Consider the following 57,263-nt stretch of genomic DNA (forward strand, 5'->3'; position numbering starts at 1 on the left):
CGGCAGTTGATGTTGGGAGTGGGTTTGGTGGAGTTGGTGGTGGCGGGTGTGTGTTTGGTGGGGCGGCGGGAGCGGTTGAATTTGGTGTTGGTGGGCTGGTTGGCCGGGAACTTTGCGTTGTACCGGTTGGGGCTGTGGTGGCTGGGTTGGAAGCGGCCCTGTGGGTGTCTGGGTCACTTGACGGACGCGCTGGGTGTGTCGCCGACGGCAGCTGATCTGGTCATGAGGGTTGTTCTGGGGTATTTGCTGGTGGGTGCGCTTGCCGGGTTATGGTGCATGAGGGACAGCGCACGTGTTGATGGTGATGCCGCGTGTGGGCCTCATGGCGTGAGTGAAAAGCAAGGACATCAAGAAAAAGATGGCACGAAGGCAGATCGCCAGAGGCACAAGAGGCCGGATTTCTGAGGTGCGAGCCTGTGTCCGATGGTGCCCACATCAGGTTGGACCGACGCGCTATCAAAGGAGGCAGATATGCGAACAAATCACATCAAGATCAAAACAGCTATTGGTAAAGTGGTTAATGTGGTAGGCCTGTTGACCACGATGCTGCTTGCGGGTGCAAGCGCGGTGCGTGCGACCAACGACCCTCCGCATTGCATCATTTCATGCGCAAAGGCCATCGGGGTCTGTTACAAGCCTGCGTGCTGTGATTGTGACAGGAATGGATATCCCAGATGTGTTCGTTGTTAGATGAGGCCCGTGTTGTCACTCCGTGCGGGACGCGGAGTGCTGCGCAGTGGCTTGTGTCGGTCATTCAGGTGAGAGCGGCCTCCTGGCCAGAAGATGGCTGCGTGGCTCCGTGGCCGCCCGACCTGTCAAGGCAGGAAAGGGGGAGTGGCACAGCCATGGGTGGCGAGCGCCGAGTGCGATGGGAACCCAAGTAGGTGACAGTAAGCAGGGCACCGAGGAAGGTCAGGAGATTGGGTGGCGGGCGTCAGGCTGCTCATTGATGGTGGTTGTGGTACAGAAAGTGGGCGGCACATTGGACGTTCGTGTGAAGCCCGAGCTGTGAACCGTCCTGATTCGCGCTTGGCGAGGAGGAAAGTCCCGTCCAGGCAGATCAGCCTGTTGATGGGAGGAGGCCGGGGAGTATGCGTATGGAGCGTGGCGTGTTGATGCGGAAAGCGGCGTATCTGTTATTGGCGTGTGGGTTGCCGGCCCTGATGGTGGCGCTCATTGTTCGGGAACGAAGTGCCTCGTCACCGGATGAGGGGTTGTTGCCGGAGGAGGTCAGGTTGAGCCAATGGCGATCGAAGAGGTTTGTAGCGATAGACAGGTCGCCGGCATTTGCCGCGGAGATGGGAGAAGTGGCGCGGAAAGAGCTGGTGAGCGTGACGGATGAGGAGCGGAGCATGGCGGCGAGCGCGGTGGCGGATTGGTTGGTGTCTTTGTGGAGCGGGGATTGGGAGGATTTCGTGAGGGTCCGTTGTGGCGGGAAGAGCGGCCGGGTGAACCGGGAGGTGCTGGAGTCGTATTTGGCAGACGTGAGGTTGAAGACTCCGGCTGGTATTGAGACGAACTGGAGCGATGCTGTGAGGCTGCTGCGGCAATACTGGGAATCGGACGCTGCAAAGATGCATCGAGGGATCGTGACAGGAGTGTGTCCGGAGGAAGCGGAGTGGGTTTTCGAGCGGTATTTGAGGGTCCCCTCGGATGCGGATGTGCTGATGGGACGTGCCGGGGAGTACAAGTTTCGGCCGACCATGTTGCTGCGGCCGGTGATGGAATGCGACCCCTCTGCGGATGAGGTGCTGGGCCGTTGGGGCGCATTAAAGGTGGCGACGTGGTGTGGGCTTGTGCGTTTTCGGACGGGGGATGCGTGGCCTCTGTTTGCGCAGTGGTATTACGATCCGGAGCAACGGCGATGGTTGCCTTGGAGGATGGGTGATTGCGGCCCCAGAAGCCAGTCTGTGACGGTTGTGCCGTTGTTCTGAGGTCGAATGCGGATGGATGTGGGATGTGCGAAGACGGCCTCGTTGTGTGGCGGGCTCGCAATTCTTGAATGCCTGCAGGGAAGATCGACGTGGGGTTTTAAGGGGACATCGGGTGCGTGGAGCGGGGGAGTGTGAGGCGATTCCAGGAGTGGGCGGCGAAGAGGGGTCCGCGTCGGGAGGGGCTTTGGAGAGATGCTCAAGAGCGGTGGGGCGGATCGACGGGGAACGTGACAAACGGCTTGAGCGGACCTGCGACGGTCGGTTCCAGCAGCTACTGGATCCCCGGAGCGACAAGCGATGGAAGGGTGGACGAAGCGCAAGAGCAGCGGGCTGGTGGGGAGCGGAGGTTGTGTTTGTGCGGCTGTGGCACGGGCGATCTGGCTGCGTGATCACGGTGAAGGCCTGAGCCTGGGAGCGGTGGGAGGAAATGTTTATTCCGTTGAGGGGTGTTGGACGGGGCGTCCCCGGTGCTGAAGTGGGCGGGGACCGGGACGCCTGGTGCGGTGAAAGGTGGAGTCAGGATGGTAGGACAGGGATAGAGGGCGGTACAGGAGTCTTTGGTCAGCGGGGATGGGATCGCTTTGGAGAGTATGGTTGTGCAGCGGGTGGGTGAAGTCTTGACGGGTCGGCGTGGATCGTTGAGGATAGGGTTGTCAAGCCAGAGGTGTGAATGCCATGAACAGGTCTGAAAGTGGCATGCGGCGTTGGTGGCGGCTGTGGGTGTCCGGGCATGTGGGTGTGTGTTGGGCGGTGTTTGGTTTGCTGGCCGTTTTTTGCAGTGTATTGGTGACGGCGAGGCGGGTGTGGATCGAGGGGACCTATCCCCGGGAGGCGGTGGCGGTGGCCGAGGCGCTGGGTCGGGCGAGTGTATTGCAAAAACCCCCATTGGTGGACGAGGCGGGGCGGCGGGTGGGGATGATCCGGACGACGGAGCGTGGGATCGAGGTGGTGGTGTTGGACATGGAGACGGGTGAGGAGAAGAGGCTGTTGGAGTGTCCGGATGCGTTCTATGATCCCGGCACGGCCCAGGTGTTCGATTGGCGACCGAACGGCGCGGGGTTGGCTTTTGGAATGCTGCAGTCGGTTCATTTCCTGGATGATGGGAACGGAGAGGTGTTTCCATTGGGTGAGTGGTATGGTGGGGTGCGGTGGATGGAGGGCCGGGGTTGGATGTGCCTGAGGAATGATGGGCTGCTCCGGCAGTTTCGGCGTGAGGAGGGGCACTGGCAGGTGGTTCGAGAATGGAACTTGCCGCAGCTGGATGGCGGGGTTCGGAGCTTTCATGTGACAGGCAGGGATCGGATTGCCTGGGCGGATTCGAAGAGTTTGTGGGAGGGGGATCTGGAGGCGGGGCGCTGGCAGGTATTGTGGCGCGATGATCGGGGTCAGGTCCGGTCGGTTGATTACGATGTCGGGCGGGATCTGTTTTTGGTGACGTACAGTTACCGGACGAACCGGCGGGACATGGCGGAGTTGGTGGCGGTGGGTGGGTCGAGGGCGACGGGGTGGGGTGGGGCGCGGGTGTTGGTGGAGGAGGAGTCGGTTCTGGACGGGCGTTGGCTGAACGGCGGGGAGGGTTGGGCGTATCGGAGTGTACGGAACAACCGGCCCCGGGGGATTGTGCGGGTGGGCGGTGTGGGGGGTGTGACGCGGGTGCTGGAGATGGAGGCGGTGTATGGGATATGCACGGCGCAGGAGGGGCGGATCCTGTTTTTGCACGGGTCGCTCACGAACGAGCCGCCGGGTTTGTGGAGGTACGAGATTGGATCGGATCGTTTGACGTGTGCGTGGTGGCCGGTGGAACGAGGGGTGGCGTTGCCGGCGCTGCAGCCGGTGTTGAGCGGGAGGGCGCCGTGGGGGGCGGGGCACTGGGCGACATTCGACCTGGTGCCGCCGGCGGGTTATCGTCGGGGGAAGAAGTATCCGTTGGTCATTGGTTTGGGGACGTACGAGTGGACGCCGATTGCGCACGGGGTTTCGGCGCAGGCGCTGGCGCGAGCGGGCGCGTATGTGGCGCTGGTGAGGTATCGCTGGAACCAGAGCCGGGTGGAGACGGTGTACGAGCATACGAATCATGTGCTGGCGGTGGAGAGGGTGATGCGGGAGCATCCATCGGTGGACGGGGGGCGGGTGTACCTGTATGGGTTCAGTGCCGGGACGTTGGTGGTGTGTCGACTGGCGGAGATGTATCCGGGTCGGTATCGCGGGCTGATGGTGTTCAACCCCAGTGACTTGCCTGAGCCAGTGGAGGGACTGACGCGCAGGGTGTTGGCAACGGCCGGTCAGACGGAGTCCATGGAGCGCCGGTTCCGGCGCTGGGAGGAGGAATTGTGCAAGGTGGGGATTCCGTTCGAGTGGCACGAACATCCGGATGGCCAGCATATCATCCGGGCGAAGGCGAGCTTGCGAGAGAGGGCGGTTTGGACGTTGGATTTTGTATTCGGGCGATGAACCGGGTCGGGGTACGAGGAGTTATGCTGACGTCAGCAGGAGTACCAACGGCGATGGGGGTAGGTGATAGGGGCTGTGCAACGGGTGTGGGGCGTCGGGGTGACGGGCGGGCGCGTTTGGGCGGCTTCACGCGGACGGAGTTGGCGGCGGTGGTGCTGGTGTTGATGGTGTTGGGGGTAGCGGTTTGGGCTGTGGTGGAGCGGACGGGAGAGCCGCGTCGGACCTGGGGATGCCAGCGTCGGCTGAAAGAGTTGGGCGAGGCTTTTCTGCAGTATGCGCGGGAACGGGACCGGGCATTGCCGGCCGGCGTGGTGCAGTTTGGGGAAAGGGAGAGTTCATGGGATCGTGAGCTGGCGCGGCTATGGGGTTTGGGAGGGGACGAGGGCGATTTGGAGAAGGTGGCGGATCGGTTTTGGTGTCCGTCCGATCGGGAGCCGCGTGCCGATGGGCGGCCGCGGAGCTATTCGATGCCGATGTACGAGTTGCGCACGGAGGGATGGCCGCCGACACGGCGGAGCGAGGGCGGGGTGGGTTTGTACCTGGATGAGGAGCGGGTGCGTGCGGCACGGGAGTGGGATCCGACGTTGGGAGACGGGGTGCCGGAGATGCGGGTGGGGATGATACCGTCGCCAGCTGACACGGCGCTGTTGGTGGAGCGTGTAGCGATCCGGAACGTCCTGGGACGGGCAACCTTTGCGTGCATTTTGAACGCGCGGGAGCAGTGGGGCGCCCGAACATTGGAACGTGATCGTTTTCACAACGGCCGGTTCAATTACCTGATGGTGGACGGCCATGTGGAGCGAATGACGGAACGGGCCGGTGGAGGGCACACGGGGGAGGGCGGGGTCTGGACGCTGCGGCCGGACGACTGACCCCGGGTCATGGTGCATGACCATGGGTTGGCGGGTGAAGGGGCAGCAGGGACGGATGTTTGGTGGTGATGCAAAAGTGCTGGCGACACTTTGCGGGGGGCGAAGCTGGGGGGCGGATAGAGAACCTGCTGCGGGCCGGGGGTGGCGGGGTGGGCTTCACATTGGTGGAGCTGCTGGTGGTGATCGGGATCCTGGGCATTCTGGCGGGAATGTTGTTGCCGACATTGGGCAAGGCGAAAGACCGGGCGATCCGGCTGACGGACATCAACAATTTGAAGCAGCAAGTAACGGCGTTGCATTTGTACGCCACCGATCATTCGGATTATCTGCCCTGGGCGAATTGGAAACGCGGGGACGGTCCGGATCGGGCGGGCTGGTTGTACCGGTGGGATCCGGCGGCGGCGGGTCCGGCGCAGTTCCGGGTGGAGACGGGTGTGTTCTGGCCGACGTTGCGGGAGCGGAAGCTGTACATGTGTCCGCGGGATGGGCCGCAGGTGCCGCGGTTTGTCGAGCGGGCGCAGCAGGTCTCGAGTTACGTGATGAACGGCGCGGTGGTGGGGTACAACCGGACGAACTGGCCGGTGTTGCGCCTGGGGGATTTTCGCGCGGAGGACATCGTGTTTTGGGAGACGGACGAGCGGCATCCGGAGTATTTCAACGACGGGGCGAGTTATCCGCGCGAAGGCGTGAGTCCGAGACATTCGCAGGGTGCGATTCACGCGACGTTTGGTGCCTCGGTTGGATACATTCCGTTGGCGCGATGGTACCTGATGGAGGCGGACGAGAAACGGAACCCGCTTTGGTGTTATCCGCACAGTGCGGATGGACGCTGAGGGACAAGACAGAGTGACGCCCCCGGGTGAAGGGGGTTGGCCGGCGGCCGGGCGCGGTCCAGAGGTGCGCCCGGCCGCCTGGTCTGTGGGGTGCAAGGGGGCGTGGCGTGTGGCGTTGGCGTCGCCGGCCTGGTGTGTGGTGGTGGGTCTGGTGCTGGCGGCGGAACCGGCCTGGCGATACATGCGCCCATGGCGGTGGTTGGGGGAGACACTGCGGGAGGTGCGGGCCGCGGTGATGGATCCGAGCACGCAGTGGATGGCGACGCTGACCCTGGGTCTTTACGTGTTGGTTTTTTATCTGTGGAGTACAGGGTGGCGGGTTGGGTGGCGCGAGCGCTGGCGGAGTGGATGGACGTGGCTGGTGTTTTGTCTGGGTGTGAGCGCAGTGAGTTATTTTTGGAGTTACGGGCTAGGGGATCATGGTGTGGCGTACGTGGCGTGGCTGGGCGGTGTGGTGCTCGGGTGGGGCATGGTGTTGTGGGCCGGTGGGGGAGCGGGAGCGGTCCGGCCGGGCCGGGCGCTGTATCTGATGGGTTTGTTGATGGGGTGGCTGGTGTTGTTGGCGACGGTGGAGCCGGGTGGCGGCCGGTCGTATCGCTATCGTGAGGTGGAGCGATGGTCGGGTTTTTGGGGGCATCCGAACGATGCGGGTCTGTTGATGGCGTTGGCGGTGGTGTTGGCGGTTGGTTGGCTTTGGGCGTGGCCCGCGTATGCCCGTTGGCGTTTAAGGGAGGCGGGCAGAGGGGGGTCGAGTCCCGCGTTGTGGCTGTGGGTGGCGTGGGGATGGAGTTACGGTCTGATGGTGTTGGGGATTTGTGGGGCGGGTTGGTGGAAGAGTTACAGCCGGGGTGCGTGGCTGTCTGCCGGTGTGGGAGCGGTGGTATTGTTGGTGCGCCTGCCGCGAGCGGAACGGTCAAGGCGTGAAGCAGCCCGGCTGGCGGGTTGGGCGGTGGCGTTGGGGTTGGTCTTGTTCGGATTGGGCTATTGGTATCTACGGGACAGCGAGGCGCCCTGGGTTCGGCGGATATATTCGGTGGTGAACCCGGACGATTTTTCGTGGCGGAACCGTGTGGCGGGTTGGGAGTCGGCGTTGCGGATGAGTGCGGACCGGCCGTGGCTGGGTTGGGGCTGGGTATCTGCGTCGTCGGTGGAGCGGGCGTTTTATGCGCATGACGGGCCTGCGGAGTTGGGTGCGGTGGGATTGAACGAGTATCTGGAGCTTGCGGTGCACGGTGGTTGGGCGAGTCTGGGTCTGTTGGTGGCCGCGGTGGTGTGGTTTTGGCGTGGATCGGTGCAAGGCAGAGACCGTGTCGGAGCGGAGGGCGAGGTGCTGCGGCGGGTGGCGGGCGCGGCGGTGGCGGGGGCGACGGTGTTGTTGGTGGGATTTTGGTTCAACGGTGGGCTGGAGTCGCTGTGCACGGGAACCTGGGTGTGGATGTTGCTTGGATTGGGTGCGGCTGCCGGCGGTGGAGCGGTGCGGGGAACGAGGCCGGTGCCTGGCAGGGGTGCAGGTATGATGTGGGTGGGTGCGCTTGGTCTGGTGTGGGGCGGGCTGGTGGTGTGGGCGAAGGCCGGGGACGGGTTTGAGCGGGAGCGGATGAGTTTCGGGAGCGGGTCGGATAGGATGGAGGTGTGGTTAGTTCGGCCGCGCGGATGTCCGGGTGCGGGGATGCCGCGGGTGATTTACGTGAACGGGCCGGGAGTGGAGTGGCGGGTGTGGGGACCGCACGCGGTGCAGATGGCGTCGGTGGGTATGGAGGTGGTGGCGGTGACGTTGGGGCAAGGGGATTGGGAAGGGGCTGCTTCGGGGCTGGGACGATTGCGGTTGTGGATGGCGGAGCGTGGCGGTGGGGAGAATGCGCGGGTGGTGTGGGTGGGGTGGGATGCGACGGGTGCAGAGGTGCTGAGGATTTTGGCGCGGGAAGGGTGGCAGGATCCGTGGGTGTGGGTGGAGACAGGGCGGGGCCAGTCTTTGGGCGACATGGTTGGGGATGTGTGGTTGAAAGGGAGGTGGGGGATGCTGGGGCGGGGCGAGTGGGTCGCGGGCGGATGGACAGGTGCGTGGGGGGAGGTGCAGATGGACATGGTTGTGAGGGCTCTAAGGAAGGCCGGGGCCGATCTTCGGGGGACGCGGGTGAGCTGGGTGGGACAAGAGGGGCTGGATCAGGAACGTTTGGTGTTTCGTGTGGTTGGGGAGAGGTGTGTGCGGTTGTGGGTTGGGGAGACGGGCTGGGTGCCGACGATGGTGGGACGCGGGAGCGGGAAACGTTGGCCTTGGTGGGTGATGCTGGTGCCGGCGGGGATATGGCTGGCTGGGTGGGGCTGGTGGAGTCGGTGGCGTGGGATGCGCCGGGAGCCGAGGCGTGGCTCAGGGGCGGTGGCCAGCGGGCGGGGACATCTGGAGGGTGTCACGTGTTGGGTGCGGGTGACGACGTTGGGGTTGGCGGGGGTTCTGGGGCTGTGGCACGGGTTTCATGTGTGGTTGTGGAGTCGGCCTGCGGAAGAGCGGACGTTGGGGCTTGTGCGGGCGCGGTTGGTGATGCGGGAGGACCGGTGGGATTTCGGCGAGTTGTTGAAGCGGGTGGACTGGCGGGGACATCCTTGGCGTGTGTGGTTGGAGCACGCGCATTTGGCGTCGTACAACCGGCGGTTGGTGAACTGGGCGGTGCCGGATGAGGAGTACGTGCGATGGGTATTGGATCCGCGGCTGGACGAGTCGGACTCGGGAGCGGGCGAATGGCGGCGGTGGATGTGGGAACGGCTGTACCCGCGGGTGCGCAGGGAGGTGGCCATCAAGCGGGCGGTGGGGGTGGTGACGGGGTATTTGAGGAGTCGTGTTGGGGTGGCTCCGTGGGGTGAGAAGGAGGTGGAGAAGATGTGGCGTGTGGGCTGGGCAACGGAGGCGGGTTTTGCGAGGTTATGTGTGGCGGGTTTACGGTCGGTGGGGATTCCGGCGCGGTTACGGGGTCCGGGTGTGGTTGAGTACTGGGACGGGGTGGATTGGCGTGAGGTGGAGCCGGTGGTGGCGGAGGTGGGGGAGCGGTGATGAGGGGCGAGGTGGTTCCTTGCCGGGTGTGGGTGGGCCCGACATAATGCGGGCGTGCTGGACATCAAACAGATTCGCGAGGCGACGGATTTTGTGCGTGAGCGGCTGGCGAGCCGGGGTGGCGGGGAGGAGTCGTTGGTGGATGAGGTGCTGGAGTTGGACGAGCGACGGCGCCGGCTGCTGGCGGAGGTTGAGGCTTTGAAGGCGGAGCGGAACCGGGTGTCGAAAGAGATCGGCCGGTTGCTGGCGGAGGGGAAGCGGGAGGAGGCGGAGGCGCGGAAGCGGGAGACGCGTTCGTTGGGGGATCGGATTGCGGAGCTGGACCGGCAGGTTGGGGAGGTGGAGGCGGCCCGGGAGGCGTTGATGTTGCGGATGCCGAATTTGCCGCATGAGAGCGTGCCGGTGGGGCGGTCGGCGGAGGAGAACGTGGTGGTGCGGGTGTTTGGGGAGCCGGCGCGGCATGCGTTTGGGCCGAAGACACACGTCGAATTGTGTGAGCGGCTGGGGTTGGTGGATTTTGCGCGGGCGGCGAAGGTGTCGGGGAGCGGTTTTGCGTTGTATACGGGCCGGGGGGCGCGCTTGGAACGAGCGCTGATCCAGTTCATGCTGGATTTGCACACGCGGGAGCATGGGTACACGGAGGTGTGGCCACCGTTGATGGTGGGGCCGGCGTGTTTGGAGGGTGTGGGTCAGTTTCCGAAGTTCAAGGATCAGTACTACGGGGTGGCCGAGGGGGACGACCCGTCGAATCTGGGTCGGTTGTATCTGATTCCGACGGCGGAGACGGTGGTGGCGAATCTTCATCGGGAGGAGATTTTGCGGGAGGGGGACCTGCCGATTCGGTACTGTGCTTACACGCCGTGTTTTCGCGGGGAGGCGGGTGCGGCGGGTGTGGGGACGCGGGGGCTGATTCGGATGCATCAGTTTGACAAGGTGGAGCTGATCCAGGTGGTGCGGCCGGAGGATGGGTACGAGGCGCACGAGGCGATGGTGCGGCATGCGGAGCGGGTGTTGCAGTTGCTGGGTTTGCATTACCGGGTGGTGTTGTTGTGCACGGGGGATCTGGGGTTTGCCAGTGCCAAGACGTACGATTTGGAGGTTTGGGCGCCGGGGCAGGGGACGTATTTGGAGGTGTCGAGTGTATCGAACTGCGAGGAGTTCCAGGCGCGTCGGATGCGGTTGCGGTACAAGGACTGTCAGGGTGTGAACCGGCATCCGCATGTGTTGAACGGGAGCGGGACGGCCCTGGCGCGGTTGTACGTGGCGTTGGTGGAGACGTATCAGCAGGCGGACGGGTCGGTGCTGATCCCGGAGGCTGTGCGACCGTACTTCGGTGAGGAACGGATCACGCCGTGAGCGCGGGTACGCAGGCGAGCGCGGGGCGTCCGTTGCGGGTGCTGCTGGCCAGCAGCGAGGTGCATCCGTATTCGAAGACGGGCGGGCTTGCGGACATGACGGGTGCGCTGGGACGTGCGCTGGCGCGGATGGGGCACCGGGTGGGGATCGTGAAGCCGTTGTTTCGCGGGGTGCGGGAGCGTTTTCCGGGGTTGCGGCGCGTGGATTGGCGGTTTGACCTGCCGTTGGGGGACCGGCGGGTGGACGCGGAGCTGTGGTTGCATGAGCCGGAGCGCGGCCTGGCGGTGTATTTCATCGGGCACGATGGGTATTTCAACCGGGCCGGGTTGTACAACGAGAACGGGCGGGACTATGCGGACAATGCGGAACGGTTCATTTTCTTTTCGAAGTGCGTGGTGCATCTGGCGCGGTATCTGCCGTGGCGGCCGGAGGTGGTGCACGTGCATGACTGGCAGACGGCGTTGGTGGCGTTGTTGGTGCAGCACGAGCGTCGCTGGGGCGGTTGGTCCGAAGCGCCACGGACGTGTCTGACGATTCACAATCTGGCCTATCAGGGGTATTTCCCCGGTTGGACGTACGGACTTACGAATTTGCCGTGGTCGTATTTTCATCCGGAGTGTGCGGAGGCGTACGGGCAGTTGAACTGTTTGAAGGCGGGGATCGCGACGGCGGACCGGTTGACGACGGTGAGCCCGCGGTATGCGCGGGAGATTTTGACGGAGGAATTCGGGGAGGGTTTGGCGTGGTTGTTGCGGCGGCGGCAGGCGCATTTGCGGGGGATTTTGAACGGGGTGGATTATGAGGAGTGGAACACGGAGCACAACCCTCATCTGCCGGCCTCTTACTCGGTGCAGGACTTGTCCGGGAAGGCGGTGGTGAAGCGTGCGTTGTTGCGGGAGGTGGGGCTGCCGGAGGAGGAGGGGGTACCGTTGTTCGGCACGGTGACGCGGCTGGCGGAGCAGAAGGGTTTGGACATTCTGTTGCCGGCGTTGCACGAGATGCTGGCGGCGCGGATGCGGTTTGTGTTGTTGGGGAGCGGGGATGCGGGGTATGTGGAGGCGTTGGAGCGGTTGCGGGAGCGGTATCCGGGGAAGGTGGCGATCCGGATCGGTTTCGACCCGGGTTTGGCGCATCGGATCGAAGCGGGCTGTGATTTTTATCTGATGCCGTCGCGGTTCGAGCCGTGTGGTTTGAACCAGATGTACAGTTTGCGTTACGGGACGGTGCCGATTGTGCGTGCGGTGGGCGGGTTGGACGACACGGTGGTGGATGCACGCGAGTCGGTGGAGCGGGCCAACGGGATCAAATTTCACGAGTACAGCGCGGCGGCGCTGGCGCATGCGATTCGGAAGGCCCTGGTGTTGTACGGGCATCCGGCGTTGTTGCACCGGTACCGGGTCAACGGCATGCAGGTGGATTTCAGTTGGGTGCGGACGGCCGGTGGATATGAGGAGGTGTATCGTGAGGCGTTGGCATCTCCGCCGGTTGTATGGGGCGGGTGAAGTGCCGGTGATGCGGTGTGGTCGGGGGGTGCCGAGGGTGCGGCCGGTCACTTCAGTTCGAGATGGTCGCGCGAGGGGAGTTTGGGGAAGGGTTTGTGGGGTTCGGTTTGGTACCAGTAGGCGACGGAGGCGATGTCGTCGCGGAGTTTGAGGTAGCGGCCTCCGGAGCGCCAACCAAGGGCCTGGATGGTGACGCGGAGATCTTTTTCGAAGCGGATCGGGTCGGGGATGTGCCAACGGTACAGGCCGAAGCGTTGCTGGGAGTCGTAGAGGCCGTCGGGTCGGATGACCTGGGGCAGTCCGGTGTAGGGTCCTGAGAATTCGGTGTAGCGGTGTTTTCCGTCCGGGCCGACGGTGTCGAAGTTATAGGATCCGCAGAAGTAATCTTCGGTGCCGGTGCCGCAGATGGTGGGATAGTCCCTGTCGCCATCGATGTAGAACTTGATTTCTCCTTCTCCCCACCAGCCGGTGCTGTGGACTTCCCAGGCGAGGTAGGTGCCGACGTAGTGGCCGCGACCTTCGACGCCGTCGAGAATGGTGTAGAGGCCCGGTTCTTCGAGCGGGTCTTCGCGGCGGAACCGGGCATGGAAATAGGCGGCGTCGTCGGGGACCTCGGTGAGGACGTAATCGATCTGGTAATAGATGGTGATGGGGGCGTCATTGAGGTTCTCGAGGGTGAGGCGTGCGCGTTTGCGGAAGGGCATGGGCCAGTAACAGTTGAAGGCGCTGCCGGGGTTGACGCAGACGGCAAGCGAATTGATCTGGCAGTAGCGGGCCCAGCCACAGGCAAAGAAGTCGCCCAAGGGGACCTCCACCGAGGGCTCGGTTTCGTCGTCCCAGTACATGCGGAGGATCATGAAGCGGGTGCGGTCGAGCGGGGCCGGGGTGAGCCAGATGTGTTGGATGCATCCGGGGCCCTGGATGTCGGCGAGGGTGAAGGTGGTGTCGGGCGCGATGCGAACGTAGGGGGAGATTTTCCAGCCCGGCCCGAGATCGCGTGCGGCGTTTTTGGCGGGGCCATCCACGGCCATTCCACCCTTGCCTTTTTCGCCGGTGAAGTTCTCGGGGCTGATGGAGCGGGAACGGGCCGGGGAGAGCCGGTAGAGGTTGCCGAGGTGGACGCCGACGCCGTTGAAGGGAGGTTCGGCCGGTGAGGCGAGGGGCGGAAGGGTGAGGAGGCATGCGATGAACCCGAGGATGGTGTGATGGAGTCGCGTTTTCATGGCGATGTTCACGGGTTGAGGTTTGGACGGACTGGTTTGCGGGCCGGTTGGTGAGGCCGGTCCGGGCGGGAGGATGCAGCCGCGGTGGAGGTTTGGCAACACCGGTGTGGTGGCGGGGGGGCAGGGTGTGGCGGCGGCCCGGGGCGGGCGGTGGCGTGTGGGTCGGGGTGTGTGTGTGGTTGTGGTGTTTCGGGTGGGGGCGGGATCAGCGTTGGACGCGTGCGCTGCCGCCGGCGACGAGTTTTTCGACCTCGGCGAGTGTGGCCATGGAGGTGTCGCCCGGGGTGGTCATGGCGAGGGCGCCGTGGGCGGCGCCGAGTTCGACGGCTCGTTGGGGGTCGGCACCGGTCATGAGGCCGTAGATGAAGCCGGAGGCGAAGCTGTCGCCGCCGCCGACGCGGTCGAGGATTTCAAGGTCGGGGTAGGACCGGCTTTGGTAGAACTGTCCGTTGACCCAGGCGATGGCGCCCCAGTCGTTTCGTGTGGCGGTTTTGGCGGCGCGGAGGGTGGTGGCGACGGCCTTGAAGTTGGGGTATTCCCGGACGGCGCGTTGGATCATGCGTTGGAAGGCGGAGACGTCGAGGTGGAGGAGGTTGGGGTCGGTGCCTTCGACCTCGAGGCCGAGGCAGGCGGTAAAGTCTTCCTCGTTGCCGAGCATGACGTCCACGTGGCGGGCGATCTGGCGGTTGACCTCGCGTGCGCGTGCCTGGCCGCCGACGGCTTTCCAGAGGCTGGGGCGGTAATTGAGGTCGTAGCTGACGATGACACCGTGCTGGCGGGCTTTTTGGACGGCCTCGAGTGCGAGTGCGGCGGTGGTTTCGCTGAGGCCGGCGAAGATGCCGCCGGTGTGGAACCAGCGCACGCCGCGCCGGCCGAAGATGTCGTCCCAGTCGAAGTCGCCGGGCTTGAGCTGGCTGGCGGCGGAGTGGCCGCGGTCGGAGACGCCGAGGGCGGCGCGGACGCCGAAGCCGCGTTCGGTGAAGTTGAGGCCGTTGCGTGCGGTGCGGCCGACGCCGTCGAAGGGGCGCCAGAGGATGAACTCGGTGCTGACGCCTCCCTGGAGGACGCAATCTTCGAGGAGACGGCCGACTTCGTTGTCCACGAAGGCGGTGCAGACGGCGGTGCGGAGCCCGAAGCACCGGCGGAGGCCGCGGGCGACGTTGTATTCGCCGCCGCCTTCCCAGACGCGGAACCAGCGGGTGGCGCGGATCCGGCCCTCGCCGGGGTCGAGTCGGAGCATGATTTCGCCGAGGGCGACGAGGTCGTAGGTGCACTGTCCGGCCGGTTTGAGGTTCAGGATGCTCATAGGTCGTGCGTTGGGTCGTTTGTTATTTGCCGGGGGCAGAATGTTGGAGGGAGGGGTGTGGGATTCAACTGTGTTTTGCCGGGGTGGGGGGCTGGGTCGGCGGGGCGTGGGGGATTTGTGCGGTTGAGGCGGGGGTCGGGGCGTTTATACTGCGTGGCATGGTGCGCGTGGGTATCGGGTACGATGTGCATGCGTTGGTGGAGGGACGCCGGCTGGTGCTGGGTGGTGTGGAGATTCCGCATGCCCGGGGTTTGGAGGGGCATTCGGATGCGGACGCGTTGATGCACGCGATTTGTGATGCGGTTCTGGGCGCGGTGGGTGCGGGCGACATCGGACAGTTGTTTCCCAACACCGATCCACGGTGGAAGGACGTGCCGAGCCGGGTGTTTTTGGAGGAGGCGGCCCGGCAGGTGCGGGCGCGTGGGGGGCGGATTCTGAACGTGGACGCCACGGTGCTGGCGCAGCGGCCGCGGCTGGCTCCGCACGTGGCGGCGATGCGGGAGCGGATCGCGTCGGCCCTGGGCGTGTCCCCGGCGCAGGTGGGGGTGAAGGCCACGACGAACGAGGGACTGGGTTTTGTGGGGCGGGAGGAAGGGATTGCGGCGATGGCGGTGGCGGCGGTGGAGCTGCCCGGGGAGGATGCCGCGCCGGGTGGCGCGGCGTGAGGGGGCGTGCACGGTGTGGACGCGGGTGAGGAACGGGTTCGGAGATGGCCAAGGCGGAGATCAGTTGGAAACGAAAGCTGGCGGACGGGACGAAGATCCAGGTTTATGCGCACTTGGTGGGGGGCGAATGGCGTTTTTATCAGCGCACGCGGCGGTATGAACGTTGGGAACCGGTCGCGGAGCCCCCGTTGGAGGACTGGCTGGCGTTGTTGGACGCGATCCGGCGGATGATTCCACGCCGGCGATACCAGCCGGAGGACGAGCGGCGGTTGGTGCGCCAGATTCGGGAGCGTTTTCCGGAGGTGGGGTTGTGAGGGCCGGCGCGTGTGAGAGGGTGTAGCGGCGGCGCTCAGGGGCGGAGGGAAGCCGCCTGGTTGGGGAATCATGTGGTTTCGGGGATCCAGAGGGCGGATCGGGGCATCCAACCGGAGCGGGAACCGTCTGCGGTGACGCGGACCCAGTCGTCTTTTTGTTCGAGGACGCGCACTTCGGCGCCGTCGTGGAGCTCGAGCAGGACGGGTGATTCGTCGAAGGGACCGTTGCGCACGGGTGTGGAGGTTTGGAGGACGACGGCCGGGCGCCCGTGTTTCCAGAGGTGGAAGGCGGCCGTGAGGAGGGCGAGGTTGCCGAGGGTGAGGATGCCGCAGATCCAGAGGGCGGTGCGGAGTCGGGGGCGCCATGCGGGCCGGTAATGGCCGGCCATGAGGAGGAGCATCGTGAGCCAGAAGGGAATTACGGTGGCCCAGGTCCATTCGTTGAGGGTCAACCGTTGGAGGAGGGTTTGAATCGGTTCGGGCTGGAGAGAAGGCCCGTGCACCTGTTGTCGGGCAAAGTTCAAATTGTTCCGGATTTCGGGGTCGCGCGGGGCCAGTTCAAGCGCCTGGCGCCAACTGGCGATGGCGCGGCCGATGCGGCCGGCTTTGAACCAGGCGTTGCCGCGGTTGTAGAGGATTGCGGCGCTGCAGAGGCCGCGGGCGAGCAACTCTTCGTATGCCCGGGCGGCTTCCTCGTAGCGGCCCTGTTCGTAAAGGTGATTGGCCCGATCGAAGGCGGCGGCGGGTTCCGGTTCGGTGGCCGGGGCGAGGCAGGGGAGCAAGAGGAAAAGGGCGGAGAGCAGGCTGGCGAGGGTGGGGAGGCTGGCGAATCGAGCCGATGGAGGGCGGGGTTGGGACGGCGGGGTTGTGATCTTCTGGGGGCGGTGCGGGTTCATACGGGGAAGGTTCGGAGCTGCTGCACGACGGTTTCGGCCCTGGCGCGGATGCGGGGGAGGTCGGCATCAACCAGTCCGGGTGCGTACCGGGCCTGGTTACAGAGCTGGAAAAGGTCGTGCAGTTCCCTGCAGAGGTCGGGCGAGAGTCCGGCGGGGCGGAGTCGTTCCTCGATGACGGCTTCGGTGACGGAGGAGGCGGGGAGGTCGAATCGTTCGGCGATCTGTTCCTGGAGCAGGCGGAACAGAGCGGCGTAGAACGCGTCTGGCGGGCCGGATGCGGCGAGGTTGCGGACTTCCCGGAGGGCATGGCGGATGCGGCGTCGGGCTTCGCGCTGGCGCTGGCGCCGTGGATCGGCGGCGATTGCGTCGGTGCGCCGCCGCCAGATAAGGAGGGCTGCCCATGCCAGCAGGGGCACGCTTTGGGCGAGCCAGAAGGAGGGCCGGGTGAGCAGTGGCGGGCTGCTGGTGGCGAGGGGACCGAGGTGTTGTTTGAGGCCGAGGATATCGCGTGCCGGTGCGGGTGGGGGACGGTGTGCGGCAGGTTCGGAGGCGAGGGTGGGCACTGGTGTGGATGCGCCGGCCCGGACCTGGAGCGGGACGGGATCGGTGGCGATGCGGTGGTAGGAGCGGGTTTCCGGGTCGAAATAGGCGAAGTGGAGGGGCGGCAGGGCGCGGAGGCCGGCCGTTTGGGGCACCACGATCAGCTCGAAGGTTTTGGTGCCCTCGATCCCGAGGGGATCGGTGGTTTGGACGTTTTCGGTGGGCGGGTAGGTTTTGAATCCGTGCCAGTCGGGTTGCTCGGGGAGTTTGAGTGCCTCGAGCACGCCGTGGCCGCGGATCTGGATGCGGACGGTGATGGGGTCGCCCACAGCGACGTTGGTGGGGCCGGCCACGAGGGAGAGGGTGAACCGACCCACTGCGCCGTTGAATTCGGGTGGGCGATCCTGTTCCGGCAGGGGCAGGACCCGGATGGGTTTGGCGTCGGCCCGCAAAGAGATGGGGCGGGTCTCGCCGAACCGGAAAACGCCGAATCCGAAGCCGGCGAAGGGATCGCGGCGTCCGTTTTCCTGGGCGAGTTCGGCCACGAAGCTGCAGTCCAGCGGCCCCACACTGAGGGTGCCCGGGCGCGCGGCGACAAGGGTGTAGACGACGGGGATGACGGTGAACTGACCGAACTCATTTCTTTCGATGCGTTGGGGCAGCCGGGACTGTTTGAGTTGGGTGCAGGATTCGACCTGCAGGGGGGAAAGTTGCACGTTGGCGATGTTTTCGATGCGGTCACGCAGGCAGAGGTCCACCTCGACTGTGAAGGCTTCGCCGACGAATACCTCCCGTTCCGGCAGGATGAGGCGGAGGTAGGCCAGTTGGGTGCGGGGGTCGCTACGGACGATTTTCAGTTGAAGCGGCTGGCTGGACAGTGCTTGACCGTTCACGCGCACCTGGATGGCGGGCAGCGTGTAATCGCCGGGTTGCTGGCCGAGGACGGTGTACTTGTGCGTGACGGTGGTGCTGATGCGGCCGTTGACCATGATGACCTGGCGTGAGGGTCCGAGGTAGGTGATTTGGAGGCCGGGCGGCGAGGGGATTTGGGGAACCTGGTCCGGTTCGCCGCCGGTGAAGCTGAGGTCGAGCGTGACCGGTTCACCCACGGGGGCGACCTGGCGGTCCAGGGAGGCGTGAAAGGTGGGGGTGGCGGCGCAGCAGAGCCAGAGGGCTGCGAGCCAGCCCAGCAGGCCGAGGGCGGCTTTCTGCCGGGCCGTGCGTGTCCGGGCTGCATTGGTTGTCGAGCTGGCTCTGTTCATCCGCATGCTGCAAGGGTGCATTCTGCGCGCATTCGGGTTTGAGGCAAGAACACCGTGCCTTTGGTGGGTTGGATGGGCGGGAGGCGGGGAGGGTTCAAACCGGGATCGGCCGGGTCAGCTCAAAGGGATTTGACAATGGTTTGGTAAGCCGGGTGCGGTTCCAGTCCATGCGTTCGGATGTGCCAGTTGCCTTCGCGCCGGGAGAGGACGAGTCCGCGAAGATCGGGCCAGAGCCGGCTGAGTTGTTCGAGGCCGGGTTCGCCCAGCACGAGCAGGGCGGTGGAGAGTGCGTCGGCGTCGGTGGGGGAGCGTGTGACGACGGCCGCCAGGACGGCGTCGGAGGCCGGGCGACCTGTGCGTGGGTCGATGACGTGGCCGTGCTGACCTTCCTCGTCGGTGAATGCCTTTCCCCAGACGGCCGAGACGGAGAGTGCGCGGTCGCGCAGGTTCACGACGGCGAGGGGTGGTGCTTGGGGTTGGCGGAGTTCGGGCGGGGGGTCAATGGCGACCTGCCAGGCCTCGGCGTCCGGTGGGGTGCCGAGGCCGAAGGCGGTGCTGGTGCCGCCATGGAGGAGGGCCGAGGTGATGCCGGCGTCGCGAAGAATCTCGACGGCCTGTTCGATGGCGTAGCCTTTGCCGATGCCGCCCAGGTCGATGCGCATGCCGGGGCGGAGGAACCGTGCGGACCAGTTCGGGCGGTCCAATTCCAGATGCTGCACGCCGACGCGTTCCCGGGCGGCTTGGAGGGTGGCGGGATCCGGGCGGTGACCGGGTCCGCCAGTGAATCCCCATGCCTCCATCAGGGGCGCCACGGTGATGTCGAACGCCCCGCCGGTGGCTCGTGCCAGGCTCACTGCGCGGTGAAGGAGTGTCCAGACCTCGGGCAGGAGCCGTACCGGTCCGGTGGCGCCGTGTTGGTTGAGTCGGGTGATTTCGCTGTCGGGCCGGTAGAAGCTGAGGCGGGCTTCGAGTCGTTCGACCTCGGCCAGGGCTTCTTCAGCGGCTGCGCGGAGGGCGGATGGTTGCTCACCGTAGAGAAGGATTTCGAACCGTGTGGCCATGGCCTCGAGGGCGGCGCGGACGGCCACGGGCTGGTGTGAGGGCACAGGTTCCGGCGGTGGGTTCATGGCTGCCGGGTGTCAGTGGTGTCGGTGTGCGGCCAGCTGCCAGGCGATGTGGGCGCCGTGAACAGCGGCCAGTACGAGGAGGGCCACGCCGGATGCCCGTTCCATTTTCAGGAGGGCGGATTCGCTGAGGCGGCCCACGCCATGGGAGGCGCCCCAACTCAGGGCGGTGAACCAGCCGAGGGTGGCGGTGCCCACGCCGAGCAGACAGGCGAGTTTGCCCGCCCAACGAGGGTCCACCCAACCGCGGGACATGAAGTTGCCGGCGAGGATGATCCAGAAGAGCAGCACGCCGGGATTGGCGAGGGTGCGGATCCAACCGATCCAGAAGGCCGAGCGGGGGTGGAAGCGTGCGTCCAGTTGGGCCTCGATGCGGTGTTCCACGCGGCTGTTTCGGCTGACGCTGGTGGCGGCAGCCACCGAGCGCGTCAGGAGGAACTTCAGGCCCAGGAACACGAGAAACAGGAAGCTGAAGACCTCCATGAAACTTTCGACCAGGGGCTGGCCGAAGAAGGAGGAGACGCCCGCAAACGCGATGGCGCAGTAGAGCACCTCCATGGAGGCGGCGCCCAGGCCGATGAACCAGCCGCGGCGAAATCCCCAACGGGCGGCTTCGTTCATGATGGTAAGGTTGACGGGGCCGACCGGGATCGAGAGCAACAGCCCGCTGATCCAGCCGGTCAGGCCGGAAATGATCACCTCGCGCACGGTGGTTTTCCTCCTTCCGAGGGTGCATCCGGGGTGGCCGCTTCAGGTGGCTCCATTTCCTCTTCGTCTTCGATTTCACGGCGGACTGCCCGGGACAACCTGGGTCGGATGAACCCGTAGACGAGGTAGGCCGTGAAGAACCCTGGCAGCACGTAAAAGAGCACCTTTTCACGCAGGACCAGCAGCATGCCGAGGAAGAGGGCCGCGCCGATGGCTTTGGTAAACGTGCTGGTGGCGCGTAACCCGAGCGATTTGAAGCTCGGGTACCGGACCGTGCTGACCATCATGACCGACAGGAAGACCAGCACCACCGCGGGGATGTAACGCCAGCGGCCGAGGTCGCGTTCGTTTTCGTTGAGGTGAATGATGAGGAGGGTCAGGGAGACGACGAGCCCGGCGGCCGAGGGGATGGGGAAGCCGATGAATTCGCCGGTCGCCCCGTTGCCCTGGGCGGCCAGCACGTTGAATCTTGCCAATCGAAAGGCCCCGCACAACAGGTACACGGAGGCGATGAACCAACCGACCTGCGGATGGTTGACGAACACGTCGGCCAGCACGACGCGGTGGACCAGGAACGCCGGTGCCACGCCGAAGGAGATCAGGTCGGCCAAAGAATCGAATTCGCGGCCGAAGGGGCTGTCGATGCCGCCCATGCGGGCCACGCGGCCGTCGAAGAGGTCGAAGATGCAGGCCAAGAGGATGAAGCCCATGGCCACCTTGATCGGGCCCCAGTTGACGATGCCCTCGGGGGAGGGCGTGAGGTCGGCTTCGACGATTTTGGTCAGGGCGACGAACCCGCAGAAGAGGTTTCCGGCGGTCAGCAGGTTGGGCAGGAAATAGATTTGGAGTTTTGCGTCGGGGTCGGAGGGATCCCGGGCCGGGCGCGCCTGCGGTGTTCGATGGCCTCCTGGCATGCGATCTGCCATTTTACTCCCACCGGGCGACGATGGTTTCGCCGCCCCTGACGCGGTCGCCGACCTTCACTTCCACCCGGGCGCGCAGGGGCAGGTAGAGTTCCACGCGGGAGCCGAACTGGATGAGGCCGATGCGATCGCCCTGGTCCAGTTCTTCCCCGGCTTCGACGAAGGGGACGATGCGGCGGGCCACCACGCCGGCGATCAGGCGGACGGCCACGCGTTCGCCGGGCGGGTCGTTGACATCGAGGCCCAGCAGCACGTTTTCGTTGTAACTGCTGCTTTCGGTGCGGAGCGCGCTCAGGTAGACGCCCGGCGTGTGCTTGCGGATGGCCACGCGTCCTGCGACGGGTGCGTACTGGACGTGCACGTCGAAAACGGAAAGGAAGATGGAGATCCGATGGCACTCGCCGCCGAGGAACCAGCGTTCCGTGGTGCGATCCACCACGTCCACGCGCCCGTGAGCCGGGGCCAGAATCAGCCCGTGCCCCTGCGGCACGCGCGGTGTCGGATCCCGGAAGAAGAAAAGGGTGAAGAGGGCAAAAGCGGCCCAGATGCAGACGAAGGCGGTGGAGAGCATGAGGACCAGGGAGCCCAGCAACCAGGCGCAAAGGGCGCCCAGCAGGACCAGGGCCAGCACCCCGAAGGTCCAGCTCACCATCCGCAGCGCCGCGCGGCGCGCCTTCCCGGCATGTTTCATGGCGCCAGCTTACGTCCGCCCCGGGGGGCTTCAAGATCCAAACGGGCGGGCGGAGGGGCGCGATCGGGTTTCCGGGGGTTCGATTGGCGGGGGTTCACAGGCCGGCGGCGCCTGTGGAGGGGGACGTCGGCTGCTGCACCGGGCGGTTGGTATACGGGGCTGACCGGCCCAGGATGCGGCGGCTGCGGGACGGCGGGCGATGCGAGGGGCGCGTGGTGAGGGTTTGCCGGTGGTGGGCGGTTGGGGACGATGTCCGGGGTTTGCGGGTCGCAGGGTGGTTCTTGCTCTCGAGGGCGGTTTGCCGTTTGCTCGGCCGGTACGATGGGGAAAGGTGGTGAGAGGGTGAACGCGGGCCGCTCGCATGCGCCGGGCGGTGGACGAGGTTTTCCGCCTTGTCCGAGCTGGGGGCTGTTGGTGGTGGTGCAGATTCTGACGGCGCTGGCGGGCGGGTGTGCGGTGGCATGGAGCGCGTCCCGGGTGATGGCGCCGGTGATCCGGGGGTGCTTGGACGCGTGGGAACGGCCGCTGCGGTGCGAGGGCGGTCGGTGGGCGTTTCCGGATGACCGTGTGCACCTGGTTGCCGAGACGCGGGATCTGGCGGTGGTGGTGGATCCCGGCCAGTCGGGGCAGCTGCGATCGGCGGCGCTTTTTCAGGTGCAATGGGGTCGGTCGAGTCTGCGGGTGTACGGTCCGCTCGGGTGGTGGGAGGTGGGTTTTCCGTCCTCGTGGAATGTGGAGCTGGATCCGGAGGCGGTGCGTGCGGCCTGGGAGGCGTGGCGCCCGTTTGTGGGGTTGGCGTTGGCGCTGGGGGCGGCGACGGTTTTGCTGGTGGTGTGGTATGGGAGCGCCTGCGTGTACGGGCTGGTGGTGGGTGGGCTGGCGGTTCTCCTGGGGCGCAGCGCGTCGGTGGGGCGCGTGCTGCGGGTGTGTTTGACCCTGCAGATACCCGGCGCGTGGTTGATGGCGGCGGGGGTGGCGGGCTACGGCATGGGCTGGCTGGACTTGCCGGGTCTGGCGGTGGTGGCGGCCGGGCACTGGGCGTTGACGTTGCTGTTGCTGGTGCCGGTGCCCTTTTGTCTGCCGCGGCGTGGGAAGGGCGGGCGGGGCAGGAATCCGTTTCTGGGCTGAGGAGGCGGGTGTGGGCGGGCTCGTAGCGGCATGGGGCCGGCGGGCGCGGAGGGTGGTGGGAGGGGCGGGACCGGGATGGGGCGGGTCGGGCAAGCGTGCGTTTGGCAACCGGGCAGGGCACGGGTAGAGTGAGGTCGGGCCGAATATGTTGCTGGTCATCGACAACTACGATTCGTTCACGTACAACCTGGTGCAATACCTTGGCGAGATGGGCGTGGCCATGAAGGTGGTGCGCAACGACGAGGTCACGCTGGAGCAGATCGAGGCCTGGCAACCGGACCGGCTGCTGATCTCGCCGGGTCCCTGCTCGCCACGGGAGGCCGGGTTGTCGTGCGAGGTGATTCGTCGTTTGGGCGGGCGGATTCCGACCCTGGGGGTTTGTCTGGGGCACCAGTGCATCGGGCAGGTGTTTGGTGCGCGGGTGGTGGTGAACTACCGGATGATGCACGGGAAGACCTCGATGATCCACCATGACGGGCGGGATCTGTTTGCCGGGTTGCCGAATCCGTTCCGTGCCACGCGCTATCATTCGCTGGTGATCGAGCCGGAGAGTTTGCCGGAGTGTTTGGAGGTGACGGCCCGGAGCGAGGAGGGCGAGATCATGGGGGTGCGGCATCGGGAGCTGCCCATCTGGGGTGTGCAGTTTCATCCGGAGAGCATCCTGACGGAGTGCGGGCGCGAGCTGTTGCGGAATTTTTTGCGGATGGGTGCGGCCGGGCATGCGGCGGGTGCGTCCGATGTTGCGGGCGGTGCGGGGGCCGGGGGAGCTGCCGGGCGGGGCGGAGCGGCGGGGAAGGGTCTTCAGGCGGACTGAAAATTTTTTAAAAAAGTTCTTGCGGTCGGCGGGAATTTCGGCATGTTGGTGCGCGTCTGGACGGTGGACCGGCCACTTTCCAGGACTTGGTGAATCTTCAGGTGAACGGTTGTTGTTCGGTGATGATTCGAAACCCGGCGGTTCGGGAACGGTCTTGGTGAAGTTGCGGGAAATCGCGGACACGAACATCACATGAACAACAAACTGTTTGTAGGAAACCTCTCCTATCACACCACGGAAAACGATCTGCAGGATGCCTTCAGTGCGCACGGGCACGTTGTGGAGGTGAATCTGATGACCGACCGTTCCACGGGGCGTTCCCGCGGATTTGCCTTTGTGACGATGAGCACGGACGACGAGGCCCAGGCGGCGATTCAAGCGTTGCATGGCGCGTCGTTGGGCGGCCGTCCGTTGACGGTGAACGTGGCGCGGCCGCGTGAGGAGCGTTCGTTTGGTGGCGGGGGTCGCCGGCCGCACTCCGGCGGGCGCAGCCGCTATTGAGGTTTTGCGGGTTCCGAGAGGATTCTGCACACGGGGCGGCACCGTTTCCGGGCGCCGCCCTTTTCGTTTGAGGGCGGGGATCCGTGGGGGTGGGGGCGTTTGTTGGAGTGTCGGGCGGAGTGGGAAGCGCGGCCCGGCGGGGAGGGGCGTTCCGGGGCGCGGCCGGGTCTTTGACAGGGTGGGATCGGCTGATTAGTGTGGGCGGCATGGAAGTGCTGCATGCCCCGTGGCGGATCCGGTACATACTGGCACCCAAGCCGCCGGCCGGGGACGGCTCGCTGTTCACGCGGATTGCGCAGTCGAATGACGACGAGGCGAACCTGGTGGTGGCGCGGGATCGGACGTGTTTTGCGTTGTTGAACCGGTATCCGTACAACGGGGGGCACCTGATGGTGGTGCCGTATCGTCAGGTGGCGGAGTTGGGGGAGTTGAGCTTGGAGGAGCTGACGGACCTGATGCGACTGACGCAGCGTTGTGTGGCGGCCTTGAAACGGCTGATGAACCCGGACGGGTTCAACATCGGGCTGAACCAGGGGCGCGCAGCCGGGGCCGGGATTGAGGAGCATCTGCACCTGCACATCGTGCCGCGCTGGGTGGGGGACACGAATTTCATGCCGGTGCTTGCGGATACGAAGGTTTTGCCCGAGGCGTTGAGTGAGACAGCGGCACGCCTGAGGGAGGTTTTGCAAACCCTGACTGTTTGAGACGCCGAACGCATGCCCACCGAGACCCTGCATTTCGAGAGCGCCCGCGTCGTTCAACACCTGTACAACAACGATCCGCGCAACCTGCGTGCCCTGAGTGACCAGCTCGGGGTGAAAACCGTCTGTCGCGACAACTGGATCCGGTTGGAGGGGTCGCCGGAGGCGATCGAACGCGCCCGGCAACTCTTTCGCATGCTGGAGGACAACCTGCGGAGCGGCACGCCGGTGCGCAGCCGGGATTTTGCGCATGCGCTGGACGTGGTGCAGCGGGAGGGTGTGGCCACGCTGCGGGCATTGATGAGCGACCGGATTGTGACGTCGGACCGGAAACCGCCGGTGACGCCGCGCACGCCGGGGCAGAAGCGGTACGTGGATGCGGTGCGGGCGCACGATGTGACCTTCGGCATCGGGCCGGCCGGGACGGGCAAGACCTATCTGGCGGTGGCGCTGGGGCTGGCGGAGCTGCGGGAGAACCGGGTTTCCCGGATCGTGTTGACCCGGCCGGCGGTGGAGGCCGGGGAGGCGCTGGGCTTCTTGCCGGGCGACCTGTACGAGAAGATCCTGCCTTATTTGCGGCCGTTGCACGACGCATTGCACGACATGCTGCCGGCCGAGGAAATCGAACGGCACATGCAACGGGGCGTGATCGAGGTGGCGCCGCTGGCATACATGCGGGGGCGGACACTCAACAATGCGTTCATCATCCTGGACGAGGCGCAGAACGCGACCACCGAGCAGATGTTCATGTTTCTGACCCGGCTGGGGCACGGGTCGCGTGCCGTGATCACGGGGGATGAAACGCAGATTGATCTGCCGCCACACAAGCAGTCGGGCTTGTTGGAGGCGCACCGGGTGTTGCAGGGCGTGCCGGGCATTGCCATTGTCGAGCTGGGTCGGGCGGACGTGGTCCGGCATCCGCTGGTGCAAAGGATCATTGCGGCTTATGAAGAACACCGTGCGCGGCACCGGCCCTCGCGGTAGCGCCGGCCGCGGGGTCCGCCGGTCCGGGGAGGGGGTGGACAAGCCCGCGGCGAGCGTCGGGGTGACGGACCCGGGGCCGGTTTGGCAGGTGGAGGTGGCCAACCGGCAACGGCGCCGGGCGGTGGATACGCGGCGGCTGGCGGGGTGGGCGCGGGCGGTGTTGTCGGAGCTGCCCGGGCTGGAGCGGGCGAGTCTGAGTGTGTGTCTGCTGGGGGACCGGGCGATGGCGGAGTTGAACGAGACGTTCGTGGGCCACTCCGGGCCGACGGACGTGATCACCTTCGATTATGCGGACGGCGGTGGCACGGGCCGGGCGGGCGTGTTGGCGGGGGAGATTTGCATCGGTGTGGAGGAGGCGGTGCGGCAGGCGAGGCGGTTCCGAACGGACTGGTCGCGAGAGCTGGCACGGTACCTGATTCACGGGATTCTTCACCTCCGGGGATACGACGACATGAGCCCCGAGTCGCGCCGTCGGATGAAGCAGGAGGAGGACCGTCTGTTGCGCCGTTTGGTGCGGTGGGCGGGGCGGTTGTCGCTGCGGCCGTGCGGGCGGGCGCGGCGGCGGGCGCCGCTTGTGGAGCGGGGGACAAGCTCCTAGATTGGCGGCTGTGCGGAAGACCTTGATGACGCGGTTGCGGGCCGATTTTCTGGCCGGGCTGGCGGTGGTCATGCCGGTGGCCCTGTCGCTGGCGGTGGTTCTGTGGTTGTTTGGCACGGTTTCGAACTTCACGGACACGCTTCTGTTTTTCCTGCCGCGCTCGCTGACGCATGCCCAGGGCGGGGCCGGGCCCATGTACTGGCATTGGAAAATGGTGGCCCTGCTTCTGGCGGCGGGCCTGTTGATCGGGGTGGGTCGGATCACCCGGTATTATCTGGGTCGGCGTGTGATTGCGTGGGTGGACCAGGCGATCTTGAGCGTGCCGATCCTCAACAAGGTCTATTCGCTGATCAAACAGGTGAACGACGCGTTTTCGTTGGGCAAGAAGGGCGCTTTTCAAACGGTGGTGCTGGTGGAGTTTCCGCGCCCGGGGTTGTATGCCCTGGGGTTCATTACCGGGGAACACGAGAGCATCCTGGACAGTGCCGTGGGGGAACGGACGGTGAGCGTGTTCATCCCCACCACGCCGAATCCGACCTCGGGTTTCCTGCTGGTGGCGCCCGTGTCCCAGGTGCGACCGGTGCGCATGCCTGTGGCGGATGCGGTCCGGTTCATCGTGAGTGTGGGTTCGATTTCGCCGTCGGGCCCGTTGCCGCCGCGGGTGGCGCCGCCGGTGGAGGCTGCGGACCTGCGCGTCTCCGACGGGGCGGGCCTTTCGCCGCGGCCCTGAACATGCAGGAACGTGCAGAGGGTTTGATTCTGCGGGTGCGGCCGCTGACCGAGACCAGCCTGACGGTTCACTGGTTGACGCGGGAGTGCGGCCGTTTGTGCACGGTGGCGAAGGGGGCCCGGCGCCCGCGCTCGCCGTTTCAGGGCCGGCTGGACCTGTTTTTTCACGAGGAGCTGGTGTTTCAGCGGAGCCGGCGTTCGGATCTGCACATGTTGAGGGAGGTGCATCTGCTGGCTGTCCACCGCGGACTGCAAACCGATGCGGAGAAACTTCGGCTGGCTGCGGAGGCGGTGCGGCGGATCGAGCAGGTGACCGAGCGTGAGACCCCTGTTCCGGCGGTGTTCGAACTGTTGCTCGGATTGGTGCGTCACCTGGACGGTTATCCGGCGCGGAACCGGTTGCTGCTGGCGTTCGAGCTACGGCTGCTGGCGTTGCTGGGATGGGATCCGGTGCGGCCGGCGCGGACATTGTCCGAACCTGCGCGGGAGGTGTTCGAGGCCCTGCGCGGGGCGGACTGGGGGCGGTTGGAGACGCTGGATCCGCCGGCGGCCGTGGTTCGGGAGGTGACCCGGCTTGTGGGGTGGATCTGGCGGGAACAGGTGGGCGCGACGTTTGTCCGGCCGGGCCCGGTGGGGGGAGCGGGGCATGCGACAGGGGAAGGCCCCGCCGGGTTGGGGGTCCCGGGGACCGGGGTTTGAGCTTGCCCGCCCGGGGTTCGATCTGTTAGCACGGCGCCATCCTTATGGCTGCCATTGGGCGTTTCCAGCGAGGCGACGAGATTTTTTATGCGAAGGTGGTGGAGGGCGAACTGTACCGGATGCAGGGCGACCTGTTCGGTTCCCCTTCGTTCGAGCGGAAGCCGACGCCGATGAAAGGGGTGCGGACGCTGGTGCCGGTGACGCCGAGCAAGCTGATTGCGGTGGGGTTGAATTATGCGGACCACGCGCGCGAGACGGGCAAGTCGGTGCCGCGGGAGCCGTTGTTCTGGTTCAAGGCGCCGTCGTCGCTGTTGCCGGACGGTGGGAAGATTGAGATTCCTTTTCCCGAGCATCGCACCGATTACGAGGCGGAGCTGGCCATTGTCATCGGGCGGCGGGCGCGGAATGTGACGCCGAACGCGGCCTCGCGCTACATTCTCGGTTACACCGCGGCGCAGGACATCACCGACCGGACGCTCCAGGCTTCCGACGGCCAGTGGGGTCGCTGCAAGTCCTTTGACACGTTCACGCCGCTGGGGCCGTTCATCGAGACGAAGCTGGATCCTCGCGACCTGACCATTCAGCTGTTCCAGAACGGCCAGCTGCGGCAGAACTCGCACACCAGTCAGATGGTGTTCGATTGTTTTCATCTGGTGAGTTTCATTTCCACTCATCTGACCCTGTTGCCCGGGGACGTGATTCTGACGGGGACGCCGGCGGGGATCGGCCCCATCCAATCGGGGGACCGCCTGGAGGTGCGGATCCAGGGGCTGGCCCCGCTGATCAACACGGTGAAATGAGATCCGGCGGGCGGACGCCGGGTGGTGAGACCTTTTCCGGGAGAACGAGCATGCGTTGGACCCAGACCCTGATTCCCACATTGCGTGAGGCGCCGGCCGAGGCGGAGATCGTGTCGCATCAGTTGCTCCTGCGTGCCGGACTGGTACGGAAACTGGCCGGCGGCGTGTACAGTTTTCTGCCGCTGGGTCTGCGTGCGTTGCGCAAGGTGGAACGCATCGTGCGGGAAGAGATGGACCGTGCGGGTGCCATCGAGGTGCTGTTGCCGGCCCTGCAACCGCCGGAGATCTGGCAGCAATCCGGCCGGTATGAAACCGCCCGGCAGGTGTTGTACAAGGTGTACGACAGTGCCCGGCGGGAGTGGGTGCTGAGTCCGACGGCTGAGGAGGTGATCACGCTGCTGGCGGCGGCGGAAATCCAGTCGTACCGGCAACTGCCGCGCAATTTTTATCAGATCAGTGTGAAGTTCCGGGACGAGATCCGGCCCCGGTTCGGTCTGATGCGGGCGCGGGAGTTCATCATGAAGGATGCGTACAGTTTCGACGTCAGCGACGAGGCGGCGCAGCAGAGTTACCAACGGATGTACGAGGCATACACGAGGGTGTTTGCCCGTTGCGGGTTGCGGACCTTTCCGGTGGAGGCGGACACGGGGGTCATCGGGGGGACGTTGTCGCATGAGTTCATGGTGCCGGCCGAGACGGGTGAGAACGAGGTGGCTTATTGCGAGGGTTGCGGTTACGCCGCCAATGTCGAGAAGGCCGTCAGCAGGGTGGCGGCCGGCGGGCAGGCGCCCGTGCAGGGGACGGCGCCCGCGCCGGAGAAGTTTCCCACGCCGGGCGTCCAGACCATCGAGGACCTGAGCCGGGCTCCGTACGGGGTGCCGGCGGAGCGGCAGATCAAGACGTTGGTGTACATCGTGGAGAGCCGGCCGCTGGTGATTTTATTGCGGGGCGACGACCAGTTGAACGAGGCGAAGCTGGCGGCGCGTCTGGGGACCACCACCTTCCGGCCGGCGACAGCCGAGGAGATTCATTCCCTGTTGGGGGCTCACCCAGGGAGTCTGGGTGCGGTGGCGGCGACGTTGCCGGATCCGGCGCCGCCGGTTTGGGCGGACGAACGTTTGCGCGGTGCCACGGAGATGATCACCGGCGCCAACGAGGACGGTCACCATTTCCGGCACGTGGACGTGGCGCGGGATTTGCGGGTGAACGAATGGGCGGATCTCCGGACGGTTCGTGCCGGCGAGGGTTGTGTGCGCTGTGGACGTCCTCTGCAGATCCGGCGGGCGATCGAGGTGGGGCACGTGTTCAAGCTGGGGACAAAGTACAGCGAGAAGCTGGGTTCGACGTTCATTGACGAGTCGGGTGTGCGCCGACCATGTGTGATGGGCTGTTACGGGATCGGGGTGACCCGGACGCTGCAGGCCATCATCGAACAGTCGCACGATGCTGACGGGATCGTTTGGCCGGTGTCGGTGGCGCCGTACGAGGTTTGCCTGACGCCGTTGCAGATGAACGCCGACGGACCGGTGCGCGCGGTGGCCGACCGTTTGTACGAGGCGCTGCAGAGGGAGGGGATCGAGGTCATCCTCGACGATCGCGAGGAGCGGCCCGGTGTGAAATTCAAGGACGCCGATCTGGTGGGTTTTCCGTTCAGGGTGAACATCGGGGAGAAATTACTGGCGAAGGGACAGGTGGAGATCAAGCGGCGCGCCGGCGGGCAGGTGGAGGCCGTTTCGGTGGACGAAGCGGCCGTGCGGGTGGCGGCACTGGTGCAGGAGGCCCGTCGGGCGCTGTTGGAGGCGGCCGGTTGAGCGGGCGACCTGCCGGGAGCAGGAGGCTTCCCGGTTCAGCGGGTAGGGTCGAGCCGGCGGACGCGCAGGTTGCGGAACCAGGTTTCGGTGCCGTGGTCGGTGAGCATGATCCGGCCCCGGCATTTTTGGCCGAAACCTGGTGTGTTGCGGAACTTGCTGGCGCGGATGGCCCGGCGCAGTTCGGGGCTGTCGAGTTGATAGGTCAGCACGCACACGTCGTTGAGCCAGTGTTCCACGGTCGAGCCGCGGACCACGATCCGGGACCGGTTCCACTGGCCGGGTGGATGGGGTTGCACGGCCGGGTGGGGCGCCAGGACATCGTAGAATGCCGCCGTACGATGTCGCGGGTCGCTGACGGTGGTGTCGTCGACCATTTGGTACTCGTGGCCGGGTGCGGCCGGCCGGGACTCCAGTACGAGGTATTTCACGCCGTTGTTGCCGCCGGGGACGATCTTCCATTCCCACGCGAATTCGAAATCGTCGAACTCGGCTTCGGTCACCAGGTCGCTTGCGCGTCCGCCGGGCCATCGGACCAGGCATCCGTTGGTGATCACCCAGCCGCGGTCCGGGAAGTGTTCGCCGCGGTAGGCGCGCCAGCCCCGGCGCGTTCTAGCGTCGAAGAGGGACTCCCATGCTCCTTCTGGGGAGGGGGATGGATCGGAGGCGGCGGTGGTCCTGGCGGCTGGAAGGGCACAGAGGAGCAATGGCAAGATCATCGCCCATGCCCGGGAATGTTGGAGCACCGGATTTCGTTTCCTGCGGGTGGCCGCGTCTGCGTGAAGGTGTCGAACCCGGTTCATGTGTGCCGAATATGACGTCAGGACAGGGAAAGGGCGAGTTTGATTTGCAGCCATCTGAAGTGCCTGTTGCCTGAATTTTCTCCTGCCGAACGTGTGGGTGCATGGCTCGTGCCGGAATGCAGATCCCGGGAATCGGATTGGAAAGCCGGCCTGCGGAGGATCCGCTTCCGGGCGTTGGCGGGTCGCCTGATGGAAGGGGGGCGGGTGAACCGGGCGCGGGCTGAAGCCCCGGCGGTCCGGTGCCCATGCCGAAGGTGATCCGTGTGAGCCCACGGAGGTTTCGGCTGGGGCACGCGAGACCGTTTGAGCGTCTCGAAGAGGGGCGTCGCAGGGCCCTGGCGTTCCTAGGTCTTGGATCCGGGCGACCTGATGGAGAGGGCAAGTCGGTTCCCCAGCCACAGGAAGCCCGGGATCGACGCCGCGACACAGAGCCCGCGCGACGCCACTGGCGAAATCCCTGACCAAGTGCGCTGGCTGGGGTTCAAGTTGCCTTTCACCCACGTGGAGAGGTTGGTTTTCGAAGAGGGGGCTGGCGATCTGGTGGTCGGTGGACAGGCGTCGGTTGTCGTCGCGGTGGCCACGGCAGGTACAGAGTAACCTGCCGGGAGTGTACCGGGGCGGGGAAATCGGGTTGGGCCAGGGTCAGGGGCGGTGACAGCCACGGCAGCCTCGCGGGCAGCGGGTGCGCACCTGGGCGCTGATCTGCCTCCCAGTCCCAAACCTTTCCGGAGATGATGCCCACCTGCAACAGACAGGTGGCACGGGCGAGCCAACAGAATCGTTTGTGCAGGACGAACCGATGGGGCAGCACGATGAGCGCCAGGCAACGGAACGGACTCCATCAGAGCGGCCCGCGCAAGGGATCGAACAGGAGTGGGTGCGCTGTTCTGGCGTCCGCTGGTGTAATGCCGGACAACCTGCGGAGTGCCTCCGGGTAAAAATCCTGGTGGGAGTACCCGGGGTTCACCGAAGCACGCCAGTTTGCCCCTGCGCACCGAAGGCTGGGAGGCAACAGGCTCACGACCCGGGTGGGGCCGTGGCGTGCCGGTCCTGTGAGGTGGGGGCCTGGCGGACCAGAACCGCGATTTCGGCAGGAGACTCCGACCCTGCTATCCAACCCGCGGTCAAACCGCCCTGTCAGGCCAACCGATTCCTCCACGATTTGTGCGCGAGGCCTGGCCAGCGAGTCGGCGATGCCACAGCGGGTGGGGCGTTTGATCCGGGTTTGCGCGCCTGACATGCGTCTCGCGCCTGTCGTTGGCTACTGTGTGGACAAGGGCTCGCAGGCCGATCCGCGGGGCGTACGAATGGAGCACGGTCCAATAGGCCAGGGGTACGGTTTCTCGGGAGAGTCCCAGGTTGCAATCAAGGAGGTTCGGACGGGTGCGAATCGGATGAGCCATCGCCACACTGCCACACTGCCTGCGACCAGGATGGGCCCTACCGTACCGGTGCAGGTCAGCCACTTTGTTATGGGCCATCCTTTCCGGGTTTCGACGCCGGTCCTCTTCCATACTGTCAGGGCCAGTTGGACCGGGAAATGCAGGCGGGACGAGGGCGGCGGTGCCGGATACCTTGTTACTGTAGAAACGGCCGCCGTTCGGGGCGCGCGCTCCCATGGTTCCGAAGTTTGTACGCGTCGGTGTGCCGGGTGCCTCGGATGCCCCACGCATGGGGCTGGTCCACCCGGGAGACGGGCGTGGGAAGGTCAGACCGCCGTTGATGGCAGGACGCCGAAAGGCGCACCAGGGCAGGCAGAAGAGCACGAGACCCCGGGTTCGGTCTCCAACTAACGTGGGGTCGGCTTTGTTACCCTCGGTGCATCTGATCATTGGCGGCCCGCGGAACGGATGCACACGGTTTGGTGCGAGCGCTGGCTGGGCGAAGCCGAGAGGAGCCGCTGCGGATCGGCCCGGGTTGACTGTGGAAGATCCATGGACGGGCCGCCTGTCTTTGGGGGTCTACTGCTGGGGCGGTGCGATGGGCGGTTTCCGCCGAATGGATTGCTCATGGAAACCCTGGGTTTCCTCTACTCCAGGCACCTCAAACATACGCAGCTGGCAATGCCCGGTCCGGTTGGTGAAGGACTTTTGCGCCGGGCTGTCAGGGTGTGGTGTTGTGGGAACGACGCCGGCCCCGGGTGTTCCACCACCACCACACGGGAGGCAAGACGAGAATGGCGATGAACAGGCTGCGGACCAGCCAGGCACGTGGTTTTGGGGCCGGGCGCTCTTTCCCGAATCCCAGGTCTCGCAAGACCATTTCTTCGAGACTGATCTTCTGAACTTTCTGTGCGTGCTGGAGCCTCAGGGATTCCCCGGCAGCCGACCAGTCGTTGCGCACGCTGTAATGCAGTTCGGCCACCCCCGCCTTCCAGAACCGGTGGTCTGTGACAAGGACGGTGGTGTCCGGCGGCGGTGGAAGCGGCATGGACCGAGCCGGGCGGATGGAAACGCGCCCGACGCGGGTGGTGTATCCGTGGCACGGTTCCAATCCGCTGAAACTTTCAGGCAGGCCGTTGCGGGTGAGGTAAACCAGCTCGGCCACGAGCGGGATTCGTAGACCGCCCAGGTTGGTTTCTGTCAGCCACCGAACCTGCACCATGGGGTAGCCCCGGTGGAACGGCGGAGGGAAGCGGATCAACTGAGGATGGGGCCCCCGCGGCAACCAACGGATCAGCAGTTCTCCGGGTGCCTCGATGAGGAGCTGCCGACCGGCTCCGTTGGTGGGTTCCACCCAACGGTATCGGCATTCGGCACGGGGATCATGGAAGAGGGCCAGATCATCGGCCTCGGGGCCGGGCGCGGGCCCGACGGCGTTTGTCCATATGGCCGGGGCGACGAGCATCAGCCACAGGTGATATGGTTCGCGTTCCCAGACCGGCGGGCAGAGGCTTGCGTAAATGACGCCCGGGTGTGCGGGAGGATGGGCGGCCGGCTGCGGCGCGCTTGAAGGGTTGGGTCGTCGCACGACAAATGTGTGGCGGCCGTCGCTGCTGACGGCGCCCCCTGCAAACACGGCAGCGGGGTTGGTGACAGCGCTTCGAACCTCGTACTCGATGGCCCACCATGGCGGTCGAAGCTCCACGCGGAACCAACCGTGTGCGTCTCTCTCGATGCCGATCCCGGCCGGCCGCAGCCAGTTCTCATAGGCGAAGCTGCCTTCCAACACGATGGCGTCGTCTGCTGCGGGCCCGCCGGGTTGTTCGGACTGCGACCGACCGGTGCACAGGGCCAGGGGGGGCGGCGATGGCGAGGAGAAAGCCGCAAAACGGAGCCCTCGACGGGAACCGGAGAGCGGTTTTGCCGGGTAGACGGCGGAAGTACTGTGTGGCTTTCAAAAAGACAGGTTTCATCGGTGGGGGCAGACGGATCATGGCCGTGTGACGATTGCAGATATGACGCCCGGTTTGCCGCGCGAGGACGGAGTGCCACCCGATTGGCGACGGTCAGGCATCCATGGCGATGCCGACGCTGTACCTTGTGGGACACACCCCCCGGCGCCGGCCCATCGGCTGTTTTGTTCCGGCATCTTTGCCCTGTGCGGCGGCTGCCGCATCGACCGTCTGCTAATCCTCCGACGGACACAGAACCACCGCGCTGACCTTGGTGCGATCACCGCCGCAGGAGACCACGAGGGTGCCAGTGTATCGTGCACAGGGCAAATCGTTGGACGGAGCATATTCTCTCAGGTACGCGACGCAGGGTTCGGTGGCCGTTTGGCAATGGAGGTATGCCCCGTTACCTCCGGACTTTGAAGTGCACACCCCATTGGGGAGGCATTCGCCCACGTAACAGTAGCCGGGAGGCGCGATGATTGTCCAACGCCCACATGGCCCCACGGTGCTCTCATTCCAGGGACAATAAGCGCCCATGGTTAATACGGCCGCGGTAACAACGAACACCCAACAAAAGCCCGCCTTGTATTGACTTCGGTTTTCGGGGTGGGTCTGAACGGTCTGAGACCTGCAGGATCCGGTCATGTGTGGGCTCCTTTCGTGAGGTTGATGGTCACCGAGCAGGACGACCCGAACGGAGGAAGGGAACACTCCTGCCAGCCTGCCTGCACGGTGGCCCAGCGGTGGCACGATCCCGTTCGGATCCGATTCATCACGCTGTTCAGGGTTGTCGAGCAAACCTTGCTATCAAAAAAAGCTGTCAAGGGCCTTGCCACTGCGGGGGCCTGCGGGATGACACGGCGATTTGATCTGCGGGGGCCGGCGAGGGCCAAAAGTGCCATGCGCTCCAAATTCAGGGAAAGCTGCCGGGGCAGACGCTTTTGTGACCGTTCCAGAATGTCGGTCAGATTGCCTTTGTGAGGTTCTCCAGAGATCTTCGGCACCGGGTTGCTGCGTCACAAACGCAACCGGAGTCCTGCCGGCCCATGCATGGCATCGTCGTTGATGCGAGAGGCATTCAGCGCGCGTTCTGTTCCCCGCTGAGCCGCTCATGACACGGACCCGGGACCCGCGAGGCCAGGCTGGGATCACACCCCCGATCCAACAGGGAAGGTGGCGGCTGTTCACCCCCAGATGGAGCAGTCGGGTCCGTTGGCGTGGGGCCGTCCGATCTTGCGATACCGCCGTTGGATGTGCGGGACCGGCCCGCTGAAAGCGATCAGGGCCACCCACGGGCCCTCGACCTCGGCCGCATGGCATCCGGGCTGCGCCCGCCCGGGCACTGTGCAGGAAGGGCTCCTTTTCCAGCAGTTCATCGTATCGGGGGCACTTGGTTTCTTCGATTCGTCGCACGCGCAGCAGTGGCTGGCATGCCCTCTCGGGGCTCGATGGGGTTTGGTTCATGCGCCGGCCATGGCAGAGGAGGCCGGGCAGGCTTGGTCCCATGTCGAACATTCCACTTCGCCCTGTCACTGCTCGCCTCGGATGAAACTGCTGTGGGGGATGGGCGGGGGTACTGCCCAGGAGGAGCGGTGTTGCGGGGGAGGCCCCGATTGCTGGGATGTTCGACCCGAGCGGGAGGTTCGGTGATTTCGTGTGTGTCGCGCGTCGGGTCGAGATTGCGCTTTACAGGAGTGGGGGCGTGGGTAGGCTGGTGCGGCGAACAGGGACGACGTTTATGAACACAAGAATGGCTTTGTTGGCGGCGTTGGCCTGTGCGGGCGCACTGTTGGGGAGCGGCTGTGCCGGGCCGGAGCAGAAACTGGGCCGGGGCCTGCGCAACACGGGCGAGCTGCTCCGCTGGGGGGAGATGCGCCGGACGGTGGAACAGACCGCCTTGTTCGATTCGCCCGACCAGGCGTACACGACCGGCCTGGTGCGCGGGTTCAACCGTTCGATGGCCCGTGTGGGGATCGGTTTGTACGAGATCGTGACCTCGCCGTTTCCGCCGTACGGGCCTGTGGCGACCACGTATCTGAATCCCGAACCGGTGTACCCGGACAATTACACGCCGGACATCCTGGCGGTGCCGGAGTTCGAATCGGCGACCGAGCTTGGGTTCAGCGGTGGCGACGTGGCGCCGATGTTCCCGAACAGTCGGTTCAAGATCTTCGACCGTTGAAGGTTGCGGAGGTGTTTTTTGGACGGGGGCGCACCGGTGGGGTCTTCCGGTGCGCCTTTTGGCTTCCATGAGTCTGGTTCGAAAGTCCCCGGCCAAACTGAACCTCCTGCTCAACGTTCTGGGGCGGCGCCCGGACGGGTATCATGAGCTGGAGACGCTTCTGCACCCGCTGGCGGTTTACGACACGTTGCATTTCGAGCGACGGGCTTCGGGAATCGAGCTGAGCTGCACGGATCCCGCGTTGCCCGTGGACGGCCGTAATCTGGTGTGTCGGGCGGCGGAACGATTTTTTGCCGAGGCCGGGCTTCGGGCCGGGGTGCGGATCCACCTGGAGAAACGGATTCCGCAGGGGGCGGGCTTGGGTGGCGGCAGTGGCAACGCGGCAGTGACCCTGCGTGCGTTGAACGAGATGTTTGATCGGCCGCTGTCGGAGGAGACGTTGCATCGTCTGGCAGCCGGGCTGGGTGCGGATGTGCCGTTTTTTCTCCTGGATCGCCCGGCGTTGGGGACGGGTCGGGGTGATTGTTTGGAACCGTTGGACTGGTTTCCGGCGTTGCGGGGATGCGCGTTTTTGGTGGTGCACCCCGGTTTTGGGATTTCGACGGCATGGGCCTATGGACAGCTGGCGCGGTTTCCGTCGCTGCTGCATGGCAGGGCGGGTCGGGCCCGGGAAGTGTTGCAGGCCTTGCAGGGAGCGGATCCGGGGCGTGCTGTGGCGGGGTTTTTCAACGCGTTCGAGGGGCCGGCGTTCGAAAAGTTTCCCGTGCTGGAATTGTACTGCAGGTATCTGTGCGAGCAGGGGGCGCTGGGGGCGCGCATGACGGGGAGTGGCTCGGCGGTGTTTGCGGTGGTGCGGGATGTGGCTGCGGGGGAGGCGATGTTGGAGGCGTTGCGCAGCCGGTTTGGCAGAAACGTTTGGACGGCGGTTGTGGGGGTGGCACCTTGTTGAGTGCCGGGTCGAGGCCCTTGCCTGCGGGCGCCCGGTCCGGGTGGTGCAGGCGGGGCGTGGTGCACGGGGCGCGGTCGCCACAGTGCGTTGCGGAAGAGGCTCAAGTGCGACGTGGGATCGGCCGATGGAAACCGAGATGAGGGACCTTCCGCGGATCGGGCACCGGAGGATGGCGCGGTGCCGGGTTGGTGGGATCCCGCCGGACACGGATGAGTAGGTGCCGATGAAGTTGCGTCATGGGGTGTGGATCGCGGGTTTGTGGTTGGGTGCGGTGGCAGCCGGTTTGGCCGGAGGCAGCGGCCTCAACGTGGCTGTGGTGGTCAATGCCGACAGCCCGGCCTCGCTCGCCCTGGGCAATGCCTATTGCGAGCTGCGCGGGGTGCCGGCCGATCAGGTCTTCCGGATTCACTGGAAAGGCGGGCCGGTGGAATGGTCGCGGGCTGATTTCGAGAGCCATCTGTTGGTTCCGTTTGCGCAGTGGCTGCAGGCCTCGGGCCGGACCTCGCAGGTGGATTACGTGGTCCTTTCGATGGACATCCCGTACCGGGTGGTGGAATCGCAGGGGACGGGCGAGCCGGTCCGGAACAGCACAACCTCGGTATTGTTTTACGGATGGCGGGCGGACGGGGAGCCGCCCGGGAGTCTGCCGCCGTCCTGCAGCCTGCCCGAGTCGGCCTCCCAGGATTACACGGCCAGCGAAATGCCGTTCCGGCAGGTGGCGATGCGTTCAGCGTGGTCGAACTGGCTGGCCACGATGATCACGGCGTCCAATCTGGCGGAGGCGCGGGCGATTGTGGAACGGGGGGTTTTGTCGGACGAAACCTGGCCGACGCAGGCGGTGTATCTGGTCAAGAGCAGCGACACGGCACGCAACGTCCGGCACTGGGCTTTTGACGATGCGATTCTCGAGCAGCGGGTGTTGGGCCGGATGACGATGATCCGGACCAACGCCGATTCCCCCGGGGGGTTGGGGTTGCAACTGGGCAGTCAGAGTGGCTTTTACGGGTTCACGCTCCCGCCGAATCTCTTTGTTCCGGGTGCCATGGCCGACAATCTGACGTCGTACGGCGGTTGGTTGTTCGAGGATGCATCCGGCATGACGCGGGTACCGGAGTTCCTGGCGGCCGGCGCCACGGCCAGCTACGGCACGGTGGTGGAGCCCTGCAACTGGACGGAGAAATTTCCCGCTCCCCGCAACTATTTCTATCAGGCACGCGGCTTCAACATCGCGGAGTGTTACTATCAGAGTGTCGCGGCGCCGTATCAGGGTGTGCTGGTGGGGGAACCGCTGGCCGCGCCGTTTGCGCGCCGGCCGCAGGGCTGGTGGGAAGAACCGCCGGACGGGGCGACCGTCGGCGGGTTGGCGGCGCTGCGATGGCATTTCGTGGCGGCGGCGGAGGATCGGCCGGTGGGACGGGTGGACCTGTTCGTGGACGGCCGGTTTCGGCGGACGCTGTGGGAGCGCGGGCCCGGGGGTGGGAACCGCGTGGAACTGACGGTGCTGGGGCACCGGATCGAGTACACGGTTCCGGACGGGGCGACGCTGGCGGAGGTGGCCCTGGGGCTGGCCGAGGAGATCAACCGTTCCGAACACACCAACGCGACCGGAGTGATTGCCGAGGCCGTCGGAGACCGGCTGTTGCTCCGGTCCGTGACACCGGGTCGGCCGGGCAGCCAGACACCGGTGTCGGTCGTGACCGGTGCGGGTGACGGAGCGGAAAAGACCATCTGGGCGAGGGTGGCGCAACCGGTTTTCGTGGATTCGAGCGCACGCGGGTATCGCGTGTTTCGGGTGCGCAACCTGGTGGGCCCGGGTCATGCGCTGGGTCTGTCGTTGAGGGTGACACGGGCCGGCGGGCCGGACGTGACCGTGACGGTCAACAATCCGGCAGAGACGAACACGGCGGGGCTGGTGGCGGCACTGGTGCATGCGGTGAACCAGCATCCCGAGCTGCAGGGACCGGATGGCGTGGTGGCCGAGGACTACGACTCCGAGTGGGACGGCTCAGCGGCCGCATTTGCCCTTCGGACGCGCATGCCGGGATGGGCGGATGCGGCTGCCTGGAGTGCCTCCCTCACGGCGACCGGTGCGGTCACGGTGGAACCGGCTGGGACGCACACGCTGGAAGAGAACCTTTCCGATTTGCAGCCGCGCAATCATGTGTATCTGGCCGCGGGGGTGACGAATCTGATGCTGGAATTCGCCTGGGACACCACGGCGGAGGCTGACGGCTGGCACGAATGTGTGGCGGTGGCTTACGAGGGAACACACGTGGCCACCCAGGGACATTTGCGTCGCTGGTTGCGGGTGGACAACTCCGGGCGGAAAGCCGACCTGATCCCGCTGGTGGCGGGACCCTTGACCAGACTGGAGACCACCCTGCGCTGGCGCGTGACGGTGGAATCGGGGCCGGCGGCCCGGGTGGAGTTGCGGAGCACGGGTGGGACGTGGGGGGCGCAGACGAATGTGACCTCGGCCGAGTTCACAGTGTCCGGCCCGGAACTCGGGGCGGGCCTGCATCCTTTTGCGGCGCTGATCATCTGGCCCGACGGCACACGGTATCAGACCGAGGTGCACTGGGTGCGGTTGATTCCGGACGATGCGCCCGCGGGCCCGTTGCGGGTGGCGATCGAAGGTCCTCCCTGGCGGTTGCGCTGGCCGGCCGTGGTCGGCCGGACCTACGCAGTCTGGAGCACCGAGCGGCTGGACCTGCCGTTTCAGTTGCGGGGCTCGTGGCCGGCCACGAACTCACCGATGGAATGGCTGGAGCCGGACCCTGCTGCCGGCGCACGGTTCTACCGGGTGAGCGAGCAACCCTGAGGGCGGCGGCGTGAGCGCGGCCGACCGGAGAAACGCCGGCGGCCGACCTCGCCCTGGAAGGGCCCGCGGATCAGCGATGGGGACGTCCGGGTGCCGGAGGAAGAGCGGGGGCTGCAGAGGTGGCAGCGGCGGGTGCCGGCGGGCTTTTGAGTTTCTGCCACAGTTCGAGTTGCGCCTGGAGCCGTTGGGCCAGTGCCTGGAGCCGGGCCGTTTGTTCGGCCTGGAGTTGGCGCACTTCCCGGAGGATGGCCTGTTGAGCTGCGGTGTCACCCCGTTGTTCGGCTTCCTGAAACCGCTTTTGCAGATCGGCCTGCCGGGATTGGAACGATGCGGCGGTTCGACGGAATTCTTCGAGCGACGCCTCGCGCAATCGGGTGGCGCCCTCGTTCAAGCCGACCGACTCCGGATCTCCCAGGGTCTGGCGCAGGTCGGCCAGCACCTCCTCCTGATCCGGAGCCGGCGTGGCGGCGACCGCCGGGGGTGGCTGACCCACTTCCGCAATCGCCCGTGCGAGGTCGTAAGGCAGGGCGGGTTCCCAAGCGGGGTCCAGCCGCGACAGTACCCTTTGACCGCCGGGACCCTCGAGAATGACTCCGAGGAAGGCGGCGGCGCCCCGCTCCAGATGAAAGGGTTGGATGCCCGCCCGGGCGGCTGCGGCCTGGTCCTCGGGGGTGCGCACCTCGTGACGGACGAGGCGGATCTGGGACGAGGCGGTGGACAGCCGGGCGATCCACTCCTCGACGCGCCGGGCGAATGCGCGGTCGCTTTCGGGGATGGCCGGGTCCTCGACTCCCATGTAGAAATGGAGGGTGACCGGCTCGCGCAAAGTATCCAGGACGGTGCGCACCGATGGCGGCAGAGGACCGGCTTGGGCGGCGCCGTTGCGGTGGGCGCGGGATGCGGTCTGCCACAGTCCGACTCCCACGACCATGCCCGCGAGGAAGACGATGCCCAACTGGAGGGCGCGCCCGGATCGGCTGGTGGGCACCGGTCGGGCGTTCGATGGGCTGCGCGGTGGCTCGGCAGAGTGTCCCGCCTGCGTTGTCATGAGGTCACTTTAGGGTGCGCGCCGAAGGGTTCAAGGGGTTTGATTGCGACCCGGGCCGCGGAGCGCACCGGAGGGGCACGGGCCATCGGACTTGCAGAGGTCCCGGCGGAGGTCGAGGATGGGCGCATGCAGGTGTGGCGGAGTCTCGGATGGGTCCTGATGGTGACCGGGTGCATGGGCGCGGCGGCCGGTGCATGGGAGGATCGGTTCGTATGGGTGTTTGGGTGGGACCTGGAACGGGCGCAGGATTTGCCGGAGGTGGTGAAGGTGCTGCAAGAGGCCGGTCGAAACGGCTTCAACGGTGCGGTGGTATCGTTCGGGCTGGATACGCTCTGCCGCCGTTCTCCGGAGTTTTTTGAGCGACTGCGGGTGGTGCGCGAGGTTTGTGCCACGAATGGGTTGGACCTGATTCCGGCGGTGTTTTCGATCGGTTACGGTGGCGGTTTTCTGGCGCATGACCGGCATTTGGCGGAGGGGTTGCCGGTGAAGGATGCGCTCTTCCGGGTGGAGGGCGGTGTGGCGAGGTTCGTTGCGGAGGGGTCGGTGGCGCTGCGCAACGGGGGGTTCGAAGAGCATCGGGGCGACCGGTTCGAGCATTACGCCTTTCACGATCAGCCGGGCGAGGTGAGTTTCGCCGACACGAACGTGGTGCACGGCGGGGGCGTCTCGATGCGGCTGGAGAATTTCCGGTCCAACCCGCACGGGCACGGCCGGGTGATGCAGGAGGTGCCGGTTCGGCCTTACCGCTGTTACCGGGTCAGCCTTTGGGTGCGGACCGAGGGGTTGGATCCCGCGTCGGCCTTTCGTTGTCTGGTGTTGGCCGGCGACCGCGAACTGGCACCCCGCACCTTTTCGCTGCCGTCCACGGGCGGATGGCGGCGGGTCCATTTTCTCTTCAACAGTCTGGAGCACGATCGGGTCCGCTTGTACGCGGGGGTGTGGGGCGGGCGTTCGGGACGGGTCTGGCTCGATGACTGGGGTTTGGAGGAGGTGGGGCCGGTGAGCGTGTTGCGCCGGCCGGGCACGCCGGTCACGGTGTGTGGGGAGGCGGACGATCGGGTCTATGAGGAGGGACGCGATTTTGCGCCGCTGGAAAATCCGGATTTCAATCCGTGGCGCGGGGACAGTACGGCTGCGGAGCTGAAGCGGTTGCCCGGCAGCCGGATCCGGGAGGGCGAACGTCTGCGGGTGAGCTGGTACCATCCGATGCTGATCCACGAGTCGCAGGTGACGGTTTGCATGGCGGAGCCGCGTTTGTACGAGATCGTGGATCACGAGGCACGGTTGCTGGCGGAGCATTTGCGGCCCCGGCGTGTGTTTTTGAACATGGACGAGGTCCGGATGGGCGGCACGTGCGGGGCCTGCGCGGGGCGCGACATGGCGCGGTTGCTGGGGGAGTGCGTGCAGCGGCTGGTGGCGGCGCTGCGGCGCCATCTTCCGGAGGTGCAGGTCTACGTGTGGTCCGACATGTTCGACCCTCATCACAATGCCAGGTCGAACTACTACCTCGTGCAGGGTGACTTCACGGGTTCATGGCGGTACGTTCCGAGGGATCTGGTGATGGCGGTCTGGGGAGGATCGCCACGGCCGGAGAGCCTGGCGTTTTTCGCGCGCGAAGGTTTTCCGGTGCTGGTGGCGTGTTATTACGACGCCGACGATTTGCGGGACGTGGCGGCCTGGCAGGCCGCGGCAGGCGGGCTGCCGGGGGTGCGCGGGTTCATGTACACGCCGTGGACCCGGAGATACGGGTTGCTGCCCGAGTTTGCGCGTCTGCTCGGCTTTCCGATCCGTTCCGCGGCGGCTGCGGGTCGGCCGGGGGAGGGCGGGCCCGGGCCGGCGCGCTGACTTGTGACGCCGGTGAATGGTTTTGTAACTTCCCCGGGTCCGGCGGATCCATTCCCGAGGGTGACGCGTCATGAAATGTGAAGAACTGCTGCAGATCCTGAACGAATACGTGGATGGGACGGTGGACCCGGCCGTGTGCAAGGAGTTCGAACAACATTTGGCGGGCTGCGATCCCTGCCAGGTTGTGGTGGACAACATCCGCAAGACGATCACGCTGTACAGGAACGGGGAGCCCTACGAGTTGCCACTGGAGTTCCGAGAGCGGCTGCACGCCGTGTTGCGCGAGCGCTGGAAACAGATGCATCCCGGGACCTCGCAGCAGGCATGAGCGCGCGCAGGATTCTCATCGTGGGCGGAGTGGCCGGCGGCGCATCGGCCGCGGCCCGCATCCGGCGTCTGGATGAACGGGCCCGGATTGTGATGTTCGAGCGCGGCCCGTACGTCTCTTTTGCCAACTGCGGTCTGCCCTATTACGTGGGTGGCGAGATCTCCCGGCGCGAGGACCTGTTGTTGCACACGCCGGAAAGTTTGTGGGACCGATTTCGCATCGAGGCACGGGTCCGGACCGAGGTGGTGGAGGTGGATCGTTCGGCGCGGACGGTGCGGGTGCGGGATTTGGCGGCGGGGACGGAAAGCCTCGAACCGTACGACGCGCTGTTGTTGGCGCCGGGATCGGTGCCGGTGCGGCCGCCGCTGCCCGGGTGGGAACGGCCGGGCCATTTCGTGGTGCGGAACGTGCCGGACGTGGACGAGATCCGGAGTTGGATCGGGGCGCACGCCGCACGCCGGGCCGTCGTGGTGGGCGGCGGCTACATCGGTCTGGAGATGACCGAGCAACTTCACCTGCGTGGATTGGAAGTTTCGTTGGTGGAGGCCCTGCCGCAGGTGATGGCGCCGCTGGATCCCGAGATGGCCGGTTGGTTGCATCGTGAGTTGCGGGCCCGTGGAGTGGATTTGCACCTGGGCGATCCGGTGGTGGCGTTTGAGGAGCCCGGGCCGGGCGAGGCGGCGGCGGCCTCGGTGGTGCGGTTGCGCAGCGGTTTTCGGCTGCCGGCCGACGTGGTGATTCTGGCGTTGGGGGTGCGGCCCGAGGTGACGCTGGCGCGGCAGGCCGGACTGGAGTTGGGCGAGCTGGGCGGGATCCGTGTGGACGATCATCTGCGGACGAGCGACCCGCACATCTGGGCGGTGGGGGACGCCATCGAGGTGCGCGATCGGGTCACGGGACGCTGGACCTTGTTGCCCCTGGCGGGACCGGCGAACCGGCAGGGGCGCGTGGCTGCAGACAACATCTGCGGTCGGCCGTCGCGGTACGAGGGCAGTTGGGGGACGGCGATCCTGCGCCTGTTCGGTCTGGTGGCGGGTTGCACGGGGGTCAATGAGAGGACATTGCGCCGGCTGGGGCTGCCTTTCGAAGCGGTCCACCTGCATCCCGGTTCGCACGCGGGGTATTACCCGGGCGCCGAGCCGGTGGCTTTGAAGGTGTTGTTTCATCCCGGGACCGGCCGGCTATGGGGCGCCCAGGTGGTGGGCCGCGACGGTGTGGACAAGCGTGTGGACGTGCTGGCCACGGCCTTGCAGGCCGGGCTCACGGTGGATGCGCTGGCGGACCTGGAACTGGCCTATGCGCCGCCGTTCGGTTCGGCCAAGGATCCGGTCAATCTGGCGGGGATGGTGGGTCAGAACGTGCGGTCGGGGCTGGTCCGGCCGGCGCAATGGCACGAAGTGGAGCGGCTCGATCCGGCGCGGGCGCTGGTGGTGGACGTGCGTTCGGCGGAGGAACGCCGGCAGGGGTTCATTCCCGGTTCGGTTCACATTCCGTTGTCGCAGTTGCGGGAACGGCTGGGCGAGCTGCCGCGGGACCGCGAGATCATCGTGGCGTGTGCCAGCGGGCAGCGGTCGTACTTCGCGGCGCGCATCCTGGAGCAGCACGGATTCCGGGTGCGCAATCTGACGGGGTCATATCGCACCTGGTCGGCTGCGCGGGAGACTCCCGGTGCCGCGACCTGGCTGATGGGCGGGACAGGGGGCAGGTCACCCGCCCGGGGGTGATGGCGTGTGCGGCGGGGCGGTGCGATGCCGGGGTGTCAGGGTGAACCGGCCGAGGACCGCTTTCGGGAAAGGTTTTTGTTGAAGCGCCGGCGAGGGTGTCGATAGGCTGGCGCACGCTTGCGGTGAGCGCCGTGTGGACGCCGGCAGGTTTTCGCGCTGCTGGAAGGTGGCGCCGGCTGGACGCGGCCCCCGCAGATGAGCGACGCGCTGGCGGATATGACGACTCCCACGCCTTTGCTGGCCATGGCCGTGAGCGACAGCCCGGGCAGTCTGCTGCGACTCGGCTTCGTTGATCTGCTCATCATTGTCCTCTACTTCGTGGTGGTGCTGGCCATCGGGTTTTATCTGAAGCGGTTTGCCAATACCGGGGAGGACTTTTTCCTGGCGGGCCGGAAGATGACGGCCTGGATTGCCGGGCTGAGTTTCATTTCGGCGAACCTGAGTTCGTTGGAGACGATGGGCTGGAGCGCGATGGCCTACCAGTACGGGATGCTGGGTGCCCATGCCTATTTCATCGGTGCGATCCCGGCGATTCTGTTTCTGGCCATCGTGATGATGCCGTTCTATTACATCTGCAAGACGCATTCGGTGCCGGGTTATTTGAAGCTGCGGTACGGGGAACCCGCCCGGGCACTGGCCGGCATCACGTTCAGTTTTCTGACCATCTGCGTCAGTGGCGCCAGCATGTTTGCGATGGCCAAGATTCTCCACCTGCTTCTGGGGTGGGACATGGACCTGAGCATCTGGGTGTCCTCGTTGACGGTGGCGATCTACGTGGCGCTGGGCGGTCTGCTTTCGGCCGTGTTCAACGAAGTGCTGCAGTTTTTTCTCATCTGGGCGGGTTCGTTGCTGATCCCGATTTTGGGTTTGATTCACGCCGGTGGCTGGCGCGGGATGATGGAGAAAATCCAGCAACATGCACCGATCATCCATCCGACGGTCCAGAACGCCGATTTCACGAGTTTGTGGCGGAATTTGGGCAGTTTCGACTCGAACCCGATGGGCATTGACTGGTTCGGGATGGTGTTCGGGCTGGGACTGGCGGTGAGTTTCGGCTACTGGTGCACGGACTTTCTGCAGGTGCAACGGGTGATTGTGGCCAGGGACCTTCGTTCGGCCCAGAACGGGACCATCATCGGGGCGTTTTTGAAGATGATGGTGCCGTTGATCGTGACGGTGCCCGGCCTGTTGGGGCTGGCGGTGTTGGTGCATCCGGATGGCAGTCCGGTGGTGCTGGTGCCGGAGAGCGATCCGCGGGCGGGGATCACCCACCGCACGTACAACGATGTTTTGCCGCTGCTGATGAGCCAGTATCTGGGTCCGGGGCTGCTGGGGCTGGGGGTCACGGCGATGATCGCGGGTTTCATGTCCGGCATGGCGGGCAACATCAGTGCGTTTGCCACGGTCTGGACCTATGACGTGTACAAGCCGCTTCTGCGGCGCCACGCCAGTGACCGTCATTATCTGGCGATGGGGCGCTGGTCTTCGATCGTGGGCATTCTGCTTTCGATCGGCACGGCCTATCTGTTGTTCCTGTTTTCGAACATCCTGGAGTACCTGCAGGTGCTGGTGTTTTTCTTCATCGTGCCGCTGTTTGCTGTGATTCTGCTGGGGATGTTGTGGAAGCGGGCCACGCCGGCGGCCGGGTTCTGGGGATTCCTGAGTGCGATTCTGGTTTCCATCGGGATGTGGGCCTATGTGCACGCGTTTCCGGAGGGTTGGCGACCGCAACCGAAGGCCACGCTGGCGGCCGGCTCGGTGGTCCGGCTGGAACGGGACGCGGAGGGTGTCCTGCAGCGGGTGATCGTGGAGAAGGGGGCGGTCGAGTTTGTGAACGTGCCTGCGGTGGCGGGCTGGTCGGCTGACGAGGCGCTGGTGTTGGCGGGGCGGGTCAGCGACGGCCGGGACGAGCGGCCCTTGCAACTTTTGGCCCCGGACGTGGTTCTGGCGGAGACGCGGGAACCGTCGAAGTTTGGCGTGGAGGAGGTGCCGGTTGTGCTGCGGCCGGGGGTGGAGGTGCGTCACGTGACGGTGGAGAAGCGGTTTGCCCCGGCGGCTTTCAATCCGGATCACGCGAGGGTGATTGCGCGGTCCGAGAAGGCCAAGCCGATGGCGATCAACATGTACAGTGCGTGGTGGTCGTTTGTGGTGGGGGTTCTGGTTACGGTGGTTGTGAGCCTGGTGACGCGGCCCAAGCCGGAGTCGGAGCTGCGCAACCTGGTGATGGGGCTGACCGAGCTCCCGGATGAAGGTCCCTGTCCATGGTATGAGAAGCCGATCTTCTGGGCTTCGGTGGTGGCCGCGGTGCTGATCGCCATCAACATCATTTTCTGGTGAGGTCGCCATGCATGCGTCGGAAAAGCAGGTTCCCATTTGGTTTTTCATCGGCGTGGTGCTGGCCGTTTACGGCCTGTTGATACTGGCGGCCGGCGTGTACGAGATCCTGCATCCGCCTCCGGAGGATCAGCGGGTGGCGCTGTGGCATCTGCATGCGCCGGTATGGTGGGGGGCGTTTCTTCTGGTCGTGGGCCTCTTCTACACGCTGCGGTTTCGGCCTCGCGAGGGGGAGTCGCTGACCGGCCGGGTCTGACGCAACCCGTTGCCGGTGCGGATGCGGAGGTGCTTGGTGGGCGGTGGTGGCGCCGGGGTGGATCCACCGGGCGGGAGGTGGATCAGGACGGGTGCGGGGAGGGCTGTTGCCGGGTTGTCATTTTCCCCAAGCGTTTTGGCGTTTTTGTGATCAGGACCTGCGCGGGCGCGGGCTAAATTGGTCCGTGTCAGGTTTGTCAACGCCATGCGAGAAGAAGCCCGCCCGCGTCGGCAGCCGGTGTGGGAGGGCGGGTCTCGTCCTGTTGATCGGGCTGCTGGGTTGTTTGGCACAGGTGGCCCTGTGCGCGGGGTCGGAGAGCACCGCTTTGGAAGGTCCGGTGGAGGTTCCTGTACGCGCCGCGGGGTTTGTGCCCGGGGCGTGCATGTCGGTGGGTCCGGCGGACGCGCGTGTGACGGTGCGTTTGGTGCCGGCACCGGATCCCTACCCGTTCAATCAGGCGTGTGTGAAACAGCGGACCGACGTGGCGCGGATCGGGCCGCGGCCGGACGTGCCCTATTTTCACGTGCGGTGGGCGTTGCCGATTCCACCCGAGAACGACACGAATTTGACCGGGTGGGTGGCCGGGGTGTCTTCGGAGGTGTGGGCGCATAATCACTCGCCGGGGTTCGAAGTTCTGCCCAACGGGGATGTGCTGGCGGTGTATTTCAGTGCGCGGATGGCGTCCGGGGCGGCTGAAAGCGCACCGGACACGCGGTTCGCGCAGGCGCGGCTCCGTTTCGGGGCCGAGGAATGGGAGATGCCGGAGTTGTTTCTGGACTTTGAAGGTTTCAATGATCAGTCGGGTCTGCTGTGGCGGGACGGGGACCGCGTGTGGTTCTTCGGCGGCGGCCGGGGGATGAGTCCGTGGTTGCCGTTCAAGATGGCCGTGAGCACCAACTGCGGGGCGACGTGGACGCTGGAATTGCCGCTGCTGACGGAGCCGGCGCACGATTTCACGGCGCAGCCCATTGCCAATGCGTTTCGCTCCGCGGCGGACGTGATCTACTTCGCGATGGATGCGGCCGGGCAGGAGAGTTTTCTCTGGTCGAGCGCGGACGGTGGCCGCACCTGGCGGGACCAGGGGGGCAGAGTGGCGGGCCGGCACGTCACGGTGGTGCCGTTGGATGAGAGGGGGCATTTGTTGGCGTTCGGCGGGAAGAACGTCAGTTTGAATGGTTGGTCGCCCCGGAGCGAGTCTTCGGACTGGGGGAAGACGTGGAGCCGGCCGGAACCGTCGCCGTTCCCGGCGCTGAGCAGCAACCAGCGGTTGTGCATGATTCGGCTGGCCAACGGGCACCTCTGCATGGTGACCGACGGTGTAACGCGGCGGACGGGTGAATCGCCGCCCGGCTGGAGCCATGGCCCGGGGCCCGTGGTGGCGATTTCGACCAACGACGGTCGGTCGTGGCATGTCAAACCTCTGCCGGTGGCGCTGCCGCACGAGCGGGACCGGCGGGCGGGCACGCTGGGCTATGCCACGGTGCGGCAGGCTCCCAACGGTGTGATCCACGTGCTGGCCACCATGACGCATCCGTGCCTGCATTACGAGTTCAACGAGGCCTGGGTTTTTTCGGATGCCGGCGACAGCGTGCCGGTGTGTGAGGGCGGGCGGATCGAGTCGTACCGCGAGGATTATCCGGACGGGTCGCCGCGCGTGACCTGGAGTGCGCGGATTTGTGCCAGCGGAAGGTACGTTCTTCATGGTCCGGAGGTCGGTTATTATCCCGACGGCCGCCGGGCCCACGAGGTGACATGGGTCAACGGACGGAAGAGCGGGCGTGAGCGTTACTGGGCGCCCGATGGACGGCTGATCTGGGAATGGGAACATCATCCGGATCAGGACCGAAGCGTGTGGACATTGTACGGTCCCGACGGCCGGAAACGGGTGCAATCGACCTGGCACACCCGTCCGCTGGCGCGGGATTTGACCCGGCGTTTTTACGGCCGGCAGGCCGAGGGACCGGTGTACGTTTGGGATGAAGAGGGCCGGCTTGTTTACGAGGGGCGTTTTGTGCAGGGCCGGTTGATGACTCCGCCTCCTTCACGACGATGAACCTGCGTTGGCTCGACGGGTGCGTGCTGCTGATCTACCTGGCCGGGATGGCGGCGGTGGGCTGGCGTCTGGCCCGGCGTCAGACCTCCACCGAGGCGTATTTCGTGGCGCGCCGGTCCGTGCCGCACTGGGCGATGGGCCTGTCCGTGTTCGCCACCCTCATCAGCAGCATCACGTTCATTGCCTATCCGGGCTCGGGCTTTGCCGGGAACTGGAGCGAGTTGGTTCCGGGGATCATGGTGCTGGTGGTGCTGGGGCTGGTGGGTGCGGTGGTCATTCCCTTCTATCGCGAGGCCGTCGGCATGAGCGCCTACGAATACTTTGGTCAGCGGTTCGGATACGGTGTTCGGGCGTACACGGGCCTGGCCTTCATTGCGGGGCATTTTTCGAAGATGGGGTTCGTGCTCTATCTGATGGCACTCACGGCCAGCAGCATGACCGGGTGGAACGTTTACATGCTGCTTTTGTTGGTGGGGTTGGTGACCCTGTTTTACACGTGGTTGGGCGGTTTGGAGGCGGTCATCTGGACCGATGTGGTGCAGGGGCTGCTGATGTGGTTGGGGGCGCTGATTGTGCTGGGGATGCTGCTTTGGATGATCCCCGGTGGTCCGGGTGCGGCCGTGGAGCATGCGGCGCGGGCGGGGAAGTTCCAGCTCGGCCACTGGCATTTCGATCCTGCCGATGCACGCAGTTTCTGGGTGATGGCATTGTACGGGTTCTTCTGGTACCTGCAGAAGTACGGGGCGGATCAGACGGTGGTGCAGCGGTATCTGGTGGCGCGGTCGCATCGGGATGCCTTCCGGGGTGTGGCGTTGGGAGCGGTGCTTTGCGTGCCGATCTGGACATTGTTCATGTTCGTCGGAACGCTGTTGTGGACCTACTACGATCTGGGCGGGGCGCCCCTGCCGGATGCGGTGCTGGATGCGAACGGGCAGGTCCAGGCGGACAAGGTTTTTCCGCATTTTCTTTCGACGCAACTGCCGGCCGGGCTGGCCGGGTTGTTTGTGGCTGCATTGCTGGGCGCGGGGATGTCCACCCTTTCGTCGGATCTGAACTGTCTGGCGGCGGTGGGTGTGGAGGATTACTACCGCCGGTTTCGGCCCGGAGCGAGCGATGCGACGCGGTTGCGTGTGGGCCGGGTGGTGGTGCTGGCTGCGGGTGTTTTGTCGACGGCCATAGCGGCCTTGATTGCGTGGAGGGGGGAACGGGTGCTGTCGTTTTACTATGCGGTGACCTCGATCGTATCCGGGGGCCTGGCGGGGTTGTTTCTGCTGGCGTTTTTGAGTCGGCGCGCCAATCGGCGGGGGATCTGGATGGGGATTGTAGCGAACCTGTTGTTCACGGCGTGGGCGGTGCTGACGCGGGGAACGGATCCGTGGCTGGACCTGGGCGAGTACAACTATCGGTGGTCGGGTGTGATGATCGGGATCCTGGGACACTTTGTGGTGTTGATCGTGGGGTATGTGGCGAGCTGGTGTTTTCGTCCGGATCCGGATCCCGGGCGGACGTTTTGGGACTGGCGGCGGGCGCGTGTCAGGGAGAGGGCCTTGGTCGAGGGTGGTGGCGTATGAGTGGGGTGACGCTGCAACAGGTGCCGACATTGGCGGTGGGGGAGGGTTGCGCTGCCGGGGTGGGGCGGTGGTTGAAGCAGCGTGGTTGCCGGCGCCCGTTGCTGGTGAGCTGTGCGGTGCTGGACGAGACCTGCCGGCGTCTGATGCGGGTGTGGGAGGGGGAGGGGCTGGAGTTTGCGTATCTGCCGGAGGTGCCGGCCGAGCCCACGGTGGTACAGTTCGAGGCGCTGCGTGCGTCGGCGCGGGAACGGGCCCCGGACGCGGTGGTGGGGCTGGGTGGCGGCAGTGTATTGGATGTGGCGAAGTTGCTGGCGGCGTTGCTGGACCGGCCCGGTCCGGTGACGGCTGCATGGGGGATCGACCGCCTGGAGGGTCGGAGCCTTCCGTTGGTGTGTCTGCCGAGCACGGCGGGCACGGGGAGCGAGGTGTCGCCGAATGCGATTCTGTTGGACGAGAGCGCCGGGTTGAAACAGGGCGTGATCAGCCGGTTTTTGGTGCCGGACGCGGCCTTTGTGGATCCGGAGCTGACTTACAGCCTGCCTCCGGGTGTGACGGCGGCCACAGGTTTCGACGCGCTGACGCACTGCATTGAGGCGTACGCAAATCGTCATGCGCATCCCTGGGTGGACGCGGTGGCGTTGCAGGGGATTCGCTGGATTGGTGCGCATTTGGTTCGGGCGGTGCGGGATGGCGGGGATCGGGAAGCCCGCCGGTATCTGGCGTACGGCAGTTTGTGCGGCGGGCTTTGTCTGGGGCCGGTGAACACGGCGGCGGTGCATGCTTTGGCCTATCCGCTGGGCGGCCGGTTTCGGGTTCCGCACGGCGTGGCCAACGCGGTGCTGTTGGCGCATGTGTTGCGTTTCAATCTCGGGTCGGCTCCGGAGCGTTACGCGGAGGTGGCGCGTGCGTTGGGCGTGGCGGAACCGGGACCTGCCGAGGAGGTGGCGCGGCGAGGTCTGGAACGGATCGAGGAGATGGCGCGGGCCTGCGGGCTGCCGCGTGGGTTGTCGGAACTGGGGGTGCGCAGGGAGGACCTGCCCGCCATGGCGCAGGCGGCTGTTCAGGTGCAGCGGCTGTTGCGGAACAACCCGCGACCGGTGAGCGAGGCGGATGCGCGGGCCATTTACGAGGCGGCTTTTTGAACTGAACATGAAGGATTCCGAAAAATGGCAGGGAGTGGTGGTTCCCATGGTCACGCCCGTGACTGCGGAGGGGCGACTGGACGAGGCCGTGGTGGACACCATGGTGGGGTTTCTGGTGGAGCACGGGGTGGACGGTTTGTTCGTCCTGGGCACGACGGGCGAGGGCGCCTCGGTGCCCCGGGAGGATGCGGTGCGGTTGGTGGAGCGCGTGGTGGGCTGCGCGGCCGGGCGTGTGCCGGTGTATGCGGGGCTGGGTGAGCTGTCGGATCCGCGGGGTGGCGACGGCAACGCGTACCTGGAGAAGGGGGCCAGTGTGTTGGTGGCGCGGCCGCCGACGCGGCTGCCGGCCGGGCAGTTGCCGCGGTGGACGGAGAGCCTGTTGAGCAGTCTGGACGGGCCGGTCATGCTTTACAACATTCCCACGCTCAACGGGGTCTCGGTGCCGTTGGAATTGCTGGAGTCGTGGGCAGGTCATCCCCGGCTGGTGGGAATCAAGGACTCCGAGAATGACGCGGCGCGGCTGCGGCGGTTGTTGGAGCGGCTGGGTGGCCGGCCGGATTTCTCGGTCTTTGTGGGTGTGGGCGCCTTGATGGCGGAGGGACTGCGTCTGGGTGCCGACGGGATTGTGCCCAGCGTGGCGAACCTGATTCCGGATGTTTGCGTGGCGATGTGGCGCGCGGCGCGACGCGGCGACTGGGCCGCTGTGGAGACCTGTGCACGGCGGGCGCTGGAGGTGGCGAGTTTGTACCAGAACGGCCGTACGTTGGGCGAATCGCTGGCGGCCCTGAAAGCGGCGCTGGCGGTGCGGGGCCTCTGCGGGCACTGGGTGTTGCCGCCGTTGCTGCCGATGAACCCGGCGGAAATCGAAGGGGTCCGTTCCACCATGCAGACGCTGCAGTTGCTCGCATGAACCCGGCTCTGGCGGTTCGACCGGTTTTGGGTGTGACGATGGGCGATCCGGCCGGCGTGGGACCGGAACTGGCGGTTCGGACGTTGGCGTTGCCGGAGGTGCTCGGGTCTTGTGTGCCGGTGTTGTTTGCCGGCGGGGCCGTACTGGAGCGGTTGTCGAGTGCGGGGCTGGGCGAACTGCCCTGGGAGAGAGTGTCCCGGGAGGCGTGGTGGCGCCGGGGCCGGCCAAGTGAACCTCTGATCGTGGATTGCGGCGAGCCGGACTGCGGAGGTTGGTCGCCCGGGGAGATCTCGGAGGCATGCGGTCGGGCGGCCTGGCAGTACATTGAAACGGCCGCTCGAAGTGCGCAGGCAGGTCAGGTGGACGGTGTGGTGACCCTGCCGGTGCACAAGGTTGCGTTGCGCCGTGCGGGCGTGCCCCATGCGGGTCACACGGAGATTTTCACCGCTCTCACCGGTGCGAAGCGAACCTGCATGATGCTTCACAGCCAGCTGCTGACGGTCAGCATGGTGACCACCCACATCGGTTACGCCGAGGTTCCGGAGCGGCTGAGCGTGGAGCGGATCCTGGACGTGATCGAACTGACGGGTGAAGCGTGCCGGCGGATGCTGGGTCGGGAACCGCGACTGGCGGTCTGTGGTTTGAATCCGCATGCGGGTGAGAACGGGCTGTTCGGTCGCGGGGAGGAGGAACGGTTCATTCGTCCGGCGGTGGAGGCAGCGCGGCGCGGAGGTTGGCAGGTGGAAGGTCCGCTGCCACCGGATACGGCCTTTGCGCCGTTTCAGCGTGAACGGTTCGATGCCTGGGTCGCCATGTATCATGATCAGGGGCACATTCCGTTCAAGATGCTGGCCTTCGACACCGGCGTGAATGTGACACTGGGTCTTCCCATGATCCGGACCTCGGTGGATCACGGGACAGCGTTCGACATTGCCTGGCAGGGCAAGGCGCGAAACGAGAGCCTGCGTGCGGCGCTGCGCGTGGCGGCGCGACTGGCAGCGGCGGGCCAAGGATGAAACTGGTCGTCGTGGCGGACGATCTGACGGGGGCTGCCGAGCTGGCAGGCGCGGCGTGGGCACGGGGATTGTCCGCCTGCGTGGCGCGCCGGTCGCCCTGGCCGGAGGGATGCGACGTCTTGTGCGTGGACACCGACACGCGGGACCTGCCTGCGGATGAGGCGGGGCGAATCGTGGGGGATGTTGCGCGGGCGTTGGGGCGGCTGGTCGGGGTGCGGTTTTACAAGAAGGTGGACTCGGTCTTGCGCGGTCCGGTGCTTGCCGAACTGGAGGCGATGCGTCAGGCGTTGGGCCGGCCGTGTGTGTTGCTGTTGCCGGCGAATCCCAGCCGGGGCCGCGTCATTCGAGACGGTCACTATTTCATCCAGGATGTCCCGCTGGATCGGACGGAGTTTGCACGCGATCCGCGGCATCCGCGTGCGAGCTCGGATGTGTGCCGCCTGCTGGGGCCGCAAGAGGGGGTGAGTGTTGTGGTTCGCCGGCCCGGGCAATCCCTGCCGGAGAAGGGGATCGTGGTTGCGGATGCCGGATCGGAGGCGGATGTGGAGGCGTGGGCAGGGTTGTGGACCGAAACCCTCTTGGCGGCCGGTGGGGTGGATTTCTTTCGGGCCCTGCTTGATCGTTGGGCGGCCGAGGAGGGTAAGCGACCGGCAAGGCACGGGTCTGCAGGCACTTCGCGTGTCTGCGAGGAACGGACGGGCTCCGGTGCTGCGTCCGGGCTGAGAATTCTCATGGTTTCGGGCACGGCCAGTCCTCAGGCGCGGGCATGGCGGGAGGCGTCCGAGCGTGCCGGCATACCGGTGGTCGGCTTGTTCGATGGTGGCGGGTCCGTCGGCGGCGGCGTCGGCCCCGGCTGGGAGGGCAAGGTGGCCATGTGTGCGTCTGCGCTGGCGAGGGTCGGTCGGATGATTCTTTTTCTGGGCGCCATTGCGGCGCCGGGTGCACCGGGGTCGGGCCCGGCCGGCTGGGTGGAGAGTCTGGCGCGTGCGGCCGGTTTGGTTTGGGGGAGGTCGAAGCCGGATCTGTTGTTGTTGGAAGGTGGTGCCACTGCAGCGGCCGTGTTGGACGGATTTCCGTGGGGCGCGTGGCGGGCGGTCCGGGAGTGGGCTCCCGGTGTGGTGGAGTTGCGAGGGCTGGAGACGGATCGGCCGGCGGTGATCGTGAAGCCGGGGAGCTATCCCTGGCCGGAGTCGATTCGCGAGCTGTGGTTCGTGGGACGGCGGCTGTGAAGAGCCCGGCCCGGCGTGGAAGTGCGAGGTCCGGCCCTTTTTTCAGGGCACGCTTTCCAAGAGATGCCTTGCCACCAGGCGCATTTCCTCGCGTGTGCGATCCCACTCCTGCTGGAGGCGGGCGAGGTCGGGTTCAAAGACCTGTCGTGCCCAGGCTTGCGCGCGGAGTTGTGCCTCGCCGATCCAGACGTGGGGTGGTTCGGGCAGCGCGGTTTCTGAGGGCCGGGATGGGTGTCCCAGCCACAGGGCGACTGCCAGGGCGGCGGTGAGGCCCGCGGGAATCCACACCGCGGGCCGAAGGAATCGCAGGAGTTCAGGCGTGCGTACCGTGGATCGGGGACCCGACTGTTGCCGGACGGCACGGCGAATTCGGTCGTGCAGGTCCGCGGGGGGTGGGGGAAGGGCAGGGCGGTGTTGCTGGAGGGCCTGGTGCAGCTGTGTCCAGGCACGTACTTGTGGATCTGTGGTGCGAGGGTCGAGCCGGTCCGTGGACGTGCCACGGCCGCGTGGTTCGGCGTCCCAGTGGGTCGAGATGGTCCAGAGTGTCCACCAGCGTTTCATGGGCGTGAATGGTGTGTGAAAGGGGCGGGGGGAAGTGTAGCCGCCGTTGCCTCGTGGTGCAACGTGGTGCCGGTTTGATCGGTGGTTCCTGCGGTGCTGTTTTCCGTGTTCAACCGATTTTTCCAGGACCGGGCCAGCGTTTGGCGGGCGCGGAACAGCAGGACCTTCACGTGGACGCGCGTCAGGTCGAGGGCTTCGGCGATTTCGGCCACGGACAGCTCCTCGTGGTACCGATGCCAGAGGACCTGGAACTGCAGCGGGGGCAATCGCCGGCGGGCCCATTCCCAGAGGTCGGTGAAGGTTTCCGTGTCGGCGGCGAGCCGGTCGGGTGGATGATGGGGATCGCGCAGGGAGTCGTTCAGTTCGTGTGTTTCCGGCGGGCGGGCGCGGAGGTGATCGCGCCATTTGTTGCGCGCCAGGGCGAGCAGCCAGGGCAGCCAGCGCCGCCGGGCATTAAAGGTTTCCAATCTTCGGTAGGCGGTGATGAACGTTTCCTGGACGAGGTCGGCTGCGGTGTGGGGATTGCGGCAGCAGGCGTAAAGGAAACGCCAGACCCGGTCGTGGTGCCGCCGCACCAGCTCGTCAAAGGCCGCGAGGTCTCCGTCACGGGCGCGCGTGGCCAGGGCCTCGTCGGTCTCTGTTTGGATGGGTTCCATGGGCGGGACCCCAGGTTGGGGCTGATCCGGCAGGGGACTTTCCCTGCCGGTCGGCGCGTCGGGTTGGGATTCTGCGCCGGGTTTTGGTTC

Annotated in this window: 48 protein-coding genes (1 of these 48 running past the window's edge); 34 read left to right on the forward strand and 14 right to left on the reverse strand. The window is 65.9% G+C overall.

The window, feature by feature from the left end; genetic code table 11:
* The 8 genes from ACPDIX_RS08365 to glgA all read left to right on the forward strand — a co-directional run.
* Positions 1-405, forward strand: a 405-nt coding sequence (locus tag ACPDIX_RS08365; RefSeq protein WP_423431331.1) for a hypothetical protein, incomplete at its 5' end; no start/stop codon positions are given.
* Between the two features lie 704 nt (positions 406-1,109).
* Positions 1,110-1,934 (forward strand): hypothetical protein, encoded by an 825-nt coding sequence (locus ACPDIX_RS08370; RefSeq protein ID WP_423431332.1) that lies wholly within the window; start codon positions 1,110-1,112, stop codon positions 1,932-1,934.
* A 675-nt stretch (positions 1,935-2,609) separates the two neighbouring features.
* Entirely contained in the window at positions 2,610-4,385 is a 1,776-nt protein-coding gene (locus ACPDIX_RS08375; RefSeq protein WP_423431333.1) for a hypothetical protein, read from the forward strand.
* An 86-nt stretch (positions 4,386-4,471) separates the two neighbouring features.
* A complete protein-coding gene (locus ACPDIX_RS08380; RefSeq protein ID WP_423431334.1) occupies positions 4,472-5,257 on the forward strand; it encodes an H-X9-DG-CTERM domain-containing protein in 786 nt (261 codons plus the stop codon).
* A 68-nt stretch (positions 5,258-5,325) separates the two neighbouring features.
* The gene (locus ACPDIX_RS08385; protein ID WP_423431335.1) at positions 5,326-6,090 is read left to right on the forward strand and encodes a type II secretion system protein; all 765 of its coding nucleotides are present in this window, start codon (positions 5,326-5,328) and stop codon (positions 6,088-6,090) included.
* Positions 6,091-6,199: 109 nt separating this feature from the next.
* Complete coding sequence (locus ACPDIX_RS08390) at positions 6,200-9,136, forward strand: O-antigen ligase family protein (RefSeq protein WP_423431336.1); 2,937 nt, start codon at positions 6,200-6,202, stop codon at positions 9,134-9,136.
* 54 nt (positions 9,137-9,190) lie between these two features.
* Positions 9,191-10,492, forward strand: a complete 1,302-nt coding sequence (gene serS / locus ACPDIX_RS08395; RefSeq protein ID WP_423431337.1) for a serine--tRNA ligase — start codon at positions 9,191-9,193, stop codon at positions 10,490-10,492.
* Positions 10,489-11,994, forward strand: coding sequence for a glycogen synthase GlgA (glgA, locus tag ACPDIX_RS08400; protein ID WP_423431338.1), 1,506 nt, complete (start codon positions 10,489-10,491; stop codon positions 11,992-11,994). The genes serS and glgA overlap by 4 nt, the downstream gene beginning before the upstream one ends.
* 47 nt (positions 11,995-12,041) lie before the next feature.
* On the opposite strand, the gene ACPDIX_RS08405 is transcribed toward glgA, so the two are convergent.
* The gene (locus ACPDIX_RS08405) at positions 12,042-13,217 is read right to left on the reverse strand and encodes a glycoside hydrolase family 172 protein (RefSeq protein ID WP_423431339.1); all 1,176 of its coding nucleotides are present in this window, start codon (positions 13,215-13,217) and stop codon (positions 12,042-12,044) included.
* Between the two features lie 205 nt (positions 13,218-13,422).
* Positions 13,423-14,523, reverse strand: coding sequence for a PfkB family carbohydrate kinase (locus tag ACPDIX_RS08410; RefSeq protein WP_423431340.1), 1,101 nt, complete (start codon positions 14,521-14,523; stop codon positions 13,423-13,425).
* Positions 14,524-14,681: 158 nt separating this feature from the next.
* Between ACPDIX_RS08410 and ispF the strand changes: the two genes are divergently transcribed.
* Together ispF and ACPDIX_RS08420 are read left to right on the forward strand one after the other, a co-directional pair.
* On the forward strand, positions 14,682-15,188 hold the full coding sequence (gene ispF, locus ACPDIX_RS08415) for a 2-C-methyl-D-erythritol 2,4-cyclodiphosphate synthase (protein ID WP_423431341.1): 507 nt from the start codon (positions 14,682-14,684) through the stop codon (positions 15,186-15,188).
* A gap of 44 nt (positions 15,189-15,232) precedes the next feature.
* Positions 15,233-15,502, forward strand: a complete 270-nt coding sequence (locus ACPDIX_RS08420) for a hypothetical protein (protein ID WP_423431342.1) — start codon at positions 15,233-15,235, stop codon at positions 15,500-15,502.
* A gap of 68 nt (positions 15,503-15,570) precedes the next feature.
* Here the strand turns inward: ACPDIX_RS08420 and ACPDIX_RS08425 are convergent, their stop codons facing one another.
* From ACPDIX_RS08425 to ACPDIX_RS08450, 6 genes are all read right to left on the reverse strand, one after another.
* A complete protein-coding gene (locus ACPDIX_RS08425; protein ID WP_423431343.1) occupies positions 15,571-16,398 on the reverse strand; it encodes a tetratricopeptide repeat protein in 828 nt (275 codons plus the stop codon).
* Positions 16,395-18,200, reverse strand: coding sequence for a BatD family protein (locus ACPDIX_RS08430; protein ID WP_423431344.1), 1,806 nt, complete (start codon positions 18,198-18,200; stop codon positions 16,395-16,397). Before ACPDIX_RS08430 ends, ACPDIX_RS08425 begins: the two co-directional genes overlap by 4 nt.
* 119 nt (positions 18,201-18,319) lie before the next feature.
* Positions 18,320-19,327, reverse strand: coding sequence for an FAD:protein FMN transferase (locus tag ACPDIX_RS08435; protein ID WP_423431345.1), 1,008 nt, complete (start codon positions 19,325-19,327; stop codon positions 18,320-18,322).
* Between the two features lie 12 nt (positions 19,328-19,339).
* Positions 19,340-20,032 (reverse strand): LysE family translocator, encoded by a 693-nt coding sequence (locus ACPDIX_RS08440; protein ID WP_423431346.1) that lies wholly within the window; start codon positions 20,030-20,032, stop codon positions 19,340-19,342.
* Positions 20,020-20,946 (reverse strand): CDP-diacylglycerol--serine O-phosphatidyltransferase, encoded by a 927-nt coding sequence (gene pssA, locus ACPDIX_RS08445; RefSeq protein ID WP_423431347.1) that lies wholly within the window; start codon positions 20,944-20,946, stop codon positions 20,020-20,022. The genes ACPDIX_RS08440 and pssA overlap by 13 nt, the downstream gene beginning before the upstream one ends.
* A gap of 13 nt (positions 20,947-20,959) precedes the next feature.
* Complete coding sequence (locus tag ACPDIX_RS08450; RefSeq protein ID WP_423431348.1) at positions 20,960-21,646, reverse strand: phosphatidylserine decarboxylase; 687 nt, start codon at positions 21,644-21,646, stop codon at positions 20,960-20,962.
* 342 nt (positions 21,647-21,988) lie between these two features.
* On the opposite strand from ACPDIX_RS08450, the gene ACPDIX_RS08455 reads away from it, so the two are divergent.
* The 10 genes from ACPDIX_RS08455 to ACPDIX_RS08500 all read left to right on the forward strand — a co-directional run bounded on the left by ACPDIX_RS08455 (position 21,989) and on the right by ACPDIX_RS08500 (position 30,411).
* Positions 21,989-22,774 carry a hypothetical protein gene (locus ACPDIX_RS08455; RefSeq protein ID WP_423431349.1) on the forward strand — a complete coding sequence of 262 codons (786 nt, stop codon included), beginning with the start codon at positions 21,989-21,991 and terminating at the stop codon, positions 22,772-22,774.
* A gap of 145 nt (positions 22,775-22,919) precedes the next feature.
* On the forward strand, positions 22,920-23,588 hold the full coding sequence (locus ACPDIX_RS08460) for an anthranilate synthase component II (protein WP_423431350.1): 669 nt from the start codon (positions 22,920-22,922) through the stop codon (positions 23,586-23,588).
* Positions 23,589-23,780: 192 nt separating this feature from the next.
* Positions 23,781-24,089, forward strand: a complete 309-nt coding sequence (locus tag ACPDIX_RS08465) for an RNA recognition motif domain-containing protein (protein WP_423431351.1) — start codon at positions 23,781-23,783, stop codon at positions 24,087-24,089.
* A gap of 206 nt (positions 24,090-24,295) precedes the next feature.
* The gene (locus ACPDIX_RS08470; protein WP_423431352.1) at positions 24,296-24,793 is read left to right on the forward strand and encodes an HIT family protein; all 498 of its coding nucleotides are present in this window, start codon (positions 24,296-24,298) and stop codon (positions 24,791-24,793) included.
* 12 nt (positions 24,794-24,805) lie between these two features.
* The gene (locus ACPDIX_RS08475; protein ID WP_423431353.1) at positions 24,806-25,774 is read left to right on the forward strand and encodes a PhoH family protein; all 969 of its coding nucleotides are present in this window, start codon (positions 24,806-24,808) and stop codon (positions 25,772-25,774) included.
* Positions 25,737-26,372 (forward strand): rRNA maturation RNase YbeY, encoded by a 636-nt coding sequence (gene ybeY / locus ACPDIX_RS08480; RefSeq protein ID WP_423431354.1) that lies wholly within the window; start codon positions 25,737-25,739, stop codon positions 26,370-26,372. The genes ACPDIX_RS08475 and ybeY overlap by 38 nt, the downstream gene beginning before the upstream one ends.
* Before the next feature lie 25 nt (positions 26,373-26,397).
* Positions 26,398-27,102 (forward strand): DUF502 domain-containing protein, encoded by a 705-nt coding sequence (locus ACPDIX_RS08485; protein ID WP_423431486.1) that lies wholly within the window; start codon positions 26,398-26,400, stop codon positions 27,100-27,102.
* 2 nt (positions 27,103-27,104) lie between these two features.
* Entirely contained in the window at positions 27,105-27,800 is a 696-nt protein-coding gene (gene recO, locus ACPDIX_RS08490) for a DNA repair protein RecO (protein ID WP_423431355.1), read from the forward strand.
* Between the two features lie 44 nt (positions 27,801-27,844).
* Positions 27,845-28,600 (forward strand): fumarylacetoacetate hydrolase family protein, encoded by a 756-nt coding sequence (locus ACPDIX_RS08495; protein ID WP_423431356.1) that lies wholly within the window; start codon positions 27,845-27,847, stop codon positions 28,598-28,600.
* A gap of 50 nt (positions 28,601-28,650) precedes the next feature.
* On the forward strand, positions 28,651-30,411 hold the full coding sequence (locus ACPDIX_RS08500; protein WP_423431357.1) for a proline--tRNA ligase: 1,761 nt from the start codon (positions 28,651-28,653) through the stop codon (positions 30,409-30,411).
* Positions 30,412-30,446: 35 nt separating this feature from the next.
* Here ACPDIX_RS08500 and ACPDIX_RS08505 read toward each other — a convergent pair whose 3' ends face one another.
* Both ACPDIX_RS08505 and ACPDIX_RS08510 read right to left on the reverse strand, forming a co-directional pair.
* Complete coding sequence (locus tag ACPDIX_RS08505) at positions 30,447-31,127, reverse strand: 3-keto-disaccharide hydrolase (protein WP_423431358.1); 681 nt, start codon at positions 31,125-31,127, stop codon at positions 30,447-30,449.
* A gap of 2,187 nt (positions 31,128-33,314) precedes the next feature.
* Positions 33,315-34,382, reverse strand: a complete 1,068-nt coding sequence (locus ACPDIX_RS08510; RefSeq protein ID WP_423431359.1) for a hypothetical protein — start codon at positions 34,380-34,382, stop codon at positions 33,315-33,317.
* Positions 34,383-36,286: 1,904 nt separating this feature from the next.
* On the opposite strand from ACPDIX_RS08510, the gene ACPDIX_RS08515 reads away from it, so the two are divergent.
* From ACPDIX_RS08515 to ACPDIX_RS08525, 3 genes are all read left to right on the forward strand, one after another.
* Positions 36,287-36,730 carry an exosortase system-associated protein, TIGR04073 family gene (locus tag ACPDIX_RS08515; RefSeq protein WP_423431360.1) on the forward strand — a complete coding sequence of 148 codons (444 nt, stop codon included), beginning with the start codon at positions 36,287-36,289 and terminating at the stop codon, positions 36,728-36,730.
* Between the two features lie 67 nt (positions 36,731-36,797).
* Positions 36,798-37,679, forward strand: a complete 882-nt coding sequence (ispE, locus tag ACPDIX_RS08520) for a 4-(cytidine 5'-diphospho)-2-C-methyl-D-erythritol kinase (protein WP_423431361.1) — start codon at positions 36,798-36,800, stop codon at positions 37,677-37,679.
* 223 nt (positions 37,680-37,902) lie between these two features.
* Complete coding sequence (locus ACPDIX_RS08525; RefSeq protein ID WP_423431362.1) at positions 37,903-40,500, forward strand: TIGR03790 family protein; 2,598 nt, start codon at positions 37,903-37,905, stop codon at positions 40,498-40,500.
* A gap of 70 nt (positions 40,501-40,570) precedes the next feature.
* On the opposite strand, the gene ACPDIX_RS08530 is transcribed toward ACPDIX_RS08525, so the two are convergent.
* Positions 40,571-41,548, reverse strand: coding sequence for a hypothetical protein (locus ACPDIX_RS08530; RefSeq protein WP_423431363.1), 978 nt, complete (start codon positions 41,546-41,548; stop codon positions 40,571-40,573).
* A gap of 126 nt (positions 41,549-41,674) precedes the next feature.
* Between ACPDIX_RS08530 and ACPDIX_RS08535 the strand changes: the two genes are divergently transcribed.
* The 11 genes from ACPDIX_RS08535 (at position 41,675) to ACPDIX_RS08585 (ending at position 55,956) form a co-directional block, all read left to right on the forward strand.
* Positions 41,675-43,393, forward strand: coding sequence for a hypothetical protein (locus ACPDIX_RS08535; RefSeq protein WP_423431364.1), 1,719 nt, complete (start codon positions 41,675-41,677; stop codon positions 43,391-43,393).
* Between the two features lie 70 nt (positions 43,394-43,463).
* Complete coding sequence (locus ACPDIX_RS08540) at positions 43,464-43,721, forward strand: anti-sigma factor family protein (RefSeq protein WP_423431365.1); 258 nt, start codon at positions 43,464-43,466, stop codon at positions 43,719-43,721.
* On the forward strand, positions 43,718-45,445 hold the full coding sequence (locus ACPDIX_RS08545) for an FAD-dependent oxidoreductase (protein ID WP_423431366.1): 1,728 nt from the start codon (positions 43,718-43,720) through the stop codon (positions 45,443-45,445). Before ACPDIX_RS08540 ends, ACPDIX_RS08545 begins: the two co-directional genes overlap by 4 nt.
* Before the next feature lie 216 nt (positions 45,446-45,661).
* Positions 45,662-47,782: a sodium:solute symporter family transporter gene (locus ACPDIX_RS08550; protein WP_423431367.1), complete on the forward strand. Its 2,121-nt coding sequence runs from the start codon at positions 45,662-45,664 to the stop codon at positions 47,780-47,782.
* A gap of 7 nt (positions 47,783-47,789) precedes the next feature.
* A complete protein-coding gene (locus ACPDIX_RS08555) occupies positions 47,790-48,035 on the forward strand; it encodes a hypothetical protein (RefSeq protein ID WP_423431368.1) in 246 nt (81 codons plus the stop codon).
* Positions 48,036-48,219: 184 nt separating this feature from the next.
* On the forward strand, positions 48,220-50,088 hold the full coding sequence (locus tag ACPDIX_RS08560; protein WP_423431369.1) for an exo-alpha-sialidase: 1,869 nt from the start codon (positions 48,220-48,222) through the stop codon (positions 50,086-50,088).
* Positions 50,085-51,659, forward strand: a complete 1,575-nt coding sequence (locus ACPDIX_RS08565) for a sodium:solute symporter (RefSeq protein ID WP_423431370.1) — start codon at positions 50,085-50,087, stop codon at positions 51,657-51,659. Before ACPDIX_RS08560 ends, ACPDIX_RS08565 begins: the two co-directional genes overlap by 4 nt.
* A complete protein-coding gene (locus tag ACPDIX_RS08570) occupies positions 51,656-52,801 on the forward strand; it encodes an iron-containing alcohol dehydrogenase (RefSeq protein ID WP_423431371.1) in 1,146 nt (381 codons plus the stop codon). The genes ACPDIX_RS08565 and ACPDIX_RS08570 overlap by 4 nt, the downstream gene beginning before the upstream one ends.
* Before the next feature lie 7 nt (positions 52,802-52,808).
* Entirely contained in the window at positions 52,809-53,711 is a 903-nt protein-coding gene (locus ACPDIX_RS08575) for a dihydrodipicolinate synthase family protein (RefSeq protein ID WP_423431372.1), read from the forward strand.
* A complete protein-coding gene (pdxA, locus tag ACPDIX_RS08580) occupies positions 53,708-54,727 on the forward strand; it encodes a 4-hydroxythreonine-4-phosphate dehydrogenase PdxA (RefSeq protein ID WP_423431373.1) in 1,020 nt (339 codons plus the stop codon). The genes ACPDIX_RS08575 and pdxA overlap by 4 nt, the downstream gene beginning before the upstream one ends.
* A complete protein-coding gene (locus ACPDIX_RS08585; protein WP_423431374.1) occupies positions 54,724-55,956 on the forward strand; it encodes a four-carbon acid sugar kinase family protein in 1,233 nt (410 codons plus the stop codon). Before pdxA ends, ACPDIX_RS08585 begins: the two co-directional genes overlap by 4 nt.
* Positions 55,957-55,998: 42 nt before the next feature.
* Here the strand turns inward: ACPDIX_RS08585 and ACPDIX_RS08590 are convergent, their stop codons facing one another.
* The 3 genes in view from ACPDIX_RS08590 to ACPDIX_RS08600 are tightly spaced (each overlapping or abutting the next) and all read right to left on the reverse strand, a layout consistent with a single transcriptional unit that may run on beyond the window.
* Positions 55,999-56,517: a hypothetical protein gene (locus ACPDIX_RS08590; protein WP_423431375.1), complete on the reverse strand. Its 519-nt coding sequence runs from the start codon at positions 56,515-56,517 to the stop codon at positions 55,999-56,001.
* Positions 56,514-57,173, reverse strand: coding sequence for an RNA polymerase sigma factor (locus tag ACPDIX_RS08595; protein ID WP_423431376.1), 660 nt, complete (start codon positions 57,171-57,173; stop codon positions 56,514-56,516). Before ACPDIX_RS08595 ends, ACPDIX_RS08590 begins: the two co-directional genes overlap by 4 nt.
* Positions 57,121-57,263 carry the final stretch of a hypothetical protein gene (locus ACPDIX_RS08600; protein WP_423431377.1) on the reverse strand. It continues 967 nt past the right edge of the window, so only the last 143 of its 1,110 coding nucleotides appear in the window; its start codon lies beyond the right edge, outside the window; it ends in the stop codon at positions 57,121-57,123. Before ACPDIX_RS08600 ends, ACPDIX_RS08595 begins: the two co-directional genes overlap by 53 nt.

The organism is Limisphaera sp. 4302-co (assembly GCF_049537155.1).
In the GTDB taxonomy this organism is placed as follows: domain Bacteria; phylum Verrucomicrobiota; class Verrucomicrobiia; order Limisphaerales; family Limisphaeraceae; genus Limisphaera.

Excerpts from the sequence above, each read along its gene's own strand:
- ybeY (WP_423431354.1), top strand. The coding sequence starts at position 25,737 with ATGAAGAACACCGTGCGCGGCACCGGCCCTCGCGGTAGCGCCGGCCGC.
- ACPDIX_RS08525 (WP_423431362.1), top strand. The coding sequence starts at position 37,903 with ATGAAGTTGCGTCATGGGGTGTGGATCGCGGGTTTGTGGTTGGGTGCG.
- ACPDIX_RS08570 (WP_423431371.1), top strand. The coding sequence starts at position 51,656 with ATGAGTGGGGTGACGCTGCAACAGGTGCCGACATTGGCGGTGGGGGAG.
- ACPDIX_RS08420 (WP_423431342.1), top strand. The coding sequence starts at position 15,233 with ATGGCCAAGGCGGAGATCAGTTGGAAACGAAAGCTGGCGGACGGGACG.
- ACPDIX_RS08405 (WP_423431339.1), bottom strand. The coding sequence starts at position 13,217 with ATGAAAACGCGACTCCATCACACCATCCTCGGGTTCATCGCATGCCTC.
- ACPDIX_RS08465 (WP_423431351.1), top strand. The coding sequence starts at position 23,781 with ATGAACAACAAACTGTTTGTAGGAAACCTCTCCTATCACACCACGGAA.
- ACPDIX_RS08530 (WP_423431363.1), bottom strand. The coding sequence starts at position 41,548 with ATGACAACGCAGGCGGGACACTCTGCCGAGCCACCGCGCAGCCCATCG.
- ACPDIX_RS08555 (WP_423431368.1), top strand. The coding sequence starts at position 47,790 with ATGCATGCGTCGGAAAAGCAGGTTCCCATTTGGTTTTTCATCGGCGTG.
- ACPDIX_RS08505 (WP_423431358.1), bottom strand. The coding sequence starts at position 31,127 with ATGATCTTGCCATTGCTCCTCTGTGCCCTTCCAGCCGCCAGGACCACC.
- ACPDIX_RS08595 (WP_423431376.1), bottom strand. The coding sequence starts at position 57,173 with ATGGAACCCATCCAAACAGAGACCGACGAGGCCCTGGCCACGCGCGCC.
- ispE (WP_423431361.1), top strand. The coding sequence starts at position 36,798 with ATGAGTCTGGTTCGAAAGTCCCCGGCCAAACTGAACCTCCTGCTCAAC.
- ACPDIX_RS08475 (WP_423431353.1), top strand. The coding sequence starts at position 24,806 with ATGCCCACCGAGACCCTGCATTTCGAGAGCGCCCGCGTCGTTCAACAC.
- ACPDIX_RS08565 (WP_423431370.1), top strand. The coding sequence starts at position 50,085 with ATGAACCTGCGTTGGCTCGACGGGTGCGTGCTGCTGATCTACCTGGCC.
- ispF (WP_423431341.1), top strand. The coding sequence starts at position 14,682 with ATGGTGCGCGTGGGTATCGGGTACGATGTGCATGCGTTGGTGGAGGGA.
- recO (WP_423431355.1), top strand. The coding sequence starts at position 27,105 with ATGCAGGAACGTGCAGAGGGTTTGATTCTGCGGGTGCGGCCGCTGACC.
- ACPDIX_RS08425 (WP_423431343.1), bottom strand. The coding sequence starts at position 16,398 with ATGAACCCGCACCGCCCCCAGAAGATCACAACCCCGCCGTCCCAACCC.
- ACPDIX_RS08495 (WP_423431356.1), top strand. The coding sequence starts at position 27,845 with ATGGCTGCCATTGGGCGTTTCCAGCGAGGCGACGAGATTTTTTATGCG.
- ACPDIX_RS08385 (WP_423431335.1), top strand. The coding sequence starts at position 5,326 with ATGCAAAAGTGCTGGCGACACTTTGCGGGGGGCGAAGCTGGGGGGCGG.
- ACPDIX_RS08540 (WP_423431365.1), top strand. The coding sequence starts at position 43,464 with ATGAAATGTGAAGAACTGCTGCAGATCCTGAACGAATACGTGGATGGG.
- ACPDIX_RS08535 (WP_423431364.1), top strand. The coding sequence starts at position 41,675 with ATGCAGGTGTGGCGGAGTCTCGGATGGGTCCTGATGGTGACCGGGTGC.
- pssA (WP_423431347.1), bottom strand. The coding sequence starts at position 20,946 with ATGCCAGGAGGCCATCGAACACCGCAGGCGCGCCCGGCCCGGGATCCC.
- ACPDIX_RS08430 (WP_423431344.1), bottom strand. The coding sequence starts at position 18,200 with ATGAACAGAGCCAGCTCGACAACCAATGCAGCCCGGACACGCACGGCC.
- ACPDIX_RS08460 (WP_423431350.1), top strand. The coding sequence starts at position 22,920 with ATGTTGCTGGTCATCGACAACTACGATTCGTTCACGTACAACCTGGTG.
- ACPDIX_RS08585 (WP_423431374.1), top strand. The coding sequence starts at position 54,724 with ATGAAACTGGTCGTCGTGGCGGACGATCTGACGGGGGCTGCCGAGCTG.
- ACPDIX_RS08575 (WP_423431372.1), top strand. The coding sequence starts at position 52,809 with ATGAAGGATTCCGAAAAATGGCAGGGAGTGGTGGTTCCCATGGTCACG.
- ACPDIX_RS08500 (WP_423431357.1), top strand. The coding sequence starts at position 28,651 with ATGCGTTGGACCCAGACCCTGATTCCCACATTGCGTGAGGCGCCGGCC.
- ACPDIX_RS08515 (WP_423431360.1), top strand. The coding sequence starts at position 36,287 with ATGAACACAAGAATGGCTTTGTTGGCGGCGTTGGCCTGTGCGGGCGCA.
- ACPDIX_RS08470 (WP_423431352.1), top strand. The coding sequence starts at position 24,296 with ATGGAAGTGCTGCATGCCCCGTGGCGGATCCGGTACATACTGGCACCC.
- ACPDIX_RS08435 (WP_423431345.1), bottom strand. The coding sequence starts at position 19,327 with ATGAACCCACCGCCGGAACCTGTGCCCTCACACCAGCCCGTGGCCGTC.
- pdxA (WP_423431373.1), top strand. The coding sequence starts at position 53,708 with ATGAACCCGGCTCTGGCGGTTCGACCGGTTTTGGGTGTGACGATGGGC.
- ACPDIX_RS08590 (WP_423431375.1), bottom strand. The coding sequence starts at position 56,517 with ATGAAACGCTGGTGGACACTCTGGACCATCTCGACCCACTGGGACGCC.
- ACPDIX_RS08410 (WP_423431340.1), bottom strand. The coding sequence starts at position 14,523 with ATGAGCATCCTGAACCTCAAACCGGCCGGACAGTGCACCTACGACCTC.
- ACPDIX_RS08375 (WP_423431333.1), top strand. The coding sequence starts at position 2,610 with ATGAACAGGTCTGAAAGTGGCATGCGGCGTTGGTGGCGGCTGTGGGTG.
- ACPDIX_RS08545 (WP_423431366.1), top strand. The coding sequence starts at position 43,718 with ATGAGCGCGCGCAGGATTCTCATCGTGGGCGGAGTGGCCGGCGGCGCA.
- ACPDIX_RS08550 (WP_423431367.1), top strand. The coding sequence starts at position 45,662 with ATGACGACTCCCACGCCTTTGCTGGCCATGGCCGTGAGCGACAGCCCG.
- ACPDIX_RS08450 (WP_423431348.1), bottom strand. The coding sequence starts at position 21,646 with ATGAAACATGCCGGGAAGGCGCGCCGCGCGGCGCTGCGGATGGTGAGC.
- ACPDIX_RS08485 (WP_423431486.1), top strand. The coding sequence starts at position 26,398 with ATGACGCGGTTGCGGGCCGATTTTCTGGCCGGGCTGGCGGTGGTCATG.